The sequence below is a fragment of the Paenibacillus sp. J2R1T-4 genome, assembly GCF_059692235.1.
In genome coordinates this window covers 1-57671 of sequence record NZ_JCAUBA010000015.1, presented here as the reverse complement: position 1 = coordinate 57671, position 57671 = coordinate 1, and the positions used below count along the sequence as shown (strand labels likewise).

Here is a 57671-nt window from a genome sequence, read left to right as displayed (position 1 = left end):
GATTATCCAGAGGGAAGGCAACGTCATACAGCAGCGAATCGAATCATACACCGGCAGTCTTGACAATTATTTGCAAAGTATCGAAAAATCGTCTCAAGTTCTGATTTACTCCCAGCGCATTCAGGAAAGATTCAAAGGAAATATGAATTTGTTGAACGGTGAAGAACGCATTAATGCCTATAACGACGTATATAGCCAAATGCGTCAAATGTGGGACAACGTCTACGGGCTTGAAGCGATATATTTAGTCGATCGATATCAGAACGTGTTTGATACCAATGTCAGACTTTCTATGAACCCGGGATACTTGACCAGTGAAGATTTCGTCAATCAGGGTTGGTATGAGCTGGCGCACAAATCAGGAGGCGCTCCTTATTGGTCTTTTATCAAATGGAAGGGGAAGGAAACCTCCATTGTTCTATTCAAAGCGATCTACGATAGGAACGACCTGTCATTGATCGGTTATTTGGTCGTGGCGATATCCCCGCAAATTTTTGATACCTTTCTGTCTTCGTCGAATTTGTCGGACGGAATGAGCAGCGTTGCCGACGCAAAAGGATTCGTTTACGCCACAGGCGGGAAAAGCGGCAGCATTATACAGGCAGTTGACGCCCGTGATTTTGCCAATACGAAAGGGTATCTGATTCAGCAATACGAAGGCGATTCCTACATGGTTGCCTATGCCAAATACCCTATGACCAATTGGGTGTTCGTCCATTCGATCAAGCTTAATGTACTGCTAAAAGATTTATCGCGGGTAAACACCCTATGGATTTTCTTCCTGTTCCTGTCCCTGCTCATTATGATCCTCGTCTCTACTTTTATTTCGCGTACGATTTCCATGCCAATACGCAAGATGGTTAAGCTGATCCGTGACGTGGAGCGGGGGAACCTGATGGCCAAATTCCAGGCGCAATACAAGGATGAATTCGGCACGCTCGGCCATGCCTATAATAATATGCTCGATACTATTCGGGAGGGTGTTCCATTAATTCGGGAGAAGTTTTTCCGATCCTTGCTTGAAAGGAGCATGTCTGACGAGCAACTGCAGGAATACGAGCGGAGGCTTGACTTTCGTTTTCAGAATGACGAGTTTCAAGTAGCACTGGTGTATATTCACGGCTTATCCAAAGAAGAAACTGCGACGGAGGCGGAATCTCTGATTTTCAATTATGAATCGCGATGTCCAGTTTTATCAACATCCGTATCGGCCGATCAATTCTGTCTCATCTTCAACTGTCCCCAGGAGTCGGTCTTGCCCTTTCTGGAAGAGCTGTTGCAGGAATTAAGAGGGAATCTTTCATTGAACGCCTATGCTTTTGTAGGGAATGCTTACGATCATGTTAATTTCGTCAAGACCTCGTATGAAGAAGCCAAAACATTGATGAAGTATGCGGTCCGGGATCGGATGGACGGAGATGCTGTCATATACCGTTCCAGCGATTCCTTGCAGACCCAGTACCCTGAATCGTTCGAGAACCGGCTAGTGTTCTATATGGATGAAAGCGACTATGAACAGTGTGTCTCCGTCGTCAATGAGCTGATGGAATATGCCAAGACCAATCATCTTGCGCCTTATATCATGACTACTTTCCTTGTAGCCATGTATCACTATCTTTACAAGCAAGTGATGAAATACGGAAGCATTCACGAGCGTGCCTCCCTTGATTTATTTCGGAATCTGGATTCACGGTTGTCGGTGGAGCCGCTTGAAAAAAGCTGCAGGGATTTCCTGCTTCTGTTGCATGCACACATTGGAACAGCCCCGGATAAACACAATATGCGGAGCCCGAACGTGATGAAGTCGGTTGATTTGATCCATAAGCAGTATCATCTGTCTGATCTAAGCGTCGAATATGTGGCAAGGTATTTGGGGTTAACCGCTAATTATTTCAGTCAATTGTTCAAAAAGGAAGTCGGCATCGGGTTTGTGGATTATGTGGGTGGAGTCAGGTTGGAGGAAGCGAAGAAAATGCTTATCGATTCGAACGTCAAGGTAAAAGAGGTTGCTGAGAGTGTAGGCTTCGTGGATCCCCATTATTTCGGCATATGGTTTAAAGAGAATACTGGACTTTCTCCCTCGCAATACAGGAAAACGATGTGGATAAACAAGCTGAAGCCTGATTCCGAATAGTCATTATTCTTGGATAACAGTCAAAAATGCCCTATTCCTGCGTATAAGCGTAGGAAATTGCCTATATCCAACCATATTTCACCTATTCCCATAATGGAAAGTCATGATACTTTTGGTTTGTGAAAGCGCTTGCGGATAAATAGAATAGCCGTTAGCGTCCATCTACTATTAAAAGGGAGGAATAAATGAATGACCCAACCGCACAAGAAACAAAGCTTTCGAACATGGGGGGCACTCCTGTTGGTGATGGCGATGATCATTTCGGTAATCGGCTGCAGCAGCGGCAATACCCCATCAGCAAGCACATCGCCGAATGCTTCACCATCTCCAAACGGTGCCTCGCCTTCTCCTTCGGGGAAGCCGGGCGAATTGAACAAAGATGAGAAAGCGGAGCTGACTTTGTGGGCGACGCCGAGCGGCACGATGCCCGGGCAACAGCCGGGGGATTGGATCAAGAGCGACTTGATCAAAGAATGGAACAAGCTATACCCGAACGTGAAGGTCAACGTGGAAATGGTTCCTTTCGAGGGGATCAACGAGAAAGTGACGACGGCCATCGCTTCCAAGACGACGCCGGATATCTTACTTGATTACCCCGGCCGAACGCTTGCTTACGGTCAGATGGGAGCCCTTGCTACACTGGATGACGCCATTCCTCCAGCCGATTTGGAGCAGATCAAGAAAAATCCCGATGTGATGAAGATGGTTGCGGTGAACGGCAATATTGTGACGATGCCTTTCTCAACCACCCTGGTAGCTTTAATCTTGAACAAATCGCTGTGGAAAGAAGCGAATGCGGAGAATTTGCTGCCGAAGGACGAGTTCCGGACATGGACGCCGGAAGAGTTCAAGGCCGCGCTTAAGGCGGTGGCGAACAAGGATAAAGGGGTGTATGGATTGACCGCGTTTGCCCTGAACGAACAGGGGGACCAGCTGTATTACAACACGATGACGGCATTCGGGGCTAAACTGTTCAATGCCGACTATACCAAATACACGGCGGCCGATTCTCCTGAAGCCGAGCAGGCACTCGCGTTCTTCCAGTCCTTGTTGGACGAAGGATTGATTACTCCGCATCCCGAAACTATTTCTTCCGTCAATGCTCTGGATTACTGGAAGCAGAAGAAAAACGGCATGGTAGTGGGAGCCGCCGCCCACGCAGAAATTGCCAAGAGCGGGGTAAAGGACGGCAGCGTTGTAGGACCGCACGAATACATGTTCGTCAACTATCCGTCCCCGAAGAAAGGCCAGTCTGCACTTAAGATGGAAACAGGCTTCGGTGTAGTGTTCAAGAAGAATGACCCGCTGAAAGAGAAATGGGCGAAGCGCTTCCTCTATTGGATGCAAGTCGAGAATCCAATGTATTCCACCGCCCTAAAAACGTTCAACCCATTCGGCAAGCCTCCTGCCTGGACCGAAGGAGATCCGGAGCTGCAATTCCTGGCCAAGTTAGCAACGAAGGCCAAAGAATGGCCGATCGTGGATCCAGGCTTCGGCATTAAAGGATATCCGGAAATGCGGGCAGCGATGTTCCCGGAAGTTCAAAAGATGTTTATAAAAGGCTCCACTCCGAAACAGACGATCGACAACATTTCTAAAAAATTCAACGATGTGATCAAGAAGTACAGCAAGTAGAGGAAAGCGGCGGGTCATGATTGTGCTCATGGCCCGTCCATTTAACTAGGGAGGAGAACAAGGATGAGAACCAAAGGGTTAGGACGCTTGCAGCTAAGTAGGGAAATTAACGGATGGCTTTTTGTGCTGCCCATGCTTGTTTTCTTCTTGATTTTCGTTGTTTATCCGATTGTGTTGTCGATTAAATCCAGTTTATACGGGTTTGACTATACCCAATATTATTGGGCGGGGTTAGATAATTACGCAACGATATTCCAAGATGAGTTGTTCCATAAAGCAGTTAAGAATACGCTTCTCTTTGTTATATGTCTGGTGCCTGCACTAACCGTTCTTTCGCTGATTCTATCCGTTCTGATTAATACCCACTCGAATAAAATGCAGTCGTTTCTTAAAGCGACCTTTTATATTCCGGGAGTAACTTCCCTCGTCAGTATTGCGATGGTGTGGGAATACATTTATAACAATCAATTTGGTCTGGCCAACTATGTACTGAAGACGCTCGGCTTATCTTCCGTTAACTTTCTCGGTGCGGACTGGGCGTATTTCGCCTTAACTTTAATCCTGCTCACCACTTCGATCGGCAGTTCAATTGTTATCTTTACGGCGGCCATGAATGGAATTCCGTCGGATTTATACGAATCGGCTTCCTTGGATGGGGCCAAGCCTTTGCGATCCTTTTTCTCTATTACACTGCCTATGCTCAAACCGACACTGCTTTATGTAATCGTGACTAGTACCATTGGGGCATTTCAAATTTTTGCCATCATTTTGTTGATGACGGGGGGCGGTCCAGCCTATAAGACGACTACGATCCTTATGCTTATATACCGGGAGGCGTTCGTCAATATGAACTTCGGCATCGCAAACGCTATGGGGATGGTGCTGTGCGTTATCATTTGCCTGATTGCATTCCTTCAGTTCAAACTGTTCAAATCCGATGTGGAGTACTAGAAAGGGGCGAAAAAATATATGATGTTGAAAAAAGTGCCTCTTTACATGGGAAATACAGTTTTGACTGCACTCGTGCTGTTTTTCCTTTGGCCGTTCTATTGGATGCTGACCGGATCGGTGAAGCAGTTAAAGGTTGCTCTGCAGATTCCGCCGGAATGGTTTCCGACAAGACCAACATTCGATAATTTTTACACACTATTCGCCAAGTTTCCGATATTTCGATGGCTCTACAACAGCTTGTTCATCTCCGTGACGGCTACGCTGCTTGTTGTAGCGACGAGTGCTCTGGCAGCTTACGCTTTCTCTAAAATCGCCTTTAAAGGTTCAAAATGGTTGTTTGCGGTTATGATCGCTTCCATGACCATTCCGCATACGGTCCTGCTGATTCCGTTGTTCCAATTGATGAACAAGCTGCATCTTGTCAATACGCATTGGGGTGTGCTGCTTCCTGTTGTGGGCTGGCCGTTCGGCGTGTTCCTGCTCAAGCAGTTCATGCAAACACTGCCCAGTGAACTGATTGAGGCGGCCAAGATCGACGGCTGCAACGAGTGGCAAACTTTTCTCAAGGTCATCCTGCCTCTGTCGAAGCCAGGCCTGGGCGTGCTCGCGATCTTCACGTTCGTCAGCTCGTGGAACGATTACGTATGGCAAATGATCGTATTGAAGGATATGAACAATTTCACTCTTCCGGTTGGTGTCAAGGTTGCCCAGAAAGTTTCCGAGCTCGAGATCAATTACGGCGTAGCGATGGCCGGTGCGGTATTGGCAACATTGCCGGTGTTAGTCCTGTTTCTATATTTTCAGAAGTATTTTACCAAAGGCATTACAATGGGGGCTTTGAAAGGATAAGCCGCGAGATAGGAGGCAGCTATGTATCAAGCAGCAGTTATTGGACTAGGCAATATAGGCTTACAGTTCGACATTCCGAGAAAAGCCACTCCACAAAGCCATACGCTGGCTTATCATCTGAACCCGGATATTGACCTGGTTGCTGCCGTCGGAGTACGTCAGGAGCAGGGAGACCGTCTTGCCCAGATGGCTCCGGAAGCGAGATTCTATATGGATCTTACGGCTATGCTGAACAGTCATCGGTTGGATGTCATCAGCATCTGTACACCTCAACATATCCGGCTTGAATTGCTTCGAACGGTGTTCGAGCACTCGGATGCGAGGATTGTGTTCCTGGAGAAACCAGTGGCTACAAGCATTCAGGAGGCAGAGGCAATAGCTGCTCTCGCCAAGCTGTACGACCGTACTGTCGTCGTCAATCTATCCAGAAGGTGGAGCGAAGGAGCAGCGCGAATACGGGAGGCGGTGCAGTCTGGTCGGTTCGGCAAGCTGAAAAAGATCCATATGCGTTATACGAGAGGAATCTATAACACCGGTTCTCACATGTTCGACCTAGTGCGTTACACAACGGGATCGATCGATCAAGTGAGAGTGCTGCAGCAAATTCCGACGAATCTGGACGAACGTGAGGATTGGACATACTCGTTCACGTTTACGCTTGAAGGCGGGGCTGTTACGGGGTATGCGGAAGCTTTTGACGATAGGGACTTCCTAATCTTCGAGATCGATTGGTATTTGGAACAAGGCAAGATCGAAATGCTCAAGAGCGGAGATGAGATCCGATATTACGAGGTAGAGGAACACCCTGTTCAAAAAGGCTTGAACCACTTGGTTCTGAGTGAATCAGAGACAGGAATGCTCAGCCGGTCCAGCAATATCAGCAACGCTGTCGCTCATCTGGTCGATATTCTTAAAAACGGTACGACCCCTATTAGTACTCTTGAGGATGGCATTTACCCTCTTTACGCAGCCGATGCATTGATCCGATCTAAGGGGCGGAACGGATCCATCGAGAACATACAAGTTAGAGGGTCTGATAAACGGGAGAAATCACTATGACGACTGAAGGAGCTTGAGAAATGGAGCACTTATTTTCTTTGGAAGGCAAAGTCGTCATCATCACCGGAGGGAGCGGCTTTCTAGGCACTACCTTGACAGAAGCGATGGTCGCCTACGGTGCAACCGTGGTTGTAGCGGATCGAACAGAGTTTCACGGGCATGTGACTGCCCCGGACAGAGTATTGTTCTTGACCTGCGACGTTTCCGACACGGAATCGATTCAAGAGACGTTCCGAACAGTCAAGGAGCGATACGGCCGTGTTGATGTGTTAATTAACGGCGCAACTTACGGAGCCGGTTACGGCAAACAGGGGACGGTCGCTGCGATGTCGGACGAAGACTGGTTCAAGGGCGTTGACGGGGCTGTAGGCACCGCTTTTCGCTGCACCCGTGAGGTCATTCCGTATATGGAAGAGAACGGAGGCGGCAGCATCATCAACATCGCCTCGATGTACGGGATGGTTTCGCCAGATCCGCGCATCTATGGGGACAGCGGTGCCAACAATCCGGTTAATTATGGAGCCGGCAAGGCGGCAGTTATCCAATTGACCAAATACTGCGCGGGACACCTGAGCGGCAAAAACATCAGAGTAAACAGCATCAGCCCAGGCCCGTTTCCGAAAACGGAAATTCAGCAAGATTCCGAGTTCCTGCGGAATTTGAGAGACAAAACGATGCTTGGACGAACTGGACGGCCGGAAGAGTTAGTGGGGCCGGTGCTGTTGTTGGCCTCTCAAGCTTCCAGTTTCATGACTGGGGCTAATATTGTTGTGGATGGCGGTTGGACCGCCTGGTAGTGGGTAGTCGGGGCTCTACATACTTCATTTGTTATTCATGACTTGCGTAAAGGACACTCTTGACTTCAGTCGTGAGAGGAATTTACGTGCATTTCTGCTTGCATGTTCATATCACGATCCTTTACTGCCTCCCTCCGAATTATTTTCTACAAAAACGATTTTCATCGACTTCTAATACGAACTGATGTTTGGTATGATGGGATCATAAGAACATTTGCACGCTTTATTTCCACTATCCTTATTCCAGCGAATCGTGGTGAACCAGTGGATGGAGAAGGTGACGGTTACATGTACCGCCAAAGTGAAACTTAATCCAACTGCCGAGCAGACGAAGCGAATGCTCCAGACCTTATGGGCGTATCGGCAGGCATGCAACTCGATCTCTCAGCTTGTGGTTAAGACGAAGATGCTTTCTTTGGTATCCCTGCACAAGCAGGTTTATCATGAATTGCGTGCTGTTTTTAACCTGCGCTCTCAGATGGCTCAGTCCGTCTTGAAGACCGTTACGGCAAGATACAAAACCTTAATCAGTAACAAGCACCCTTGGAAACGTATTGTCTTCAAGAAGCCGGAGTACGATCTTGTCTGGCACCGTGATTATTCGCTGAGCAAGCAGATGCTCTCCATCAACACCTTAGAGGGTCGTATCAAGGTGCCCTTTGAAATGAAAGGAATGGAAGCTTACTTTGATGGGTCTTGGACCTTCGGCACGGCGAAACTGATCACCAAACGCGGGAATTGGTTCCTGCATATTCCGATGACGAAAGAAATTGAAAAAACTCCGCTGCAGTCGATCAATCAAATTGTCGGGATTGATCTGGGCATAAATTTTGTCGTAACAAGCTATGATACAGCAGGTAAGACTACGTTCTATCCCGGTAGAAGAGTCAAGGACAAGCGTTCAAGGTATAAGTATTTGCGCAATCAATTGCAACAAGCGCGTACCCCTTCTGCTCGCAGAAAGCTCAAACGGATCGGAGAACGAGAAAACCGCTGGATGACGGATGTGAATCACCGCATCGCGAAGGCACTCGTAAGCCAGTATGATCCAACGACGCTATTTGTTGTAGAAGATTTAACAGGTGTACGTGCAGTCACAGAACGTGTTCGAGTCAGGGATCGCTATGAGACGGTATCATGGTCTTTCTATCAATTGCGAAAGATGATCGAGTACAAAGCCGCTCTCCGAGGAGCAAGAGTGATAGCGGTTGATCCTAGGTACACGTCCCAGGCCTGCCCCAAATGTGAGCATACGGCGAAAGCGAATCGGAATAGGAAGAAACACAGCTTCTGTTGCAGGGAATGTGGCTACCGATCGAATGATGATCGGATTGCAGCCATGAATCTTCAGCTCAAGGGAACGAAGTACCTCGCTGAAGGGATTGTGTAGGTACACCTATACAGTTGGGCAGTTGTCAGCCTGCCTCATGTAACGCCACCCTTAGGAAGGGGCCTCAGCGCCGTATGCACTTCCGGGCAGTTACAAGCTCGTGACTTCAGTCATGAGTTGTTGATATCAAGCAAATCTTCTTAACCTCCTTACCCGTTAGTCTAATCGATGGGTTAAGTCTCCATGGGTTACGCAATGACGTGTTTGTAGACATCAGTCCGGTTGTGGGAGAAAAAGTACGGGCTATGGATGAGTTTAAAAGTCAGGGCTACAGCGGCTTGTTCGCTCGGAAATTGATCGAGTCCTATAACGGGGAGTATGGCCGGGCAGCGGGAGTCAATTTCGCAGAAGGATTTTATCGGGTATATAATGAGACGCATGACTATTTACCATTGACGGAAGCAGCGCAGCGTAATGACGTTCTGATGCGGCATTTGACGTATTCTACCATGAACATACGAGCTATGTTCCCGCTTCCTGGAGAGGGTTAATTATTTAAGGCGAAGGTACAGTCTGGTAATCGGCGACTGCAAGATAAGCTGATATAGGTCGTATGGAGGCGAAATGCATAATGAAAGATGCTAGGCTGTTGTTTTTATCTCAGAGTTACGTAGGCCGCGGAGCGGCGGGGCGACTTCCGGAAGAAGTCCGGAAACGGTCGGCGGCGCGTATTTTGCTTGTCGCTGATCCCATGCTGGTACGGTTGGGTCTGGCCGACCGCATCGTAGAACGGGTTCGCGCCGGGGGCTGTCAGGTCGATATATTCTCGGAAGTGGTCCCGGAGCCAACCTTGGAGCTTGGGGAACGTCTGGTAGAAGCGACTCGCAAGGGGGGCTACGACCTGATTGTCGGGATGGGAGGCGGGAGTTCACTCGATCTGGCCAAGCTTGCGGCTGTCCTGAGCGTGCATGAAGGTAAAGTTAGCGACTATATGAATCTGACGGGGTTGCGAAAAATCGAGAAGCCCGGATTGCCCAAAATTATGATTCCAACTACGTCTGGCACAGGGTCTGAAGTAACGAATATTGCCGTTTTGGCACTGGAGCAGACGAAGGATGTGATCGTGCACGATTACATGCTGCCGGATCTAGCGCTTGTCGACCCGGAACTGACGCTTACAGTGCCTCCTCGTGTCACAGCCGCCACGGGGATGGATGCTTTGACGCACGCTATCGAGGCCTATCTGTCCGTCTTCGCATCTCCGGTTACGGACGCGCTTGCACTGCATGCGGTGCGCCTGGGGGGAGCCTGGCTGAAGCGCGCAGTGTCAGATGGCGCCAATCTCGAAGCTCGGGAAGCAATGTGTCAGAGCAGCTTTATGGCGGGGCTGGCTTTTTTCAATGCCGGAGTCGGAGGAGTACACGCGCTTGCCTATCCACTCGGCGGCCAATTCCACCTCCCGCACGGAGAAGCCAATGCCGTGCTGTTGCCTTATGTGATGAACCGCATCCGGCCTGCGTGCCAGGACCGGATGTCGGATTTGTTGTTGGCGATACGCGGAGACGGAGCCGACAATGCGGAAGAAGCCTCGCAGCGGTTTGTCAGCCTGCTGCACGAGTTGAACAGAGCGATCGGCATTCCAGCGACGCTTCAAGCTTATGGGATTGAGGCGAGCCATCTCAGCTCCTTGACTGCCGACGCACTGGAGCAGAAGCGCTTGCTTGCCCGTAGCCCTATGCCTTTGACCGAAACGGACATATTCGCTATATATGAAGCAGCACTGCTCGGAAGAGTATAAGGCCTGCGGACAATCAGATTGGTGTGTAAAGGAGAAACGGATCGTTATGAACAAGAAGCATTTATGGATTGATGGACGCGATGTGGAAGCCGATGAATATATCGTCTTGCGCAATCCATACAGCGGGGAGGAATTGGCGGAAGTGGCGTCCGCCAAGCCGGAGGATGCGGACCTGGCCATCGAAGCGGCTGAGCGGGCAGCCGCAGAGATGGCGCGAATGCCTGCTCATCGGAGGGCAACCATCCTTTACAATCTAGCACGTCTGTTGGAAAGCAGATCAGATGAAGCCGTCCGCCTATTGGCGCAAGAAGCCTCCAAGCCGATTAAGGCTGCAGAGGCCGAGATCGCGAGAACGGTTCAAACTTATTTAATCTCGGCGGAAGAAGCGCGAAGAATCGGAGGAGAACGAATCGCATTGGACGCTGCGCCCGGTTTATGTGCATGAAGACCTGTACGAAGCCTTCACAGAGCGATTCGTCCTTGGAGCGCAAGCGCTGAAGATCGGGGACCCGTTGGATTCGCAGACCGATATTGCCGCAATGATCTCGGAGCAGGAAGCACGTCGGGCAATCGAATGGATCGAGGAAGCGCAATCCGAGGGAGCCGTATTAGCGTGCGGAGGATTTCGGGAGGGTGGCGTCGTCTATCCAACTGTTTTGTTGGATGCAGGCCCGCGATTAAAGGTATCTTGCCAGGAAGCCTTTGCTCCATTGGTCGTAGTGAGCCCCTTTCGCACTATCGATCAAGCGTTCGACCTAGTGAACGATTCCCGTTACGGCTTGCAAGCCGGCATTTATACGAACGACTACGAGACTGCGATGGCTGCGGCGGAGCGGCTTCATGTCGGAGGGGTCGTGATCAATGATATTCCAACCTTTCGCGTCGATCATATGCCTTACGGCGGCGTAAAAGAGAGCGGGATGGGCCGTGAAGGCGTCAAATATGCCATTCAGGAAATGCTGGAGATGAAGCTCGTCATTATGAACCGATTCGGTGTGTAGCCGGACTGCATACAAAGGGCATTAGTTTGTGCTGCCGGGAGTCGGAGATCCGTAAGGCACTCTTCCGGACAATGTCTTCGTAGAGGACAGGAGCGTGAATTTTTGGGCGGACTCGTTTTTCTGATTCTCGCCGTCCCGCTAACCAAGCAGACTAGAGGGATGATCGGCGAGAAGGAGCTCAGATGGCTTCCGCCCCGCGCCTATTTGCTTAATCCTGCGCGCGGCCCGCTGGTCGAAGAGGCAGCGCTTCTGCGTGCCCTCCGAGAAGGATGGATAGCCGGCGCAGCCCTGGATACTCATTACGTCTATCCGATGCCGCCCGAACATCCGCTCTGGAGTTTTTAGAACGTTATAATGACCCCTCACATCCCAGGATCCAGCAGCAATCCGTACTTCTTAGAGCGGGTGCGGGGGTTGTTCATAAGTAATATAGACATGGACAAACCCCTTAAAGTGTTTCTTCTACCTGCTTCAATCAATATCTTTCCCCACCCAGATCGTTACTCTGCAAAATCGCTGATGAAGGTCTCGAAACACGAAGCCGCACTCAGAAAGCTTGCCTCCATCCACCCTATCTTCAATATACCACCAAGCGCTCAACACCTCATGGCAGTATCCCCAAGTGGTACCGCTGCTTTCGCGATTGCATAGGACCCGCTAAAAGCTCATGCGATGCTCCGCACTGACTTCAATGTCATTCCCGTTGTACGCGTTCCAAAATCATGATTCCCGGCTCAACATGCAATCGTCCAAGTGAAATAGCCGGAAGTTTTAATCCGGATTTGCCGCATCGGTTGTACTTCATGGCGTCGTATCTCGTTGATTAGGAAAATAAGCCACTGGTTCAGGCCGCTGATCCGGCAGAAAATGCAAAATCATCGGTCAGTATGCTAAATATCAAGCGGTGGGCGGTCTCTATAATAGTCCATAAAGGACTCTGATTCAAATGAAACGATGGAGGTCGCCATGAATAAGACACTTTCACACCAAGCCGAAACGCAAACTTATGAAAGACCGGTCAAAGCTGTAATTATCGGAGCCGGCCATAGAAGCATGCTGTATGCCTCTTACGCCCGAATGCATCCGGAGCAATTCGGAATCGTGGGCGTTGTCGATCCCGATCTGATCCGAAGGCAAGCAGCCGCTCAGGCACATGGAATTTCCGAAGACTATTGCTTCGCAACTATCGAGGAACTGGTAAGCAAAGGACGGATTGCCGACGTAGCAATTAACGGAACAATGGATGCTCTGCACGTAGAGACATCCTTACAACTGATCCCGGCAGGGTACGATATCCTTTTGGAGAAGCCTATCGGAACGTCAGAGGATGAAGTTCTTCAACTGCAGGAGGTGGCGCGAAAGTATGGCCGCAAAGTTATGATCTGTCATGTGCTGAGGTACGCGCCATTTTATGCGGAGATTCGCAAACGCATTGCCCGTGGTGATATTGGTGAGATCATCAATATGCAGACGGCGGAACACGTCAGTTATCATCATATGTCCGTAGTGTACGTCCGGGGCAAATGGAACAGCAAAGAGAAAAGTAAATCCTCCATGCTGATGGCCAAATCGTGCCACGATTTGGATTTGCTGACGTGGATGAAAGCTGGAATAGTACCGAAAAGAGTGAGCAGCTTCGGAAGTCTCATGTATTTCCGGCCGGAGCAGGCGCCGCCCGGAGCCGGCACTCGATGTCTCGTCGATTGCTCGATTGAAGAGATATGTCCCTATTCTGCCCGAAAGCATTACTTAGAGCAAAATCTTTGGTACACATATGTTTGGCAAAGTATCGAGCATTTAGGCCCGTCACCTTCCATGGAACAAAGATTGGAGTCGTTAAGGACGGACAATCAGCATGGTCGCTGTGTATGGCACTGTGACAACACCGTTGTCGATCATCAGTCGGTCATAGTCGAATTCGCCGATGGATCAACGGCGACGCACAATATGATTGGCAACACGGCAAAACCTTGCCGTTCGATCCATATTATTGGTACCAAGGGGGAAATTCAAGGTGTCATGGAAGATGGTTGTTTCGTTATCCGCAACTTCGATCCGCGACCCGGACATGAATATTCGGAAGAGCGTGTAGAGCTGAACGTTTCCGCAGATATGCATGGGGGAGGTGATCTGCGGCTGGTTGAAGATTTCGTACAGCTAGTGAGGGGAGGGACACCGTCGATTTCGACGACCAATCTTGACGATTCTATCTACGGTCATTTAATTGGCTTTGCCGCCGACCGTTCTATGGCGGAACACGGTTGGGTGGAAATAATCCGATTAGATCAATAGGAGGTGTCTGTTGATGATCAATGACAAGATTAGCCGGAGGCAGTTGCTGGCCTCCCTTGGAGTAGCTGGCGTGACAATGGCGACGGTAGGGCTGGAATTCGGCAGCGATGCAAGTGCCAAAGATTCTGTCACCGACAACGTATACGATAATAAGAACCACGTAAGAAAATATGTAATTGAATCCATGTGTGGATTGAAATATGTGCCGGATCTGATTGGTTATGAAGGTGAATGTGCGGGGCAGCAGGTGCCCCTGATCGGCTACCACTCCGAAACCAGCATAGGTGGAGGGGTGTTCTATTGGGACGCCGACCAGCCGAAATCCACTCATAACGGTGGTACTGTAATTAGTCCGACCGTACCGTGGGACGGTACAAGCTTGGGATTGATCCCGTTTCTGCAAGGCAGCGGAGAAACAGCACCGTCCGGTTTCGGATGTTGGCTGCGTCTCAGAGAGCGAAGGAACGAATTTTGTCCCGGAGACTTTGGCGCTTTAGGCATCGGCAATGAACAGGACGTTGTTCAGGCGGTTGTTCAGGCAGCGCGTCAATGGGCGGATGGAGAGCCCTGGCTTCGTCCCATCCTCGTCTTTGACAAAATGTATACCGTGAAAAGCATTGTCGTGTATGACAGGTTTATCCTTGTAGGACCGGGAGGTTTGATTCGGGCTAACGGTGTGATCAGTGACGCATCGATTACGAATAGCAATGTCATTTTTGGAAATGGAATCAAGGATATCGATATATGTGGACTCCTGGTGGATGGTAACGATCAGAATCAAGGGATCATGAACGATTCGCGATACCGGAAAACAAACAGTGCCGGAGCATTAGGTTATCAAAACATTTACATCATCGGAAAATTCACGAATACCGATCATGAGATGGGGACGATCCGAATCCAGAACTGTAGAATCATCAATTCACCAGGAAACGGGATTGTTGTAAACAACCACAGCCAGGCTGTAATTATGGGCAATCACATTGAAAGATGCGGTAAAAACGGGATGTATCTGGCACAAACACACGGTTTCAATACAAGTGTTACCGGCAACTATATCCGGGAATGCGGGTTTATTTATGGAGGCGGAATTGGGGTTGCTCATTCCCATGTCAACGTGAACGGAAATGTCATTGTGAGCTGCTACGAATACGGGATCCTAATAAGTTCTACCGGAGTGGGGGCCAGATGGAATACGGACATTACGGTAACATCCAATAATGTTCGGGGCGTTAAAAAGGTAGTTTTGGACACAAGCGGAAACTTCAATTCCTATATAAACAGTCCTCTCGGTGTTGGAATCGGATACACACAGGTTTTTGTAACAAGAGCTAGTGCCCGGCTGAACATTGCCGTAACCGGAAATACCGTCCAAGGGGCTGAAAACAGCGGCATCGCTTTCTTGGGGGCGGCATATAACGCCAATTTCTTACCGCAAGGAATTGCCGTAGTTGGAAATTCCGTTATGCTGTGCGGCGGTTCGGGAATAAATATTCGATATATACGCGGAGTGGTTTGCCAGGGCAACATGAGTATGGCAAATTTCTTCTCGGATATCTATTTGGACGATGTGTCGGGTGCTGTTGTAAGTAATTCAATCGTATGCGATTATAAGGCCGCAGATCGAGTTGTGTATAAAAATATTAAGTATGAGGCCGCTCTACGTCATTTTTCAACGGAGGCAAATCGACCGGATTTGGGGGGCAGTTATTGGACAATTGTTCAAACGAGCGAGACTCTTCCGGAATGGCACGAAGATGAAGTGTATTCTCCAGCAATCCGCCCACTAACATATGCCATTTACACCATCCACCGGCCGGGCGGCATCACTACAAACGGAATGAGGAGCGATCTCCTTATAGAAACTAACTCTATTGAGGGAGCGACTAGTGCGAATCAAATTTCCAACGCCAACCTGGCACGGAGATTTGTCGGTCGACAAACGCCTATCGAACTTCCCGTTCTCGTCGGGGATCGAATCCATTACAATACTCCTACATCAGGAGGGCGGGAAGGCCGCATTTGTATCATCAAAGGAACAGATACTGCGACCGGAGCTTGGGTGGGCAGTCAATCCGTAGTTCAAGGTATCCGCAGACAAAATGCAGTCAAGCTGTATGAGGCGACGACAAGCGGGACGACGGGTGCCACCGCCCCCGTACACACGAGCGGCGAGGTATCAGATGGAGGGGTGATATGGAAATTCATAGATACGGTCGCAGTCTTTAAGGAATTCGGTACGATCGATCAATAGCGTTTGTGATGAACGACCTTCGCCTTAACGGAGCGGGCATACTCGGAAGGAGTCATGCCCGTTGTTTTTTTAAAGCTTCGTGAAAAATAGTGAATGCTGCTGTAATTGAGCCGTTCTGATATTTCGGAAAAATTGTACATTTCCTCGCGAATCATGGTCTTGGACATTTTGATCTTCAGATCATTGTAGTATTCCTTCAAACCTAACCCTGTTTCTGCACTAAAAATCGCATTCAATTGCGATTTGCCGAGAGCGAACTCCTGGCAAATATCGGCCAAGGAAAGATCGCAATAAATGTTCTTTTCCATGTATTCGATAATGCTCTGCGTAATAGCATTTGTATTTTTTTTTAGTACCAGTGACGGTTTAAGTAGAGACTTTTTGTTAATTTCTTTGCGGATGAGGCCCAGAAGCAGCGCTTCCATATAAATTTTTATAAATTGGTCGCACCCGAACGAGGAATGCGCTCGTTTGTGCAACTCTAACGTGTCGTGAGAGTCGATAGGCGGATCGAAGGCTTGAAGCCCTTCATTCAGTAGTTGAACGAGCAGCTCCTTGTCTCTTTCGTCCATGCGAAACACTTTATTTTCAAAAAATGTCATGCATGACGCATTGCACTCGAAAGAAATGATCATCAAATTTGGAGCTGTTTCTTTATGTGCCCATCCTTCGTGAGTTTCGTTCGGCTTGTAAAATACTGTATCTCCTTGCCTTAATCTATATTGACTTGCACTTGTGACGACTTCGACCTCGCCTTTATCCACATAGACCATTTCCCAGAAATTATGGACTTCTTTAACCGCATAGAAAGACTTTTGCAACTCGTAATAGTGGAAAGAAAATAGTTTTGTCACAGACAGTTCTTCAAGTAAGGCATAACTTTTGAAATGCATGTTCCATCCCCTCCCGGTATAATCTAAATACTAAATTTATAATAACCTCATGAATATGAACGGACAATAACTCATTGCAGCTATGAGAAATAAAAATAGGAAGACAAGGAATCCCGTCTTCCTATTATTGCTTGATACCACTTATTGAACGGATTCCCTTACATCGAGTTTTTCTTCCAATCCTCATCCAAACCGAGGCCCCGTAAATCCGCAATCGTGTTAATCTTTTCTGCTGCGTACATGCGCCAAATAACCCGCAACCCCTGTAAACTGGAATGGGCATACAGCTTATTTCCTAGGATATCGGCTTCTAGCATCCCGTTCGTACAACATCTAACATTTCCCTATAATCCGTGCATTCAAACCCGACTTCCCATTTAGCTACCGCGGCAATAACGCCCAACCTAATTTTTCCAATTTTATTTTTCCTCCATGATCATCTATTTTTTATTGCTTCCTCGACCTTTTTATTCGCTTCCTCTTCTGCTTCCCGCAGTGCACTATTGACGTCCAGCCCTTTAATAACCTTGTCTATGCCTGCATTCAGAGCGGGCCAGGCCAGTGATTCATAAGATGTCGTATAAGGCAACTGACCGAAAGGATGCTTGAAAACAGCACTTAAGTTTTTTCCATGCAGCACATCCAGTTTGCTGCCGAACTGCTTCTGGATGGCATCGTCTTTCAATACACTGATCCTTCCATTCTGTGACAAGAGCATCTGGACTTCCTGTGAAGTAGTCAAGTAAGAAACGGCAGCAGCCGCCTGTTCTTTGTGTTGACTTACCGAAGAAACTACGAGATAGAGCGGTTTGGCAGGACCAGAGATTTTGGGTTGGGCTTTAGAATAAGGCATTGCCGCCAGATCCCAGTTAATACCTGCTGCATCTTTCGAGAATTGCCCATAAGCAGCACCTAGCGACTGCGGATAAATGGCTAATCGCCTCTCTTTAAAAAAGGCATCGGGCGAAACGGCAACTACGCCGGCATCTGACATTTGCTTAACCATGGATAGCGCATATTTCCATCCATCCGTTTGAATTTCGGCTTTTCCTGTTTTGGAATTAATCAGCGGAAGCCCGAATTGCATCCCGACGGTATACAAATTAGCCCATCGATACCCTATATATTGAACGTTGTCTTCTTTTCGAGTCAGCTTTTTGACGAGGATGACTAGATCTTCGTACGACATATCGTCCGTCGGATATGGAATGGCGAATTTATCAAAAATGTCTTTGTTGTAAAACATCATGTACTTGTCTAAATAGAACGGAAGCCCATACAATTCCCCTTTGGAACCTATAGCTTTGACTCCGTCGAGTGCCGTCTTGTCTATTCCGCTCAGGTTCACGTTTTCCCGCTTCAACAACTCGTTCAGATCCAACGGGTATTGAAATTGCATCAGACCGGATAAATTAGGATAATCCGTGATTACGAGATCCGGAATGTCCTTTGCCTGACCGCTTGCAATCAATGACGGTAAAGAAGTAGCGTTAGCGGTTGGGATATACTCTATTGAAATATAAGGATATTTTTTCTTGACGGGCTCGGTAATAAATTTATCGATGTCTTCCTTCTGAACCAACGTATTGTAGTACATGATTTTCAAAGTAACAGGTTCCGTGCTCATAGCTGCAGGACTTGTCGTATTGGTACTCTCCGACACAGTTCCAGCTTCAGGTTTGCCCCCGCCCCGCGTACATCCGGCAGCGATACAAACAACCAGCATCATCATGACCCATGTATGGATTGCTTTTTGACGTATTCTAATCATTTCAGTACTCCCCTCTGGATTAAATTCTATTCCATCAATTCCTGCTGCGAGCTCTTTTTATAAGAAAGGATCAACCATACCAGTACCTCCTTTTTTTGTGTTCACTAATATCGGAGACTAATTAAATGAAACCAACATTCATCTAATCAAAGTTCCTCTATGGCTTATTATAGGGACCGTCCACAGCTTGATATTTAGCACACTGACCGATGATTTTGCATTTTCAGCCGATGATAATAGCGTTCATAAAACGGTGACATGATTATTTGTCGGAATTATCTAAAATTAATTTTTCATGCACAGGGGATAAGACTTACAGAGCTCTCTTGCTGTCAAGTAGGATATCTGGCTTGAAAGTGCAGTAAACGTAAATGGTAGTTTTTCGTGATATAATGGTCATGGATACAAAAAACAGTTTACATATAACGAAGTGGAGGGATATACAATTGAGCAATCCTGCAACAACACAATTGAAGAACGGAGTTCAAATGCCGTGGTTAGGACTGGGAGTATGGAAGGTTACGGACGAAGAGCAGCTGATTAAAGCGGTCCATTCCGCTGTGGAAACAGGTTATCGCAGTATAGATACCGCTGCTATATATGGCAATGAGGCAGCAGTCGGGGAAGCGATTCGCACATGCGGTTTAAGCCGGGACGAGCTGTTTGTAACTTCCAAGGTGTGGAACAGCAATCAAGGCTATGAGACAACGCTGCAAGCTTTTGATGAGAGCATGGACAAGCTTGGCTTGGACGTATTGGATCTGTATCTGATCCATTGGCCGGTTAAAGGCAAGTACAAAGACACCTGGAGGGCACTCGAGAAGCTATATGCGGAAGGTCGTGTACGGTCCATTGGAGTGAGCAATTTCCATGAACATCATCTCACGGATTTGCTGCAGGATGCTAAGGTTGTGCCTATGGTGGATCAGGTCGAGCTGCATCCGCGTCTTTCCCAACAACCGCTCCGTCAGTTCTGCAAAGCTAACGGCATACAGATTGAAGCTTGGAGTCCGCTAATGCAAGGCGGGGAGCTGCTGAACCATCCGGTATTAACGGAGATTGGCGAGAAGCATGGAAAATCAGCGGCACAATCGGTGCTCCGTTGGCAGATCCAACATGGAATCGTGACGATCCCCAAATCGATTACCCCTAGTCGAATCCGGGAAAATTTCCAAGTGTTCGATTTTGAATTGTCGGAAGACGAGATGGCCGCAATAGATGCTATGAATGAGAACCGCCGCGTCGGGGCAGATCCGGATAATTTCGATTTTTAGGGTAGGGAATAACTCCTGTTGGGAGGGTTATGAATGTTTTTGACTAAGTTTAGCTTACGGAACCCGATCGCGATTGTTATTCTGGTGCTTCTGCTGGCTGGGGGAGGGGTATATTCGGCCAGTCAGTTCAAACAGGAATCGATGCCGGATATAGCCATTCCCTACCTGTTCGTTACCGCGATCTATCCAGGGGCCACGCCGCAAGAGGTTCAGAACGAAGTGTCCATTCCTATGGAGCAGGCCTTGAAGCAGGTAGAGGGAATAGAATCACTGGAATCGACCTCGGCAAGCAATGTATCCACGGTGACGATGCAATTCTCTTATAGCGCCAATCTGGAAGAGAAGATGGATGCGATAGAAAAAGTAATGGCGGGGATGAAGCTGCCGTCGAGTGTAGAGAAGCCTGTTCTGAACAAAATCTCGCTTGCCGGGGGCCCGATGATGTATACGTCGGTTACCGCTCAGTTCGGGACTACAGCAGGTGAGCTGCAGCAGCTCGTACAAACTAAAATTTTGCCTTCCTTGCAAGGTGTAGATGGAATCGGCAAGGTTCAAACGGCTGGTCTTGCCTCTGAGAATTTGTACATACGTTTGAAAGCAGATCGAATGGCCGAGTACGGTGTGTCTTTTCAGCAAGTCAGTCAAGTGCTGCAAGCGATGAATGTGACGCTTCCAGTAGGTACGGCTACCTTCAACAAAATTAACGAGAACGTCGTGATCACTGGACGGGTGCAGTCACTGGAAGAATTGAAAGCCCTTGTCATATCTCCCTTTCCGGAAGTGAAGCTTCAGGATGTTGCTGATGTAGTCAAAGGCACGACGGTTCCAGAGACGATTACCCGTGTTCAAGGAGAACCTAGTGTTGCGATCAATATTGTGAAAAACAATGACGCCAATTCAGTAGAAGTGTCCGCGCAAGTCATGGAGAAGCTGGAGGAAGCGGTTCGGGGCAATGAGAAGGTTCGCTTGGATGTTGTATATGATTCGGCGAATGATATTAAACGGTCTGTGAACGGAATGGCGCGTGAAGGGATGTACGGGGCTCTATTCGCTTCCCTTCTCATCCTGTTCTTTCTGCGGAATATAAGAGCGACCTTAATTGCCATTGTTTCTATTCCTCTCTCGCTTGCGGCTGCCATGTCGCTTCTGCACTATTTCACGGACATTACTTTGAATGTTATGACATTGGGAGCAATGGCAGTTGCAGTGGGGCGGGTGGTGGACGACAGTATTGTTGTCATTGAGAATATTGTGCGGCGCACACAGACTGAGAAACCAACGAAGGAATTGATATTAGAAGCAACACGCGAGGTTTCGGCTGCTATCACTTCCTCTACATTGACGACGATTGCAGTATTTGCTCCTCTTGGTCTAGTTAGCGGGATTGTTGGTAAAATATTCGCGCCTTTCGCATTGACCGTCGTTTTTGCCCTGTTATCTTCTCTGGTCGTTGCGGTCACAGTAGTTCCTTTGCTGGCATATCTCTTGATGCGCAACTCCAAAATCAAACATCACGACAAAGAGACGAACCTCAGCAAACGTTATAAAAATGTGCTGAGATGGTCGCTGAATCACAAAAAGACGGTAATAAGCTTATCTATCCTTTTGTTGGCAGGTTCTTTTTTAATGATACCGTTGGCTGGTGTAACGTTCATTCCGGAGCAGAAGGAGAAATATATTCTGATGACCTTGACGATGCCTAAGGGCACCGATGTGGTCACTGTGGATGAGAAGGTAAAGGAAATAGACCGCAATATGCGGGAGATGGGCTCGGTCATTCTGTCTCAGGTTACCTCAGGAAGTCCCAAGGGAGAGTTCGACCCGCAGACGTTCACAGCGGGCGCTTCCAACAGAGCTTCCTGGATCGTCAGTCTGGATCCGGATGAGGATGTCACGGCGTATATGAAAACTCGCAAAGTGGCACTTGACCCTAGAATGGAAGGCGTCACACTGAATATTCAGCAATTAACGGTGGGACCAGGCGGTCAAGGTATTTATATTATCGTGACAGGCAACTCAATGGAAGATATTCGTAAAGCCACCGTTTCGATTACTGATGCTGTCAAACAGATCGAAGGAACCGACGGCGTGCATAATACACTGCTTGATGATCTGAAGAGTGTGGAGATTAAGCTCCGTGTCGGAGATGCGTTAAGACAAGGGTTGACCACGGTTCAAGCTTGGAGTCTGCTGCAGCCATTGCTGAACGAGAGCAAAGTAGGTAAGCTCGGCGACGGCACGGAGGCGAGCGATATTTATATGAGCGTGGAAGGGATATCACGGCAATCGGTGGACGATATCGGCAAGCTTCCTCTGCGCACCCCATTAGGCACGACCGTACTGGTGAAGGATATTGCCGATGTGAAGGAAGTGCAGCAGCAAAGCACCCTGCAATTGCGAAATGGTGCCGAGTATGCTACCGTCCTTGGGAATATAACTGCGAAGAATACAGGGAAAGTAAATACGGATCTTCAGAACAAATTGAAGGAACTGGAGCTGCCGGCGGGTACAGGCTATTTGCTGGATGGGGCTAACAAACAAATTCAGGATATGATTAGTGATATGGTAATGGCTATGGCGGTCGCGATCGGGATGGTATATATCGTTATGGTTGTTGCCTTCGGAGAAGGCAAAGCACCGTTCGCGATTTTGTTCTCCCTGCCGTTCGCCGTTACTGGCGCGCTGGCAGGGACGCTCCTGGCGGGCGAGCCCATCTCGATCGCCAGCATGATCGGGATGCTGATGCTGATCGGGATTGTGGTTACCAACGCGATCGTATTGGTAGACCGCGTTCAACAGCAGGTCAAGCAAGGCGGCATGATCCGGGAATCGCTTCTTGAAGCAGGGGGGACGCGTCTTCGCCCGATCTTAATGACGGCGATCGCCACGATCTGCGCACTGCTGCCGCTTGTATTCGAATTAGGCGATGGCGGTGCACTTATCTCGAAGGGATTAGCCGTAATCGTTATTGGCGGATTGGTGACATCGACCTTCCTTACGTTATTAATCGTGCCGATTATGTACGAGGTGCTGCACTATCGCCAGGTCGGCCGTGAGAGACGGCATAAACCGACTTTGGACGTTTAACTCTGGGACTTTGATAGAGAGCAAGTAATAAAACCTTGATAAGGGTCTAATGCATTTAGGCTGATATCCATAACGAAGAACCTCTTGAGCGAATGAACTCAAGAGGTTCTTTATTGTTTGAAGCATTCTAGAGGCAACCATCATCTTCTCACTGGTGAATATCCAGTCATCTCTGATTTCTCAGCAGCTGCTAGCACAGCTGGCTTCCGTCTGAACGGCCACCAATTAGCTTCTCCGAATAGCATCGCTAAGGCTGGGACGACAAGACCCATGAAGACTGTTGTGTACAGCCCGAGTCCGATCACAATGCCTGCGCCGATCTGGACAAGGGTCGTCACGCCCGAGAACATGAAGGCTGCGAACGTGCCGCCCATGATCACGGCTGCGGATATGATAACTCCACCCGTCGTTGTCATCGCTTTGGTCATGGCCGGGATGACCCCGCCAGGGCGGTACTCTTCCTTGAAACGAGCCATAAGGAAGATGCTGTAGTCGACTCCCAGTGCTACAACCATCAGGAATACGAAGAACGAGACTGTCCAGGATAGGCCAGGGAAGTCCAGCAACTGGACGAATACGAATTCTACGATCCCCATTGTAATGAGATAGTTGAAGGCCAGACTTAACAAAATGTAGATCGGAGCCAATATCGAACGCATCAACAAGCCCAACACGATGAAGATTCCCAAAAGGACCAATAAGCCAGTTCGGATGAAATCGTCGTTAGAGATTTCATCAAGCTCGTGATACTGTGCGGTCGTTCCCGCAAGCTTAACATCCGCATCCGAGATGGCGGAACCGGAGAAGCTGCTCTTGATCGCGGTTCGCAGATCGTCCATAGCATCCATCGCTTCTGTAGAGTAAGGGTGACTGCTCAAGACGATCTCGAGCTTGGTTGTCTTGCCGTCGGGCGACATGTATACCTCGAGCGAACGCTTGAAGTCTGCCGAGTCGATGACCTCGGCCGGGATCTGCCAGCCGGCAATCTGCTTGCCGGCCTCTTGTGCGATCGTCTGCTGCGCAGCGCCGATCTGCTTGAGCCCGTCGGCGGCTTTGCCCAGGGCGCCGACGCCCTCGCCGAGGCCTTGGTCAAGCTTGCCAAGGCCGGATTGCAGCTGGCTGATTCCGCCAGCCGCTTGGGTCTGGCCGCCGGCGAGCTGGCCGAGGCCGTCGCCGATCTGCGTGACCGCGGGAGTGAGTGCTCCCGCGCCCTGCACGAGCGAGCTCAGCCCGCCGCTGAGCTCGGGGAGGGCCCCCGCCAAGCCCTGCTGCTTCATCAGCAGCGCTTGGTAGGCGGGGTCCTCGCCGAGCCCAGGGTACGCCTGGGCGAGCTGGCTCAGATCGTCGCCCATCGAGGCGGCGGTCTGAGCGGACTGCGCGGCGCCGTCCTGCGACGCCGCAAGCCCTTGGCGGATGCTGGTCAAGCCGCCGCCGACCTGGCGCAGCCCCTGCTGCGCCTCAAGCGAGCTCTGCGCCATCTGCGTCAAGCCGCCGCTTAGCTCGGCAAGCGGGGCCGCTCCCTGCTGGAGCTCGGAGCGAGCTTGGTTCAACCCATCCGCGATCTGGGTTACACCGCTGGTTACTTCTCCGATCGCTTGCGTAGTACGGCCCAGCTGATCCGGAACCGTCAGCTCGGTGATCTGATCGCCGAGCGGTCGTGTCGCGCTTCTTACTTCAGCGACGTGCTCTGCCTTCAGCACAGCCGCGCTGCTCGCTTCGATTGCAGCGAGCCCCTCAGGCGTTCGCATCGACTTCGCTGACGTTATGGTCGCTGTAACCGGAAATACTTCCCCAGCTCCGAATTTCTCCTTTACGGTGTTGAATCCTTGAACCGATCCTAAGGTTGGATTAATCTCCGCAATATCGTCGAACGAACGTTGCCCATGAAACAAGAATATAATCGGGGCAGTTACCAGTACAGTTACTAATAATACGGTGACTGGACGCTTGGCAGATAGATTCGCCATCTTGCCCCAGATCTTGGATTCCCCATGCCCTTGACCTGGCTTAATGCGAACAGGCCAGAACATCTTCGGTCCAAGTATCATCATAAGCGCAGGCGTTAGCGTCAGCCCAGCCACCAGGGTGACAAGCATTCCTATGGCTACACCAACTGCGGATTGGTACATCCCGAATTGGGCAAAACCAATCAAGAAGAAAGCAATCAGAACCGTGCTGGCGGAGAAAACGACTGTTTTCCCTACGGTACGCATTGTACGAATGAGCGATTCGACACGATCATATCCATGACTGAGCTCCTCGCGGAATCGCTGAATCAGCAAGATACAGTAGTCGGTTCCGGCTCCGAATAGAACAGCAATCAAGAAGGATTCCGTGAAGGAGGATACAGGCATGCCCATATCTGCTGCGATTCCTACGAATGTTCTGGACACTAGTAAGGATATCGCGATCGTAACCAAAGGAATCAGCGGCGCGATCGGTGAACGGAATACTATAAGCAGGATAGAAAGGACCAAGACAACAGTAAGAATCTCGGTTTTCTTCAAGCCGTCCTCGCTTGATTTCTGGAAATCTGCTGAGATCGGTGCGCTGCCTGTCAACTCTGCAGATAATCCAGCTGGCAGCTCCTGTTTCAATTGATCCCGGATTTTGACGAGATTTTCTTGGGTGGATGGAGAATTGTCGGGCTTCGCAAAATCTATCAGCGTCAAAAGCGTGGATTTATCCTTGCTTTCGAACTTCTGGGCGAATTCCGGGACATCGAACAAAGACGTGATGTTCACAATCTCGAGTGCTTCTTGTTCTGCTTTTAGTTGATTCACCTTGGCTTGCAGCCATTTGCGGTCTGCCTCATTTAGTCCGCCTTCCCGGTTCAACACGATGACAGCATTGGAACGGGATTTATTATTCGGGTTAATCTGGTTAGCAATGACGGAAGCCTGCATCGATTCCGCATCGGCGGGAATGAACTTTGCTTCAGTCTCGCGGATAATCTGTGTCAGATTGGGTAACCAACCAGCCTGTGCCGAGGCGAATAAAGCGGCTGTCAACACCACCCAACCGAGCACGATCAACCACCTTGCCTTGGCCATAAAACGAATCCATTTCTCTAACAAACAAATGCCTCCTGTCCGAATAAAGGTTCTGTCTTTTTCTGTCTATAACACTTATACTATAAAATATGACCTCCGGTCAATATTTATCACAGCACAAAGAATGTGTTACAATACATGTAACAGAAATGCCATAATTATGATTTTCAGTCCATTCTACTAAACAGCAATTCAACTCGGAGGACCAATGAATCGAGAAGATAAGAAACGCGAAACAAGAAAAAAAATTATAGAGTCGGCTCTCCAGCTCTTTTCTGAACAAGGGTATGAAGCGACTACAGTTGCTCAGATTACGGAGCTTGCTGGAGTAGGAAAAGGAACGTTTTTTAACTATTTTGATTCCAAAGAAACGATAATGTGCGATTTACAAGGCTTCTGGGCGATTGATGAAATCAAGAAGCTGTATGATCAACCTGGTCCCTATCTGCCTCGGATCAAAGAAATGCTGGTGGAGCTGGTGTATCGGATGCAGCTCAATCGACCGCTTGTAAAAGCGATGCTGCAGGGAACATTGTCGAGCCCTTTTAATCTGGCTAATCAGAATGAAATTCTTCACACGGTGTACGAGGCGGCCACTCCTGTAATTCGTCTCGCTCAAGACCGCGGGGAGTTCAATGGAAAATATAAGCCTGAGATCATTACCGAGATGACAGTTCAGACCTTTTTCGGTTGTTTGTTATACTGGGCTATGGAGCAGGGGGAGGAGAATTTGGCGGATCAGATGAAGCTGACGATGGATCTTTTCTTTGAGGGAATCACAAGCTGAGTCAGGGAAACCAAATTACGAAATAGAGATGTCGAGTTTCGGTAAAAAATGGTATAATCACTCTGTCTATGAAATTTCTAACCGTTTCTAGTAATTAAGCAGCAGGGAGGTTTTTTGATGGATGTAGCTTCATTGCAATCGGTTTATAGCCAGTTCCAAGCTAGCACTTTGCCAGTGCAGGTTGGGATCCAGATGCTGGATAAAGCCAAAAACTTGGCTGAATCAGAAGGAGCACAGCTCGTACAGATGCTTCAACAAAGCGTGCAACCGCATCTCGGCGGTAATTTGGATATTAAAGTTTAAGTAAGCTCGTAATCTGGTGGGGGATGAATCCCGCCAGGTTATTTTTTTCTATAAGGCACTATTATATAACACATTTTTATGTAACAGGTCATGGCTGGGAAAAGAAGAACTGTGGAATAAAACTGATGTACGTTAATTGTTCAGTTGTAAAAAAAAGAGCCAATAGGCTCTCATAAAGTACAGGTTTGTTGTTCAGGCATGTACCAGATGATTATCAGCGACTGCATGTTCATCGGTCTCATTCAAATTAATTTTCATTCCAAGGGCGATAGCTACTTTAATCAAAGTGTCTACTCTAGGAATCTGCGAACTATTTTCTAGCCGTGCTACCTGTGCTTGAGAAAGACCAGCCTTCTTTGCAACTTCAACTTGGGTTAATCCAAGTACTTTTCTACGTTTGACAATGTCAGAAACCATACGTGCAATCTGTCGAATCGTTTCCGTTTCAATTGTATTTTCACAAATTTCTTGCATAAAATCATCGAATTTCATCGTTATTCCTCCATTCTTTCAATTTCTTATGAGATCAATGATTACGCTTATTCCAATCATCCCTTAACTGTATAGCTTTCCTAATTTGTTTTGGCGGGGTTTTCTGCGTTTCTTTTCGGAAGTGATTCAACAAAATGAACCTGCCTTCTTTTACTTGGAAAAACAAAATCCTATGTTTATCTGGACGCAATTCCCATATGTCATTAATGATATGCTTGGCAATTTCCTCTGGAGCGTAAGTCCCATCCAATTTTATACGTTCAATGCAGTAATGAATTTGATTAAGCATGATTCTAGCTTCCTTTATTCCCTTATCTTTGCGACATTTTAGCTCGCGAAGCCAATCCTTCAGCTCGGAATTCCCATCCTTATCTTCATAAATTTCAACTTCGTACACTGGTCAGTTTGGCTCCTTTATAGTTATATCCTCTCATCCAATAAATTATGCCGATTACGATATAAATTATATCATAATCGGCATAATTTACAAACAAAATCCTTCTGCTCCCCTAATAGTCGATACGCATAAACAAAAAAAGAACCTGACCGCTGAAACTAGCAGGCCAGATTCCCTTCACTCTCATACTCTCCTACTACGCAACACCTTCGACGCCATCCACAATACACAGCCAACCAGCATCATATCGAAACATACGTTAAACAAGAACAGATGCTTGCTCAAGTCCGCCTCCCCATCGCCAATAATGGGAATGAGGAAGGAGAAGGCGCCGATCAGGCCGATCATGGCGAATAATTCAGCGAACACCTTCTGCCGATACACCTTGGCCCTTACATGCTCCCAAATAATAACTCCAAAATAAGCTATGTACAGCAGGAAGATGAACCAGAATCGATTGGGCAGCCACTTTTGCTTTCCCTCGCTCCAGAGACTGAATTTACTAAGCACGGCACCGGAAGGCTGACCCTCAGATTGCAGATACGTACCGAGATAAAACGGTCGAATCGTCATCCCATTCTGAGCTGCTATCTCCAACTTGTCGAGCAAACGTCCAGGATGGGTCAAATAGAAAATACCCACTTTGGCGTGGCTCATTTGGCTATAAAACTGTTCATACAATCTCGGATCCCGCTGTGGAATCGGGGTGTTAGGGGTGAAAAAGTTCGTATTGGCCAGAATAGCGAGATCCGGGTTCAATCCGAGTTTTTCGAGATCTTCCTCAGGCGTTGGAGAATCTTTCAAAATTCCATAGAACACGGTTTGGTATATATTAATTTCCTTGAACTGCTTAGGAGCGACGATGTACATGACGATTGATCCTAAAGCAAGCCCAGCAGAGAACCAAATGACTCTTTTCCGCCAACTCTTATCCTCCCTTAATGGTAGGAAACGAAGACCCATCAGCGCAGCAAGCACACCGACAGGGGCGTTCTGAATCTTTGAAAATACAAAAAACATACAAGCGACAAAATACAAAGTAAGCAGTTTAGAAGATGGCTGCTCCTGCTTGGTCAAAGCGATACCGAAAGCGATCGTCAGCAGCAAGAATACTAGCGAGACCGGCTCCCCGAATAAGGAGTTAAAATAAGCGATATAGGCGCCGTCAGCGAAAACAAATATAAGCAGCAAAGCTAGAATAATAGTGAACAGCAACGACGATTTGGACTTATTGTATCGGATCAAGTAATAGAATGCCGTCATCAGCAACGCCGTGTATACCAGGACCATGAACCGCATATCGAACACATCATTACTATACAGAAGCCGATTCAGTAGAGTCGCTAAGAATACGACGAAGGTCTGGGTCGTAATGTAAGCACCCTTGCCAAACGTCACAAGTTCCCAATCCTTGATAAAATAATCAAAATATTTGTCCTCATAGCTCAATGATGGATTGACGTAATCAAGCCCCACTGTACTCATGATTCTAAGGAAATCTCCGTTGTCGGCAATCCCCACTATAGGTCGAATTACAGTTACATAGATTACGATTCCGCATACTGCGAGAAGGGTCCACCATTCGACGGAGCGAATCCCTCGTTTCAATAAAGCTGTTATCAAGATGCTTCACCTGCTTCATGCTGGGGCTTGGATGCGGGACGGAAGACGAAGAAACGTTGCCCCAGATAGTTACTGATTGTGTATAATCCTGTTCCGATCAGCACAGCCAAGTTATCCGACCAGACTGGATCCTCGACTCGGATGAACCCAAGCAGCACATCGCTAATACCGCGAGCAGCACTATACGCAACAACATAACAAACGATAATAACGGCTGCGAACTTCCATATACTGCGTCCGATACTAACCTTGGATTGGAACGTGAAGGCTTTGTTAAGAAAATAGCTAACAATGGCACCGATGCTGTTCCCTGCGAACGTCGATACCCAGTAGTCAAGCCCGAAGGCATTTAGCAACAAGTATGCAATGGATAAGCCAACTATGGTGTTCAGCACACCGACGAACAGGAAACGGACGAAAGAGTGATTCCACAACGAAAGTACAAGCTTTTTCATTCGCTTATACCTGAAGCTGCGGTTGTTTGGTCTTCTCAGCGTTCCCAGACACAGATGGCTGAAGCTCTGTCTCTATAATAAAGAGGGGACGGTGCTTGACTTCTTTATAGATTTTGCCGATGTACTCTCCGATCAACCCAAGGCTGATGACTTGGATACCGCCAATGAACCACAACGAAACAACGATAGAGGTCCAGCCAGGTACAGTAGAGCCAACCAGTTTTTGCACAATCGCGTAGAGGCCCATTCCAAGGCTAATCAAGAACATCAGAAAGCCAATGGCGGATACGAGACGTATCGGTGTAACGCTTAGCGAGGTAATGCCATCCCATGCAAAAGCAAGCATTTTCTTCAGCGGGTATTTGGATTCCCCGGCAAAACGCTCGTGACGCTCGTAATATACATTTGTCGATTTGAATCCGACCATGGGCACAAGTCCGCGCAGGAATACATTCACTTCCTTGAACTTGTCCAATTGCTCCAAGGCTCTTCTGCTCATCAGCCGATAATCGGCATGGTTATATGTGATTTTGACCCCCATCCGGGTCATCATCTTATAGAAGGCTTGCGCTGTAAATCGTTTGAACCAGGTATCGGTGTCGCGGCTGGAGCGGACTCCATATACCACTTCATACCCTTCGAGATACTTAATGATAAAATCTCGGATTACATTCGGGTCGTCCTGCAGGTCCGCATCAATGGAGATGGCGCAGTCGCAGCGGTTAATAACCGACTTCAGACCTGCGAGCAGTGCGCTCTGATGGCCAGCATTGCGGGCTAGCTTGAGTCCGGAGATGTGCGGGTGCGTGCGGTTGAAGCTCTCGATCAGCTCCCAGGTACGGTCTCTGCTTCCGTCGTCCACGAACACCACGAAGCTGTTAGTTGCGATCAGCTGTTCCTTGATTAAACGCTCCATCACGGAGGACAGTCTAACTACTGTCTCGGGAAGTACTTCTTCTTCATTGTAACAAGGCACAACTATACTAATAACGGGTAATTTCCCATTCATCATCGAAATTCGTAACTCCTCTTTTTTGAAATAATCATAACCGTTTCATGTCCGTAAATCAATTATCCTGTCTGTTTATGGTGTCGGGGAACGACGGTTTTCATCAAATTTCATGTCGGTTCGGCTAAATACAAGCGGGTTAGCAGGCTTATATAATGACAAGTAGAACTTATCTATATGAAGCCACAGAGTTGTAAGAAAAGAGAGGAGAGCGAAATGAACACTGCTGCAAAGCCCCCAGCAAAACAACCAAATGTGCTTGTGTTCTTCACGGATCAACAGAGGTGGGATACAACGGGAGTTCACGGTAACCCGCTTGATCTGACCCCCAATTTTGACCGAATGGCTACAAGAGGGACCCATCTCTATAACACATTCTCCTGTCAACCGGTATGCGGACCTGCGCGTTCTGTTATGCAATCCGGCTTGTATGCTACGACTTCTGGCTGCTTCCGGAACGGAATTCCCTTGCCTCCTGACACGAAGACGATTGCCCATTACTTCAATGAGGCCGGCTATCGGACCGGTTATATAGGTAAGTGGCACTTGGCGCCGAATAATAAACCGGTTCCTCTGGAATACCGGGGGGGTTACCAAGATTGGCTTGCCTCAAATGTGCTCGAGTTTACGTCCAGAGCGTATGAAACGGTTATGTATGATGAGAATGGAGAGTCCGTTCAACTGCCCGGGTATCGTGTGGATGCTTTGACAGATGCGGCGATTCGTTATATCGATAAAAACAAGGAGAACCCGTTTTTCCTATTTGTCTCTTATGTCGAGCCGCACAACCAGAATCAACGTGACGATTATCCCGCGCCTGAAAGCTACAAGGGACGTTATACATCTCGCTGGATTCCACCCGATCTGGCGCAGTTCCAAGGCTCAGCGAATCGTCATCTGGATGGTTATTACGGAATGGTCAAACGGCTGGATGAAGCGTTGGGACGGCTGCAGGATACTTTGATTAGTCTGAAATTGGACAAGGATACGATTATCTTGTTCACTTCGGATCATGCGTGCCATTTTCGCACGCGCAATCAGGAATACAAGCGCTCCTGCCATGAGAGCTCGATTCGTGTGCCGACGGCCGTCAGCGGGCCGGGGTTCGAGAGCGGCGGACAGATTCGCGAGCTCGTCAGCCTGCTTGATATTCCGCCGACACTGCTCGACGCGGCGGGCATCCACGTCCCTGAAGAGATGCAGGGACGCTCCGTTCTGCCGCTAGTGAAGCGGCAGGCAGAGGAATGGCCTGACGACGTGCTGATCCAGATCAGCGAGTCGCAGGTAGGGCGCGCGATACGGACCGCGCGCTGGAAGTACGGCATCGACGCGCCGGATTCCGACGCGTCGAAGGATATGTTCGCCGACCGCTACGTCGAACAATATCTCTATGACCTGGAATCCGATCCGTATGAGCTGCAGAATTTGATCGGATTCCCGTCGCACCGCGAGGTATCGGATCGGCTGCAGCAGCGCCTGATCTGCAAGATGACGGCAATCGGCGAGCCTATGCCGACAATTGAACCCGCAGCCGCTGTGCGCAGCGGGCAGCGTCAAGTGCAAGCTTGGGAGCTGGATCTGTAGGCCAGCTCTCACCTCTGACACATCCCGCAGGCAATCGTGCGGGATGTTTGCGCATCCGTTATCCCCGAGCTTCTTGAAGCTATTCAACAACACTTGAGGTATAATAAGTGGCATGATCTGTCGGGGAGCTTTCTCCATAGCAGCAAGTACTTATTTCAAGTTTAGGAGCGATGAACATTGTCTATTGCATTCGGTATTGTCGGTTGTCGACATGGACATATTACGGTATTTATTGATGAAATGATTCAATTGGGGCACACATTTGCCGGGATTTACGATCAGAGTGACAAGAAGATGGCGGAACAAATCGCAAGCAAATATGGAGTTCCGTTGTTGAACTCACTGGATGCCCTGCTTGATCCTGCTGTGCAGATCATTGGCTCCTCCGCCATTAACAGCGAAAAGATCAACATAATAGAATGGTGTGAGAAGCATGGCAAGCACATTATGGTGGACAAGCCCGCCATCACGGACCGTGATAAGCTGCACCGTCTTGAGGGAGTTATCGAGCGAGGGAGCATTCAGATCGGGATGCTGCTCACCGAAAGGTTCCGTCCTGCCATCCATACACTTAAGCAGGCAATCGAGTCTGGAGAGCTTGGCCGTATAGTGAGCCTATCTATGCGTAAGCCGCATCGCTTGAGACCCGCATCCCGTTCAGAATGGCATTTCTCCAAAGCGCAGAACGGGGGAGTTATTATTGATTTGTTCGTGCATGACTTCGACCTGTTGCGGTGGTTAACAGATCAGGAGGCGGTGTCCGTTCAAGCCGTCGTGACCAAGAATATATTGCCGGAGTACCCCGATTTCTGGGATGCGGCCTCAGCGCAAGTAGTACTGGAGAGGGGGACGATTGGACAGCTCTATAGCGATTGGCACTCTCCTGAGAAGAGTTGGACCTGGGGAGATTGCAGAATCTTTGTAAGCGGAACAACCGGCAGCGCGGAACTGCGGTTATGCGGAGATCCTTCCGTATCCCAACAAGAGGAGCTGTACTTGCAAGTAACGAACTCACAAGAGTTCACGTCAGTAGAGCTGAATTCCCCGACACTTACGATTACCGAGGACTTTCTGCTCAGGATTGCCGGAGAAGATTACCAGGCACGCATCACGCAAAAGGATATTTTGGCTGCAAGTGCTCTTACTATAGCCGCCGACGAATCCGCGGTTGTAGTGAACAACTTAGGCTGATGGATCCCTGGTAATCAAACACCAGCCTTATTTTGATTTTCCGTAATCCCGTATAATCACTTTGGCCTGGCAGGTGACCTTGACTTTAGGGTACATCTGCTCCCAGTCCAATTGTTTCCACTGCTTATAGCTCATACTGTTTCTAACCACCTTTCCAACACCAATACTATCCGCATGATTTTGCTGCATACCACGAATCATTTTCTCTGCTTCCTTCTCAATATAAGCGGATACCAGGGCTTCCAGCTTTGTCCGATCCTTCTCCTCGCTTAGTTCCAAATTCCCGATATATTCCATAACGGAGCCTTGAATCTTCACATCCAGTTGAACATGAATGCCCTCGGTATTATTCTTTAGCACCTTCAGCTTTCTGCTGCTTTTAATCGAGCTGAACATGACATGATTGGGTTCTTCATTTCCATTACCGCCAAGATCAATACTAATTTCTCCTTGCTTGAAGCTATCCCGGATCATGGAAAATATCAGAACTTTGTCAGGCTCTATCTTTGTCACATATTTATCCTCGTTGAATAAAGCAATCCCGTTTATTGCAACATTATCCTTCAGTTGTTTAACCAAAGGCGCAATTGGATCTATTCCATCATCGAACAAATCCCTTGTGAATTGATATAAAGTAACGTAAGGAACAGTTTGATTTTTCACCTCTTTTTCTAACATTCGTTCGATATATTGTCCCGTTCTCGGGTGTTGGGGATATTCTTTGACTAATAAATCATGCGCGTTACCGTCTACTATAGTTAGCTTAACCCGTTTTGAATAGGAAGGGTCGCGGATTAAAGTATCGATATAGCTCCAAATTCCTTTTTTGGCCAGATTCATTCCGAATAAAGTATTTCTTAGCTGACCGGTAACGAGTGCCAATTCTGTCTGTCCGGAGAACTTGACTCTTGCTTCTTTGACGGTTTTGACTGTCGCGGTCAGCGTTTCCCGTTGGATTTTACCGTCACGATTTGCTTTAGGAATGGCTACTGTAACCATCAACATCTCGTTTTTTGAATCTTTTTGTTCTACCAGGTCATAGCTGGATGTATGGATCAATCCCAGCTCTTCCAGGATACGCTGATCTCCGCAGCCGGCTAGAATCAGTACGCAGAGGACTATTATGACTTTATGCATGGACCTCTCCCCCCCGATTGCCTCTAATCGACAGCAGAATGATTAGCAGGATGGGTAGACAGAAGGTTAATCCTGCCTCCGCATATAATAATACTTTCAACCACTTCTCTATTTCACTTAAATTTTGGGGGAACCAGGATACAATATACTCAATAAATAGAATACAGAGGGTCAGTCCCTTGACAGATGCACGAGGCCATATCCTTTGGATCATTTCTTTGGAACCCCAAATAAATATACTGCATGTGATCAGCACGCTTAACAAAACAAACCCGAACAGTAAGTTCTCGATGTGTTCTATGAAAGGGAATCTTATATAGGACAGCAAATCTAAAGTGGGAAAAAGCATTCGTTTCAATTGATCGAAGCTGTAGAATCCGAAGCAAATCAGACTCACGGCCAAATAAGACATGGTGGTTAATAAATTTCCGGCATATACGGCTTTGAAGAAATTACGCTTTTCTACATAAGGAAAAAACAGCATACACATTTCAAATCCTAAAAATGCAGAGTAAATATCGATACTGCCTGAGAGCATTCGGGTCTCACCTTTAAATACAAACGGCGTAAAGCGGCTCCATTCAAAATCTCTAATAAAGATAGGCAGCAACAAAAACATCCAGGTTGTCATCCAGTAAAATATGGTAGCAGCTTTGGACATACTGTATAGTCCTTTAATAACAAGCAGGAAAACAATGAAATCCACGATTAACTTAAACAGCATCGGCGAAGTAGTCGGGAAGGCAACCATTTGATAAATGACTATATATTGCTTGACGACTAAACAGCCAATTACTCCCCACAGACCTGCAATTCCTAAATAAAGAGGAAAGAGAATAATTTTAGGAATGGATTGCTCAAGAATGACAAAGATCGATTGCCCGCGGCCAAGACGATACACCAGGGAGATGAGATAAATATTAACCATTGCAATGAATGCGAAAATGAAGATGGAGATCCATCCATTGTAGCCGAAATGATTGGCCAGCATTTGCGGCAGCTTTAGAATCGTTACTCCGGACTGAATCATGTAGATCAGCATGCAGAGGTGGAGAGGATGTATTTTCTCTTTCAATGGACGCCCTCCTATTTCTTCATTTTATTTCTTGATGGGTTAGGAGTCTGGGTGACAGATGGCCGATCCTTCAACATCTTGAAGGGTGCTCGGATAAAAACATCAAGCCAGTCCCTGATTTTCATGGGAGCAACGGGTACAAGGTAAGAGGCCCCCAAGCTAGTCAATCCCGATAGATGAGTTACAATTAAAGCAAAACCGACCATTAGACCGAAATTTCCCCATAACCCGGCCAAAATAATGATTCCAAATCGAATTAGACGGATCGACGCGCTCATTACATAGCTGGGTATAACGAATGATGCAATGGCCGAGGAAGCAACAGCAATGATCAGGATATTGCTTGTCAGTCCTGCCTGTACCGCTGCTTGTCCGATTACAATACCTCCAACGATACCGATCGTCTGTCCGATCTTGGTTGGGAGTCTGGCTCCAGCCTCACGCAGCAGCTCGATGGTGGTTTCCATCAGTAAAGCTTCATAAACAGGAGGAAAAGGGACTCTGCTTCTCGATTCAGTCAAAGTAATGAGCAGGGTTTCGGGTATCATCTCGTAGTGATAAGTCGTAACCGCTACATATAAGGAGGTAAAGGTAAGGGTTACCACTAAAGCAATTAGTCTAAGAATCCGGGTCCCCGTTGCTAAAGGCCATCGATGATAATAGTCATCCGATGAAGAGAAGAAATCGAAAAAGGTGGATGGCGCACTGATAACAGACGGGCTCCCGTCGACAATAGCAATTACCCGGCCTTCAACTAGCTTAGATGCAGCGGAATCCGTCCGTTCACTTGTCATGAATAGAGGAAAGATCGATCTAGGGAAGTCGTCAATATATTGCACAAGCATATTGGAGTCATGGACTGCATCCACTTCAACCAGTTTAATACGTCTAATCAATTCCTGAACGTAATGCATATTAGCGATGCCTTCGATATACAAGATATAAATATCGGTTTTCGTTATTTCTCCCACGTTGAGAGAGATTGTTTTAAGATGCGAGCTCTTCACTCTTTTGCGAAGAAGCGCCAAATTCTTCTCGCTGGATTCCACAAAAGAATCGTGAGGACCCACGATATTCGTTTCCGTTTGTGAATCCTCTACGTTACGGGAGACAGCCTCGCTGACGCTGACTAAATATACTTTTCCTTTATGGAACAGAGCAACACAGCCGTTTAGGATGCCATTTACCACATGTTTGGACTCGGTTTTGTGCACGAATTGGGATTGCGCCAGCAAGGAGTTGACTTGATCGCGGCTTGTATGGTCAAGAGGGATAATCACATCCCGGGCGAACTCTTCTTTACCGACCAGATTCGCAAAATAAACAAGTTCCACCTGAAGATCAGGGAAGCTTCTATGGGTGAGGTCTGTACAATTCGCAAATTCCGATAAAATATGTTTCAATGTCGGTTTTGGATTATGATTTGTTGAAGCTTTTGAAGTATTGTTTTGACTGCTTCGAGTTCGGCTGAGCAGTATTCGTGATAGTAGTTGAAAGAAAGCCATTGAAGTCCTCACTTTATTTGTTAAACTGGCTGGAATTGGTATAGTATGTGCTTCTTTGCCAATTTTCAATCGGATTATTAATCCGGCTATAGTAGAAGGCAATAGAGAAAGCTCTGTCCATATAGACAGAGCCGATTGTTTACTGAGCCAGTGTATGCTAAACAGGCCATTCGTTTATAAAAACTTTCGTGAGTGTTTCTTCCCGTCATATGTGAACAGCACGCTTTTATCCTCGACTACCGTCTCAAGATGAATCGTTTTACCCCACAATCGATGAACAAAGGGTAATGTTTTCTCCAAATATTTCAGATCCATCTCCAGACCTTCGAAAGAATGCTTCAGATACATTTCTCCAATATTAGCATGGTTGCCGTCTATCACATGAAGGACGGGAAAGCCCCCGTTGACTCGGGAGTAGACCAATTGGTCGCGGATGGATTCCCATGTTTTATCGGTAATCTTCCACTCCGGACCCTTCTTCTCGAACACATATAAGTCCAGATCCTCCACAAGTTCCTTCGTTAAATAATTTCGCACAAAAGAGGTATCCGAATCGAATTCGCGTACTTCGAACATTTTCTCACGGTCCCAGCGCTTCTCGATATCTTCGAAAATTTTGAGGCCCAGGTAATAAGGGTTGAGGCTATGTCGAGAGGGCTGGACAACGCCTGCGTTAAGGGACGCGTATTCGATCGTTTCTACTTCGGTTAGATCAAGCTCGCGTAGAATACGTTGGTGCCAGTACGATGCCCAGCCTTCGTTCATAATCTTGGTTTCCATCTGCGGCCAGAAGTATAACATCTCGTCTCGCATCATCGTTAGAATATCCCGCTGCCAATCTTCCAGAACGGGGGAGTGCTGCTCCAGGAAATACAAGAGATCTTTCTCAGGCTGTGGTGGGAATCGTCGAGAAGCCGCTTCTTTTGCCTTCTCATGCGCTTGTTCGGCATTACGGAAATCTTCGTCCAGGCTCCATAAGTCGTCATAAGTTGTTTTGGGTGGAGCAGGACTGTTACCCGGACCCGTATTCAATTTAGGTCTGTGCTGATTCACCTCAGTCCGTCGTTCGGTGCCGCCTCCATATCGCCCCATACTCTCCCGTGACATTCCATATGTACGAGCGCTGGACTTCAGTAAGCTTGGATCGACATGCTCTTGAATCGCTAGCACAGAGTCAAGAAAGGACTCGATCTCATCGGTCCCGAATTCCATCTCATATTGCCGTACACGTTCAGCTGTGGCGGACATGCTCTCCACCATATTGCGGTTCGTGCGGGAGAAGCGGGCGTTGTTCTTGAAGAAATCACAATGCGCCAATACGTGTGCCACGATAAGCTTGTTCTGAATTAAGGAGTTCCCGTCCAGCAGGAAGGCATAACAAGGATTGGAGTTAATCACGAGCTCATAAATTTTGCTCAGGCCCAGATCGTATTGGGTTTTCATGCGGTGAAACGATTTACCGAAGCTCCAGTGGCTGAAGCGGGTCGGCATGCCGTAAGCCCCGAACGTGTAAATAATATCAGAAGGGCATATTTCATAGCGCATGGGGTAGAAATCAAGCCCGAAGCCTTGGGCAAGCTCCGTGATCTCTTCGATGGAGCGTTCCAACGCTTTCATCTCATCTGGTCTCATGTTGACACCCGCTTCCTCGTCGTAATCAATGTTAATTCAATATATTCCGGAAAGGGGGGATTAAGTCGAACTACTTTCCAGATAGCCAATAGCATATTCCTTCAACATTTATGTGACTCATAGGCAAAAATGTCCAAAACAAAACACAAAATGTCCTTTTTCCTGTTAAGCTACATGAAATAATTAACTTATTCGAAGTCTGCAGACGCGAATTGAAATCGTTTTCATTATACTAAAGCGGAGGAGCTGTCTTATGGGTAAGAAGAGAGTTAAAATGTGTACCGCTGTGTTGTTAATCGTTGTTCTTCTGTTCGGGGCTACACCTGCGTTTGCTACGGGCAATCTTTGGTATGACAAGTATGTCACCTATGAAACCGCTAATGGCAACAAGTATATATCTAGTAATGATTCTGGGTCTCTTGCGTGGGGCGAAAGCTATTTGTTGGACAGTTATCTTAATATGTACGGGTTGACAAAAAGCACATCATGGCTAGATAAATTCACTACTCATGTTGATTCGGTGATCAGTAATGCGAGTGATCCGGATGGCGACGGATACTTGGATTGGAGAACTTTTCGTTATTCCAAACATAGGACTGAGAATGGAACATTTGCTGCTGCAACAACAGGGGATGCGACACTGCCGAATAATTGGTTACGCTTCCAATCGACAAGCAGCACGGCTTACCGATCTAATGCGTCAGGGAGTTACTACCCCTCAGGCTCCGTATGCGGCGGAGACACCTACGGGGCGGTCCTGAAGACAAACGGTACTTCGTGGCAAAGCTTATATCAGAATATGGACGGATATGAGCCTAACAGCTTGTATACATTATCCTTGCTTGCTAAGACGAACGGTTCTGCTGCCAAAGGAAGAGCCTATATTCTCGATGCCACCACAAGCACGATCATAGCAAGCATTGTGATTGATGATACTTCGTGGAAAGACTACAAGATCGATTTCACCACACCGGTTGCAGGGCACACTCTACAAGTTTGGATTGGGCATAATGCCTACAATGTCGCTAATGGAATCGCTTATTTTGACAATGTGTATGTGAACGCCAATGTTCCTTATCTGGTTCATGACGGCGCGGTCGGAATTCCAATGGCCAAGTTCGTTCGATTGGTCGACGAGAATGCCTTGACCGCTTACCAAACCGATGCGAATAACTATCAATCCTTCATCGAGAACCACCTCATACCGAAGTGGCAAACAAGCAGCAGTTTTATGGGGAACACCTGGGTGAATGTTTCCGCTACTGAAGGCTATTACAGGGAATCTTACAATTTTGACGGGTTTAATACGACTGTGAATTTGGATCCGCTGCCGTACAATCAGTTCCTCGTCTTTGCCGAAATGATGATGATTATGTACGATGTGAACGGGAACTCGGACTATCTGGATAAAGCTAAGAAGATGAGCACTTATTTCAAGAACGACTTAACAGCCAACGGCACAGCATACAACTGGAATTACGCAGCCTACAGCCCCACCGCTGTGGAAGACGCCTCTCATGCCAATATCGATATCAGTGTTGCATTTGAGATGTTCAATCACGGCCAAGTATTCACCGGTACCGACATGGAGAAATTTACAGATACGTATACGGGTATCATGTGGAATCAGTCTCTTTCCGATCCTAAAGTCCATAATTATGTGAATGGAACTCAAGGTTCTGCCTGTCAAGATTGGCTGTATACACTTGATATTCATAGTTGGACCCGTCTGGCTCAATTCAATGAGAACGCATGGAAAATAGCGGCCTACCAATATGACGGTTTGACACCGACCCGGCATAACGAGGCGCTTGTTCTGACGGAGATCATGAAATGGGATCCTCAAAAAGTAGCGAACAACGGCTTTGAATTCACAACCAGCTCGGATTCTACATTGCCAGCCCGTTGGTCTCGCGGCTCAGGTTCGACCTCCGGTACTGTATACGTGGACACTGTCAATAAAAGCTCAGGTGACCATGGGCTGACAGTTGCTTCTACTACCAGCACAAGCACATGGCAAATGCTGTATCAGGATTGGAAGAACTGGTACGCGAACACCTCGTACCAAATCTCGTTCGATGCCAAGACGGACGGCGGTGCTGCTGGGGGAAGGTTCTTTATTAAGGATATTACGGCCAATGTGATCCTGGGTACAGGTATTATTGATTTTGATAATACGAGCTGGCAGACGAGAACGATGACGTTTACTTCCCCATCCAGTGCTGCGAATACAGTCCGGATCTACTTAGAGAACCATTCATTGAACCAGAATGGCAAGGCTCATTTCGATAATGTGGTAATCAAACGAACCGGCGACATCTGGTGATACTGAAACAGCCTCAAGGTATGGGTATGTAACCCAGTGCCTTGAGGTTGTTTTTTGATGTTTGAAGATGGCAATTATTTCAAAATTTATCGTGCATAAATAAAGACATAAAAGTACTATAGATTATAGCGTGATTAAAGTTCAGGGAGTTGTAACGATGGCCGGAATGACAACAATTAATATGCTGAGAAACCGTATAAAGATGCTTGCCGATGATCGGGATGAATACGTGAAGGTTTGGCTGCTATTTGGTTATTTATTCTGCGTTGTATCAGCATCTACTGTTGGGAGAACTGCGGCGGATACCCTTTTTCTTAGTCGGTTTGATAATTCTTATTTATCGCTGATGTATCTGCCTCAGGCTCTTGTCATGATTATTACAGGTGTTTTATTTCAACGATATGCGCATAAGGTTCGTATGGACCGCCTGATTATGTGGTTGATTCCGATTCTTGCTTTACTTGTTCTTTTCTCCAGATTCGGAGTGGGATTAGAAATCAGATCGGTTTTCCCGGTTATTTATATAGCCTATGACGTATTTAATTTCTTGATGATTGTCTGCTTCTGGCAGTTTGCGACCTCCGTATTGGATCAAAGAAAAGCCAAACGGATGATTGGGATAGTAGGGAGCGGGGGCATAACCGGCGGTATCGTGAGCGGCTTTGGTTTGAAGGCGCTAGTTCCCGTGGTTGGCACTGCGAATCTGATCTTCTTCTATGCAGGGCTTCAACTGTTAGGATTTCTGGCTGTTATGCTTATTTTACGCAGAGTTCCTGAGCCAGTAGAAGTTGTCCCGGACGCCAAAAGAACGCAAACCGCCAAGAAGGCGGCAGCACAGAAGTCGGGCCTCTTCCAGAATGTGCCTCATTTGAAGTATGTGGCAATCTTATCAGCAGCACTAGTGCTGTCTCTAACGTTAATCGATTATCAGTTCAAGGTCATTCTTAGGGGAACTCTGCAAAATGAGGCTTTGGCAGGATTCATGGGAAGCTTTTATGGATTTTCGGGATTGATCGCCTTGTTTGTTCAACTGTTCATTTCTGGGCGGATCCTGACAAGGTTCGGAGTGATGACAGCAATGCTAGTGTTCCCGATCGCTCTAGTGGCAGGCAGCTTAGGAGTCCTTGTTCTGCCTATTCTGGCTATGGCTATGGTCATAAAAGGAAGCGACAAGGTTTTGGGTGATACCATATATTCGTCGGTCAATCAATTAATCATGTTTCCGATTCCTCCCCAGTGGCGGAATAGAGCCAAGAGCTTCCTCGACGGGGTTGTGCGTAATGGAGCCAAAGGGCTTGCAGCGGTCTGTCTGCTCGTCGTAACGCGTGTCTTAGCCCCAGAACAGCTGAGCTATATCATACTTGTTCTGCTCGGCATTGGGATTGCGGCTGCGATCAAGGTCAAGAAAGCTTATTTGCAGACGCTGTTATCGACTTTGCAGTCGGGGAATGTTGATCTTCAAAAGGCAGAGCTTAATTTGATGGATCCAGCTAGTCGTCTAATATTAACGGATGCACTGGGAAGTCCAGACGAGAAACAAGCTTTGTATGCTCTTCGCATTTTACGAGACATTGAGACCTTTGATCTGGATCCCTACATCAATGGATTGCTGCATCACCCTGCACCGGAGGTGTGCGCTGAGGCGCTTGCCTATGTAAAGCAAAAGGTGCCTGCGGGACTTGAGCCGATTGTTCAAGACTTACTGGCGTCTCCGAACATTCTGGTAAGAGCAGGTGCTCTTGCTGCTTTATCCGCCTATGCCAAGGAGGAGCATTTGGATGAAATCACAACTTATCTGGATGATCCGAGTGTTGAGATTCAAGCTGCAGCTATCGGTGGATTAGTTAAATATTATGGTATTGAGGGAATGTTCAGATCGGTCGGCAAGCTCAAACATCTCATTGAAAGTATTCATGAGGAAGATCGGACGGCGATGGCCTCCTTATTCGGTACTATTGGTGTGAAGAGCTTCTACAAACCATTAATTGCTTTATTGAATGACAACTACTCTGCGGTACGTGTTCGTGCGTTGCAATCTGCAGCTATTCTTCGGGTGTCCCGATTAATTCCACAGATCGTAACGAGTCTGCAGGATGGAGAAACTCGACGATATGCAGTCGAAGCTCTGGCTGCGTATGAGGAAAGGGAAATACTTCCACTGCTTCATGCTTATATGAATGAGAAAGATGCTTCTATTCATTTGCCGCAAGTGTTCGAGCGGTTAGGTTCCCAGCGGTCCATGGATAAGCTGCTGGCAAGCTATGGCTCCTCTTCGTACGAAATGCGAGATAAGCTCCTGGAATCGCTGCTGCGTATGCAAAAGAATGTATTGCTAGTCGACAGGGAAAAAGTAGAGGACCTTCTTTTACAGGAAATACAGCTATATGATCAGTTTGCTAAGCACGGAGCAGTCATTACGGGCAGGGACGATTGTTCGGAAATTGTGCTGATCATCGGACAAATTCGCACCGAAATTAGCCGGCGAATTTTTCAGTTATTATCGCTGATCTATGAGGAACAAACGATCCAGGCTGTTTATGTGAATTGGTCAGAAGGTAATGCTGGACAACAGGCAAATGCACTGGAGGTAATGGATCAGACCCTACAGGGTAACCTCCGAATGGAGCTAACGAAGATGATGTCGACCTCGCGAAATCTTCCGGCTGCTCCCTCCACCCCAGAGCCTGTTGAGCCACATATGAATTGGTTAGCTGCCCAAGGAGATGACTGGCTTCGTCAAATGGTCGAATTCGTTATGCAGAATGCTAATAAACAGGCAGACTCATTGACGGGGGTAATAGCTGCCGGAACCGATCCAATTGCCAATGACAAGATGGTCGATTTGATGGACCGTGTGGGCTTATTGAGGAATGTGTCTTTATTTCATAGCTTAAAGAGCAAGGATTTGTCTGCGATCGCGAAACGATTATTGAGAATCGAGATGAACGGCGGAAGTACGATTATTCAAGAGGGTGATCAAGGAGATTGCTTGTTTATTATGGACAAGGGTCGAGCGGGCGTGTATCGAAATGAACAGTATGTGGGGGAATTGAAGCGAGGGGATTGCTTTGGTGAAACGGCGATATTTACTCAAGGCATCAGAACAGCTACGATTAAGGCGGATGAGGCAGTTATCCTATGGCGGCTCGATTCATCAGCCTTTTACGATATGATGTTCAATCAGACGAGTATTGCCCTGGAAATGATGAAGCTGCTTTCTCGAAGACTGCGTTCCATGCTGGAGCGGGGAGAACATGCAGAGCAATCCGATGTATTGATGGCGGCACGTGCTGAGGCTGCTGGGTCAAGGAGTGAGTTTCAGCGGTCAGATACGGAGGTGCTTAGAGATAAGACGAGGAATGAAGTCATACTGCGCCGGATCTTGGTTCTTCAGAAAATACATTTATTTGCCCATTTGGCTCCAGATGATTTCATATGGCTTGCCCAAGTCGTTGACGAAGTATCTTATGATGCTGGAGAAGTTATTTGTAGAGCGGGTGACTATGGCGATTGGATGTATGCGATTATTGATGGACGTGTTCGTGTTCATCGAGGGAGTAAGACTTTCGCAGAGCTTCATTGGGGGGAATACTTTGGTGAGATGGCTATCATTGATAGTGGATCCCGCTCGGCGGATTGCACGGCTATTGAGCCTACCGTCTTATTACAGCTGCATAAGGACCAGACCTTGGCTTTCTGTTTCCAGAATATAAATGTGCTTCGGAGTATGCTTCGGGTTCTTGCGGATCGGTTGAAAGGGATGCAATAGTGGAGCTTGCTTTACTAATTCAAGGGCTGCTCTCTGGCGATACGGAATACAGGGAGCAGACAGCAGGAACACCCTGAAGCATGCAGCTCTCCAGGGTGTGGAATAAGATACTCTACATGCGCCAGCAGTCACGCTTCCTTAGGCTTTGTGAAGAAGGTTCGCAGCGCTTTGTACACTTCGCCTTTCTCGCGAATAATACAATGCTGGAACTTGGGAATCTGGATGTGCCGATAGGCGGACATGAGCGTACTGCTGCGATTATACTGATTAACTTCACCATAACCGAACATGTTGCATCGTTGCAGAAGCTGCTCGATGAGCTTCACACAGCGTTCATTGTCTGAGGTAAGGTTATCACCATCAGAGAAATGGAAAGGGTAGATGTTGTAGTTAGCCGGCGGATATCGGCGGTCAATAATCTCAAGTGCTTTCTGGTAAGCGGATGAGCAGATCGTTCCGCCGCTCTCACCTTTCGTGAAAAATTCTTCCTCTGTCACTTCCTTGGCCTCCGTATGATGCGCGATGAAGACGATCTCTACCTTCTCATATTTGGTTCGCAGGAAACGAGTCATCCAGAAAAAGAAGCTGCGCGCAATATATTTCTCAAAGCTGCCCATCGAACCAGATGTGTCCATCATCGCAATGATTAGTGCGTTAGAGCGAGGGATAACAATCTCTTCCCATGTCTTGAACCGCAGATCATCTGGTGAAATCCTGTATATTCCCGGATGACCGCTGTTAGCGTTACGGCGCAAATTTTCGAGAATAGTCCGTTTCTTATCAATGTTGGACATGATCCCCTTTTTACGAATATCGGTGAAACGAACATCTTCATCCTGGATGTTGTCCTTCTGCTTCTCCTCCAGATGAGGGAGTTCCAAGTCTTCGAATAACATCGACTGCAGCTCTTCCATGCTAATTTCGGCCTCGTAATAGTCATCTCCGGGTTGATCTCCTGCACCTTCTCCTTTGCCCTGTCCTTGGGTAGAAGGATCCGTACCTAATACATCACCTACCTGACTGTCACCGTCTCCTTGCCCGACGTGTTTGCTCTTGTTGTAATTGTAGCGAAACCGATATTCGTCCAGACTGCGAATCGGTACTTTAATAATTTGTCGGTTGTGCTGGGTAATTATATTCTCTTCGGTCACGAGATCAGGCAGGTTCTGCTTAATCGCTTCACGGACCTTCTGCTGATGACGGGTTTGATCCTGATATCCTTTGCGATGCAGCGACCAGTCTTCCCGGGAGACGATAAACAGCGGATTCGTCGTCATGCAGGGCACCTCCTGAGTAATGGCTTGTAATCCAATATATTCAGAAATAGGCCTGATATGTGTTAAAGCAGGGATGTAAAAATAGCAGGTCTTGGGTATAACCCAAAACCTGCTACCATCATCCCGTCTGTAATTTGAATCGTGATCGCAAATTCAGTCCAATTATCATTCAGCCAATTGCCTCAGCGTCGTCCGCCAGCTCACAACCTGCGGTCCCCCGTCAGGAGGCAATACGAGTGTAATGCGCAGCTGAGCAGAGATACCGCTGACTGACAGCGTGGAGCGCTCAAGCCGCATGTTCATATCTGCAGCGGCTGCGCATTCCAGTGAATAGCGGTCGCCCGCGAAGTCGAGGATCAATCGCTGAGGGCTCTCCCTGCGAATACGAAGTTCATGCTCGCCGTCGTGAACGAGGAGGGAGATCACATGCTCGCATGTGCGGAATGGGCGCTCCAGATCGAGCTGGTATTGCCAGGCGAAGCCGTCCTCCAGCAGTTGGATCGTCTTCACACAGCGCAGGTCATCATCTTCATGAGCAAGCTGGAAGCCACCCGCAACCGGAGTCAAGGCAGCATTAATCCGAGAGTTCGGATATACCAGATCATCTGGTGCGTCAGACGCCAAAGCTTCATCTTCCTGACACCCGCGGAGCAGATAGCCCTCCCAGACGCCATCCTGAACGTGGCTTAATGCGCTCTGCTGATAGCCGGTCAGGCGAGGCTCTGCCAGCGGCAGCTTGCGTCCAGCCAACCGGTAATGGAAGCCCTGCATAGCAGGAGCGTACTCACGGTTGTGCATGCGCAATGTGCAGCCGAAGAAACTTTCACCGCGTCGTATGAAGGCGTAGCCGCTCTCGGTGTCGATGAAGTTATTGTTAGCAGGCAGACGACAATCCGTTTGGAGGCTTAATCTGCGTTCCAGAATCAAGCCTGCTGTAGCAAGACCGGTTAAACCAAGCAAATTGTACATGTTAAGGTGGGTATACGATTCGTAGCCGACACGCAGTGAATGAGGCAGCGTATTCGGCGTGCACCCAAGGCTGCCATCGGGATGCCGGAAGGCAACCCAATATTGAATGATCCGCTCCAACATGCCTTCTTCCTGCATCCCGCAGTAAGAATACAAGGACGAGAAGGCGCCCCAAGTGAAGGTTTGATAGCTGCTTCGCTCGACCATTGCGAACGTGCCGTCTGATGAAATGGTGTTGTTCAGCCACCCCAAACCTCTTCGAATGAGCTGCTGTGTTCTGTTATGCAACGATTGATGCGACTCTTTCCAGGCTGAAGGGAGTACGCTGATGACGCTCGTAAGAATATACAAGGTGAAGGCGTGATAGGCGATAGGCATCCCGTCATGTACTTGCAGCTCGCTAATCTCATCATTGATGAAGCCGGATTGAAGCTGCGCTCGCTCAATGAAGGAGATTCGCCGGTTCAGATGCTCCATATCCGCATCCCGGTATCCAAGCGTATCCAGGAACAATTCAGTTCCCAATTGCAAGGCTGCACAGTTCGTATTAATAATCTGACAATCATCCTCGTAAGCGGCCATGAATGTTCCATAGTCGCGTGCCGCCTCCTCCCGGTCCTGTCCATCCAGCATGGTGATGGCCATCAGGCTGTAATGAATGAGGAAGACTCGGCAGAATGGACTGATTTCGCGATCCTGGAGAAGAACAACAGAGCGATCGAGCGCCGCACGGAGCAGCCGGAGGACGGAAGCGTCCCCCGATGCCCGATACACGGCTGCGAATAGAACAGCAGCATTAGCAGGAGCGTAATTCTCGCTGTATATGGTTTCGTAAGGGTCGCAGAAGGAACCGTCCTCCGCTAACCAGTCGGCTGCAACCGGTACAAAATCAGCTAACAATGTGCGAATCTGTAATAGCGCAGTTCCATGTTGTTCATAGCCGGTTACAGGGGCTGGTTCAGATGTCTTCATGAACAATTCTCCTTCAACGGAATACGATTCTTTACTTGGCAGCAGCGTTTTCTTTTATACCGTCATTCACTTCTTTAATAATTTGTGCGCCTCCGCGATCTTTCCACTCTTGGATCATTTTATCCCAATCGGTAATAGGACGTTGACCCGAAATCATCTTGGTCTGCTCTCCGATCAGATACTTGTCAAGCTCAGCGCCTTTTTGTGCTTGTGTATCGGAATACACGGTGTAGGACGGATCGTTGTATGGTGTTTTGTTGAATTTCTTCTCCATCTCTTCAATGGTAGCAATGAATTTCTGCATCTCTGGTGAGCTGTACGATGCCTTGGAGTATTCGTTTGCTTCGTTGCTAGGAGACCAAGGCTTCCAGAACTCGTGACGCTGCAGCATATATTGGATCGGAGTATTGGACTCTTGACCTGCTTTTGGCGTCGCCAAGCCATTCTTCATCTCATAACCTACACCCTCACCGCCCATAATCCAGTTGAATTGTTCATTCTGAGGCGTACGGTCTTTCAACGGGATGAACTTACGGCCATAATCAAGAATTTCGAAAATTTTCTTCACCTTGTCCGGGTCGCTCTTCAGCTTGGCGGATAAAGTTGTAAGTCCAAAGAAGCCACGCGCACTCGGATTTCCTTGTGAACCGTCAGGAGCTACGAAGAAGGGAATAGGAGCAACTACAGCAGTTGGATTGACTTTCAGCAAACCGGTGTAATATTCCTCGACCATTCCTGTAGGTGTGCCGATGAAGATCCCGGCTTTCCCTGAGTAAAACTCTTTGTTCGTAGATGCCCAGTTCAGCACAGCAAAATCTTTGGTAACTGCGCCTTCTTTATAGGCCTTGGCTAACGTCTCAATAACTTCCATTCTGCCTTTCCCGATCATCCCTGGGATCAAGCTGCCGCTGCTATCCTTGTGGTACCAGGCAGGGGACCAGTAAGCGCCCATCGCATGGGTAGGGGAAATATTCTCTCCGAGCGCAAAGCCGTAAGTATCAGCCTTGCCATTGCCGTCTGGATCGTTCTTGGTAAAAGCGATCGCTACATCCAGCAGCTCCTTGTAGTTGGTAGGCATCTTCAAGCCCAGCTTGTCGAGCCAATCCTGACGAATCGTTCCGGAGAACGTGTAGGTAGGAGCGTACATCGGAATGCTGTATATTTTCCCGTTTACCCGGAATTGATCGTAGATGCTCTTAGGAACGCCTTTTAAGGTTTCATACTGGCTCAAATAATCATCGAGCGGGAGGAATGCTCCTTGTTTGGCCCATTTGTAATAATTGGAATCGAGATCCTTGATCGCTACTACATCCGGCATATCGCCTGACGCCATTATGACATTCAGCTTTTCTTTATAATCGGATTGCAGGATGAATTGCGACTTGATGTTCGCGTTGAATTTTTGTTTGATGGCATCAACGCCCTTGCCTGCAGGATCGGGAAATATCGTATAAGCAAAATTCATAAAGCTGATATCATGTGTTTTATTGTTTGCTTTAGTTGCCGAATCACTTGGCTTTGGTTGTGTGCTAGGATTTGTTGTTGTATTGTCCTTCGAGCAAGCGGCAATAACGGTAGTTAGCGCTATCAAAGCAGTGACCTTCATCATCCATGATCGTTTCATTATGGAGCACCTCCAAATTTGTTTAGAAAAATTTCTTGCCTTGTGAAAAAGTGGGTCCCCTCAGTATACATTAGATCGTGACGGCTCAACCATAAGATTCGTACGGGCCTTATCCTTTTACCGAACCGATCATCACCCCCTTGGCAAAATGTTTTTGCAGAAACGGATATAGAATCAAGATCGGAACGGTTGCGAGCAGAATCGCAGCCATCTGGATCGTTTCCGCTGGAGGCGGGTCGGCTAGAACTTGCTCCGTAATGGTGAGTGAGCTTGTATCGTTGACTACAACGATTTGACGCAGCAGCACTTGAATCGGCCATAGATTGGGATTGCTGATATAGAGAATGCCTGAGAAATAAGCATTCCAATGCGAGACCGCGTAGAACAAGCCGAATGTGGCTAACGCAGGTTTGGACAGTGGAAGAATGATCCGCCCAAATACTGTGAAAGGACCGGCTCCATCGATCAGAGCAGCTTCATTGAGCTCCTCGGGAATACTCTTGAAGAACTGCGAGAACACGATAAGATTCCAGGGACTGATCAGAACCGGGATAATGAGTGCCCAGACGGAATCAAGCAGATGCGTAGATTTTACGATCAAATAAGTTGGAATGATCCCTGCGCTGAATAGAAACGTGAACAGGACCATGAATAGGAACCCCTTTTGTCCATAGAACTTGCGTGACAATGCATAGGCCATCGTTGTTGTGAAAGCCAGGTTGAGCAACGTGCCAATCACAGTAATAAAGGCGGTAATTCCTACTGATTTCACAAAACGATCATTCGAGAGAATGTATTTGTAAGCACTGGTCACCCAGCGTTCCGGCCATAAAATAAAAGTTCGACGCAAGTATTCTTCCATGGAAGAGAAAGAGATGGAGAATATATACAGAAACGGTAGTATCATTGCAGCCGCCACCAACAGGAGGACGGTTATTATCAAGCCATCGGCTATTCGGTCAAGCCAGGTTCGGTGATGCATGCGAGATTCCTCCTTGGAATTGAAATGTGAGACTAATAAATGCCGTCCTCACCAAAGCGTTTGGCTAATCGATTCGCCGTCACGACCAATACAAGGCCGACTATGGATTTGAACAAACCGACAGCAGTAGCAAAGCTGAAGTCCGACTGCAGAATTCCTTTGTAATACACGTAGGTATCAAGCACATTTCCGACTTCCTCCACATAAGGGTTCAACATAAGGAAGATTTGCTCGAATCCATTATCAAGCACCGTTCCTAGCCGTAGAATCAGCAGAATCACAATCGTGCTGCGAATAGCTGGGAGCGTAATATGCCATACTCTGCGCCAACGGCCAGCGCCGTCTACAATAGAAGCTTCATATAGCTCGGGGTTCACACCGGCAATAGCTGCCAGAAACACAATCGTTCCCCAGCCTGCTTCCTTCCAAATCACTTCAAGGACGAGCAGCGGCTTGAATAACCATGGAATCTGAAGGAATTGAATGGACTCCCAGCCGAAAAGATGCTCCGTCATGTTGTTGACCAAGCCATCGCTTCTCAAGAAAATCGTCACGAGACCGATGACTACAACCCACGACAGAAAGTGAGGCAAGTAGATGAACGATTGCAGCAATCGTTTGACCCATTCATGACGAACTTCATTTAGCATGAGCGCCAGCAGGATAGGAACCGGGAAAGCGAAGGCGATCTGCAGAAATGAAAGCGTTAACGTATTAATGAGCACTTGAACGACCTCGGGGTTATCGAAGATCCGTTTGAAATGTGCAAGTCCGACCCAATCACTGTGCAGAAAGCCTTGGAACGGGCTGTATTCCTGAAAAGCGATAATCGAGCCAAGTAACGGAATGTACTTATAAATGAGAAAGTACAGTGCTCCTGGCAGCACGAAGGCGTACATATAACGGCTGCTCCACAGCTTGCGGCCTATAGAGTTTTTATTCCTTGGCTTCGGTTGCGGAGCCGTCGTTGTCGGTTCGGCAGCAGCTTTTGTAAGCGATGTCATTTACGGGCCTCCTTTTGAATCAGGTATTAGCATTACTATAGAAATTAATGGGGTAGCGGTAAACAATCCATTTTTATCAGCCTTCGTGCAAACAAAGATCATTCATCCGCAAATAGGGATACATGTCCAATACCCTATAATCGCAACAAAAAACCGAACCCGGGGGTTCGGCAGCAGCTTAAGTCAGATTACAAAGCATCAGGCATCACTGATTGATTGGAAGAACGCGCGGATTCTCGATATTGCCCAGGGGATTTACCCGTACATTGTTTGAACGCTCTGGAGAAGTTCTGCGTGTTGGTATATTGCAGCCGCTCGGCCATGTCTTTGATCGGCATATTGGAATGCGCGAGCCATTCCTTCGCTTTGGACATTCGATGCTCGATCACATAGTCGATGAAATTATGACTCATCTCTTCCTTGAAGATGCGGCTAAGCTGCGAAGCAGACAAGCCGCTTATTCGAGCCGCTTCCTGAAGGGAGCACTCTTGTTCCGCATGATCATGGATGTAAGTAATGACCTGCTGTACGATCTTGGTATGTTGGGATACATTCAGCTTCTCATAACGAGAACGGAAAGCAGGGAAGAACTCATGGAGGAACCAATCCCTAACTTGATCAAGAGACTCGGCGTCGTGAATACGAGTGTAGGCAGATAAGCTAAGCAGCTCTGACAAATCCAGGCCTAGCTGCTCCATACAATGATCAATCTCTGCAAGCAGATTCGTGAAGATACCTATGACGGATTTGGCAGCCGGAGCTGTGTGAGGCAGCTCCTGAACCATCCGATTGAACTCCAGGATTGCTTCATCCGTCATTCCCTCGGCAATATGCTTCACGATTGTTTTCTGACGCTTCACCATAATTCGCGTGGATTGCTGGACTCCGACCAGCTGCTCTGCAGCAGCTGGAGTTACCATTATATCGCTGCCAAGCAGCAATCGATATTGCTGCAGATCAAGCGCCTCCTCATACGCTTCCGGAATATTGCGGTAATAGTAATAAGGCTTACTGATTGTCGCTGTAACGGTGAAGCTGAATAATTCTTTCACACCCAGCCTGATTTGATGGCAGGTCGTTTCCGCGATGTGAGTGAACTCTTCATACGAATAAGGGGTAGACATAATAAGCGCAACTTGGCCAGGTTTAGGACTGACGGTTATACACGGTGTCGCGGTTTCACAGAGCTCACCGATCAGCTTGGACAAGGAGTACATCATCAGGGATCGGTCTTTGTCCTGATAGCTCTTCTTGAAATGCACAAGCTGATCAATTTCAAAGATACACACGATGAACAACGGTCCGGGCAGGTTAATTCCGTATCGTTTGCTCTGCGCCGCGAAGTCCGCCTCCGTAATATCGCCTCTCAGAAGCTGCAGCAGCAGGTTCTCCTTAAGCAGAGGCTGCTTCTGCTGCAGCTCATCTGTCAGTCTCTCGTTCGTCTCCATCATATTCTGCATGAATTGATCCAGCTCCGTGAAACTGCTGGACGTCGGCTTCTGGAGCATGGGCAGCCGTTTCATCAACGTCTGGATCGGCACATACATGCGATGAGAAGCGAATAGAGCGATCATGGCCCAGATCAGCGCAAGGCTGCCCGCAATCAACCAGGTCAGATTGCGAATTTGTTGAGATTTCACAGTTAGATTCTCGCTTGGTGTCAAGATGATAAAGGACCAGTCGTTGAAAGTTGAACGATGGGAGGAGAGATGGAACGATTGCTCCTCCATTGTGAATATGTCGGTAATCGGCGCCTTTGTTGTTTGCAGCTTGGTGGATAACGTTCTAGGCAAAGGGGTGCCAATCTCTGATTCGTTCTGGCTGAGTACGATTCGTCCTTCTTCATTGACAGCAAGCACTCTGCTGTTGTTACCCAAGTTCACAGTTCGCAATAAAGCATATAGGCTGGACATATCTACTTCCATAACAAGGGTTCCATCTGTGCCTGAAAGACCAATGGGGCGTACGATAAGCAAGTTCTTCTGGCCCGGATAAGTATTGGACGAGATAATACGCGCACCTGTTGTTAGGGCAGGCTGGGATTGCAGCAAGCCATTATAAGGGAAATCATAGTTTTTGATCATACCCAGTCTATTGGAGTATACATAATCAAATTGCTTATACACGAGATAGACCTGGAAAAGCACATCCGAGTAACTTCTATATTTGCTTATCGTTTCTAACATTTCTAAAGTAGCTTCGAGCGCATTCAATTCATCCATCGTAATGCCGAGCCGAACGGATTTCTGAATGGTTACATCCCCGGCAATCTGGATCGATAAGTACTCCATCTTTTTGAGAACACTATCAACCTGATCCGATAATTGGCGGAGCGTAATATCATGCTTGGCGTTCACTTCGGATTGAATGCTCCTTGAAGCGAGAATGGATGACACAGATCCAAGCAATAGGACAGGAATAAGACTGAATAATAGAGAGAAGAGCATTAACTTCTTTTTAAAAGAAAGTCGTTCCCAATTAGATTGATGTTTATGTGACAATTTCATCATGTTCCTTTCGTTAGGGGATGGCCCAGCGCTGAAACATGCTTTTTACGAAATGATTCTTGATAGCGCTTTCTTTTTATAAAAAGATTTCTGTGCATTTATTATAACAGACCTTTACTTGTTAAGTCACCCTGAGCGAAAGAGTGGGCCAATAAATTCCAGTGAACATAAAAGGATAAGGCAAATTTGTGAAAATAATTACTCTGACGTTCCATAAAACCTCCCTATGTGATAAATATCACAGCTCATGCAATGGCAGGATGATAGTCTAGGGTCAAGGAAAAACAGCAGTTTGAAATAAAGGGAGGAGATCCTATTGGCACGACACGATGAGAAAAATCAGGCATCTACAAACCGAAATCTCAGAGGGACGTTAGTTTCTGTTTTGATAGTAGGCGCTGTAATTGTGGTGATCTGGCTAGGAGTATTTGCACTTTTGCAAGAACGGTATTAATCAATCCGACTGCTTCTCGTTATTGCAATTATTTACTTAAGGGGGAATTACAATGCATTTTCACAAGTACGAAAAAATATGGTTAACATTCGGAATGTCTGCGCTCGTCGTGTTTCTTACCGTGCTGGGTATCGGGGCTTTTGCTCAGGGATCGGCTCCTCCTGGACACCATCATACACAGGTTGATCCAGAGAAGGTAGAGCAAATAGCACCGTTCAACAAACCGGGTCTTACGAAAATTGGCGAAAAAGAGTACGAAGCCATAATGGTAGGTAAAGTGTTCTCTTACTTACCTGCGAAAATGACCGTCCCTGCAGGGTCCACTGTCCATTTCTCCATTACTAGTCCGGATGTGGTGCATGGGTTTCAGATCGTCGGAACGAACGTCAATGCAATGGTTGTTCCAGGTGAGGTGAACCACATCACACATAAATTTACGAAACCAGGCACTTATCTGGTGCTATGCAACGAATATTGCGGTACGGGTCATGAGTTCATGGCGACGACCATCACGGTGGTATAGATCAGTACAACATTTTATGTAAATCCCGATAGGGCATATTGCGAAAGGCGGGTTGGCCATGAAACACAATGAAGCTGGAGCCTCCAAAATTAGAATAGACCGGAAGGATTCTATCCTCTCCATTACGCACATTTTGTTTGCGTTTGGAGCTCTTCTAGTGGGCGGAATCGCAGGGCTGCTGCAAGGAATGGTGAAGGGCGGTAATTTTCAGCTTCCGGCGGGAATCGGTTATTACCAGCTCTTGACAGCACACGGCGTATTAATGGCGCTGGTGTTCACAACGTTTTTTATCATAGGATTTCTATATGCGGGTGCTGCTTACACGACCGGGGGAGCGATGCGTCCAGGTGTGCGTAAGGCAAGCTGGTGGGGTTTCATCCTTATGGCAGCAGGCACAGCCATTACGGTTGTAATGATTTTACTGAACGAAGCGACTGTGCTGTACACATTCTATGCGCCTTTGAAAGCTTCTCCATTCTTTTATATCGGACTAACGCTAGTTATTGTCGGAAGCTGGGTTAGTGGGGTTGCTTTATTCGTTCAATATGGAAAATGGAGAAAGAATAATCCAGGTAAGTCTTCCCCTCTGTTCTTATTCATGGCTGTTGTCACAATGACGATGTGGCTAATTGCAACCCTTGGCGTCGCTGCGGAAGTATTGCTCCTGTTGTTGCCTTGGTCGATGGGCTGGGTTCCTACAATTAATGTAATGTTAACCCGTTCGTTGTTCTGGTATTTCGGACATCCCTTGGTATACTTCTGGCTGCTGCCTACCTATATATGCTGGTATGTGATCATTCCGAAGCTGATCGGCGGTAAAGTATTCAGTGACTCTTTGGCGAGATTATCCTTCATTCTGCTGCTGCTGTTCTCGATCCCGGTAGGCTTCCATCATCAATTAACCGAGCCGGGAATATCACCAGTATGGAAATTCGTTCAAGTTGTCCTGACCTTCATGGTCGTAATCCCTTCGCTTATGACTGCATTCTCGTTGTTCGCGATGCTGGAATTAAGCGGGCGAGCCAAAGGCGCGAAAGGCTTGTTCGGCTGGTTCCGCAAGCTTCCTTGGAAGGATGTGCGATTCTTCGCACCCTTCATGGGCATGGTGATCTTCATCCCGGCGGGAGCAGGGGGGATAGTCAATGCGAGCAACCAAATGAATCAAGTCGTGCATAACACTTTATGGGTAACGGGTCATTTCCATCTGACAGTAGCTACAAGCGTAGCACTAACCTTCTTCGGTATTATATATTGGTTGGTTCCCCTGCTCAGCGGGAGAAAGCTGACGCCGGTCATGAACAAATTGGGAATCGTGCAAACTTGGATCTGGGTAATCGGGATGTTCCTGATGTCTGGAGCGATGCACACAGTGGGATTGCTTGGCGCCCCGCGTCGGACAGCTTACACTACCTACGGTGGCAATCTGGATGCGTTATCCTGGATTCCATTGAATCGTGTGTTGGGTATTGGCGGAGCGATCCTGTTCTTTGGCATTTTGCTAATCATCTATGTAATCCTGGAGCTCGCATTCTTCGCTGAGAAGGATGTTAAGCAGGAAGAAGAGTTTCAATTGGCCGAGGTGGCTGAGGATGCACAGCGTACACCTGCTATTCTGGAGAACTGGAAGCTATGGGTAGGAATCGTTGTGGTGCTGATTCTGTTTGCTTACACGGTTCCGATCCTGGAGATGTTGCGAGAGGTGCCGGGATCAAAACCATGGGTAACATGGTAGGGGTAGGAAATATTAGAATTTCATACTGATATCCAACAACAAGGACCGTCCAGTATGAGCTGCACCCCAATTGTTAGACACATCTAACAATTGGAGGTGCAGTTTTTATGTCCAAGTATACTTTGGAAATAAAACTAAGGGCCGTATTGAGATATTTAGAGGGC

General features: G+C 47.7%; 40 protein-coding genes and 1 pseudogene (1 of these 41 running past the window's edge). 23 read left to right on the top strand and 18 right to left on the bottom strand.

Going from position 1 to position 57671, the window contains the following annotated elements:
• The 13 genes and pseudogenes from AC58QD_RS22570 to AC58QD_RS22510 form a co-directional block, all read left to right on the top strand.
• Positions 1-2134: the 3' portion of a helix-turn-helix domain-containing protein gene (locus tag AC58QD_RS22570; RefSeq protein ID WP_497337260.1), read on the top strand. 128 nt of this gene lie to the left of the window's left edge; the window shows 2134 of its 2262 coding nt (coding positions 129-2262); the start codon falls outside the window, past its left edge; it ends in the stop codon at positions 2132-2134.
• A gap of 189 nt (positions 2135-2323) precedes the next feature.
• On the top strand, positions 2324-3769 hold the full coding sequence (locus AC58QD_RS22565) for an ABC transporter substrate-binding protein (protein WP_497337259.1): 1446 nt from the start codon (positions 2324-2326) through the stop codon (positions 3767-3769).
• A gap of 63 nt (positions 3770-3832) precedes the next feature.
• A complete protein-coding gene (locus AC58QD_RS22560; protein ID WP_497337258.1) occupies positions 3833-4720 on the top strand; it encodes a carbohydrate ABC transporter permease in 888 nt (295 codons plus the stop codon).
• 18 nt (positions 4721-4738) lie between these two features.
• Positions 4739-5569 carry a carbohydrate ABC transporter permease gene (locus AC58QD_RS22555; RefSeq protein ID WP_497337257.1) on the top strand — a complete coding sequence of 277 codons (831 nt, stop codon included), beginning with the start codon at positions 4739-4741 and terminating at the stop codon, positions 5567-5569.
• 21 nt (positions 5570-5590) lie between these two features.
• Complete coding sequence (locus AC58QD_RS22550; RefSeq protein ID WP_497337256.1) at positions 5591-6628, top strand: Gfo/Idh/MocA family protein; 1038 nt, start codon at positions 5591-5593, stop codon at positions 6626-6628.
• Positions 6629-6648: 20 nt separating this feature from the next.
• Complete coding sequence (locus tag AC58QD_RS22545) at positions 6649-7425, top strand: SDR family oxidoreductase (protein WP_497337255.1); 777 nt, start codon at positions 6649-6651, stop codon at positions 7423-7425.
• A 277-nt stretch (positions 7426-7702) separates the two neighbouring features.
• Positions 7703-8815, top strand: a complete 1113-nt coding sequence (locus AC58QD_RS22540; RefSeq protein ID WP_497337357.1) for an RNA-guided endonuclease InsQ/TnpB family protein — start codon at positions 7703-7705, stop codon at positions 8813-8815.
• 245 nt (positions 8816-9060) lie between these two features.
• Positions 9061-9306 carry a hypothetical protein gene (locus tag AC58QD_RS22535; RefSeq protein WP_497337254.1) on the top strand — a complete coding sequence of 82 codons (246 nt, stop codon included), beginning with the start codon at positions 9061-9063 and terminating at the stop codon, positions 9304-9306.
• Between the two features lie 80 nt (positions 9307-9386).
• Positions 9387-10553 carry an iron-containing alcohol dehydrogenase gene (locus AC58QD_RS22530; RefSeq protein WP_497337253.1) on the top strand — a complete coding sequence of 389 codons (1167 nt, stop codon included), beginning with the start codon at positions 9387-9389 and terminating at the stop codon, positions 10551-10553.
• 46 nt (positions 10554-10599) lie between these two features.
• A pseudogene (locus AC58QD_RS22525) lies at positions 10600-11554 on the top strand (aldehyde dehydrogenase family protein).
• Between the two features lie 102 nt (positions 11555-11656).
• Positions 11657-11899, top strand: coding sequence for an NAD(P)-dependent oxidoreductase (locus tag AC58QD_RS22520; RefSeq protein WP_497337252.1), 243 nt, complete (start codon positions 11657-11659; stop codon positions 11897-11899).
• Positions 11900-12520: 621 nt separating this feature from the next.
• Positions 12521-13846 (top strand): Gfo/Idh/MocA family protein, encoded by a 1326-nt coding sequence (locus AC58QD_RS22515; protein ID WP_497337251.1) that lies wholly within the window; start codon positions 12521-12523, stop codon positions 13844-13846.
• 13 nt (positions 13847-13859) lie between these two features.
• Positions 13860-16100 carry a putative phage tail protein gene (locus AC58QD_RS22510; RefSeq protein ID WP_497337250.1) on the top strand — a complete coding sequence of 747 codons (2241 nt, stop codon included), beginning with the start codon at positions 13860-13862 and terminating at the stop codon, positions 16098-16100.
• On the opposite strand, the gene AC58QD_RS22505 is transcribed toward AC58QD_RS22510, so the two are convergent.
• Both AC58QD_RS22505 and AC58QD_RS22500 read right to left on the bottom strand, forming a co-directional pair.
• Complete coding sequence (locus AC58QD_RS22505) at positions 16094-16993, bottom strand: AraC family transcriptional regulator (RefSeq protein ID WP_497337249.1); 900 nt, start codon at positions 16991-16993, stop codon at positions 16094-16096. The two genes, AC58QD_RS22510 and AC58QD_RS22505, sit on opposite strands and share 7 nt — an antisense overlap.
• Positions 16994-17429: 436 nt before the next feature.
• On the bottom strand, positions 17430-18764 hold the full coding sequence (locus tag AC58QD_RS22500) for an ABC transporter substrate-binding protein (protein WP_497337248.1): 1335 nt from the start codon (positions 18762-18764) through the stop codon (positions 17430-17432).
• Between the two features lie 488 nt (positions 18765-19252).
• On the opposite strand from AC58QD_RS22500, the gene AC58QD_RS22495 reads away from it, so the two are divergent.
• A complete protein-coding gene (locus AC58QD_RS22495) occupies positions 19253-20038 on the top strand; it encodes an aldo/keto reductase (RefSeq protein WP_497337356.1) in 786 nt (261 codons plus the stop codon).
• Positions 20039-20071: 33 nt separating this feature from the next.
• Positions 20072-23125: an efflux RND transporter permease subunit gene (locus tag AC58QD_RS22490; RefSeq protein ID WP_497337247.1), complete on the top strand. Its 3054-nt coding sequence runs from the start codon at positions 20072-20074 to the stop codon at positions 23123-23125.
• A gap of 140 nt (positions 23126-23265) precedes the next feature.
• Here the strand turns inward: AC58QD_RS22490 and AC58QD_RS22485 are convergent, their stop codons facing one another.
• Positions 23266-26202 (bottom strand): MMPL family transporter, encoded by a 2937-nt coding sequence (locus tag AC58QD_RS22485; protein ID WP_497337246.1) that lies wholly within the window; start codon positions 26200-26202, stop codon positions 23266-23268.
• Between the two features lie 184 nt (positions 26203-26386).
• Here AC58QD_RS22485 and AC58QD_RS22480 point away from each other — a divergent pair, with 184 nt between their 5' ends.
• Together AC58QD_RS22480 and AC58QD_RS22475 are read left to right on the top strand one after the other, a co-directional pair.
• Positions 26387-26965 (top strand): TetR/AcrR family transcriptional regulator, encoded by a 579-nt coding sequence (locus AC58QD_RS22480; RefSeq protein ID WP_497337245.1) that lies wholly within the window; start codon positions 26387-26389, stop codon positions 26963-26965.
• Positions 26966-27082: 117 nt separating this feature from the next.
• Positions 27083-27268, top strand: coding sequence for a YjfB family protein (locus tag AC58QD_RS22475; protein ID WP_497337244.1), 186 nt, complete (start codon positions 27083-27085; stop codon positions 27266-27268).
• A 192-nt stretch (positions 27269-27460) separates the two neighbouring features.
• Here AC58QD_RS22475 and AC58QD_RS22470 read toward each other — a convergent pair whose 3' ends face one another.
• From AC58QD_RS22470 to AC58QD_RS22450, 5 genes are all read right to left on the bottom strand, one after another.
• Positions 27461-27760, bottom strand: coding sequence for a helix-turn-helix domain-containing protein (locus tag AC58QD_RS22470; RefSeq protein WP_497337243.1), 300 nt, complete (start codon positions 27758-27760; stop codon positions 27461-27463).
• 34 nt (positions 27761-27794) lie between these two features.
• Entirely contained in the window at positions 27795-28157 is a 363-nt protein-coding gene (locus tag AC58QD_RS22465; protein ID WP_497337242.1) for a type II toxin-antitoxin system RelE/ParE family toxin, read from the bottom strand.
• 183 nt (positions 28158-28340) lie between these two features.
• Positions 28341-29780 carry a glycan biosynthesis hexose transferase WsfD gene (gene wsfD, locus AC58QD_RS22460; RefSeq protein WP_497337241.1) on the bottom strand — a complete coding sequence of 480 codons (1440 nt, stop codon included), beginning with the start codon at positions 29778-29780 and terminating at the stop codon, positions 28341-28343.
• Positions 29777-30235, bottom strand: coding sequence for a GtrA family protein (locus AC58QD_RS22455; protein ID WP_497337240.1), 459 nt, complete (start codon positions 30233-30235; stop codon positions 29777-29779). Before AC58QD_RS22455 ends, wsfD begins: the two co-directional genes overlap by 4 nt.
• A gap of 4 nt (positions 30236-30239) precedes the next feature.
• On the bottom strand, positions 30240-31247 hold the full coding sequence (locus AC58QD_RS22450) for a glycosyltransferase family 2 protein (protein ID WP_497337239.1): 1008 nt from the start codon (positions 31245-31247) through the stop codon (positions 30240-30242).
• Positions 31248-31460: 213 nt separating this feature from the next.
• Between AC58QD_RS22450 and AC58QD_RS22445 the strand changes: the two genes are divergently transcribed.
• On the top strand, positions 31461-32828 hold the full coding sequence (locus AC58QD_RS22445) for a sulfatase family protein (protein ID WP_497337238.1): 1368 nt from the start codon (positions 31461-31463) through the stop codon (positions 32826-32828).
• A gap of 177 nt (positions 32829-33005) precedes the next feature.
• Positions 33006-34019: a Gfo/Idh/MocA family protein gene (locus AC58QD_RS22440; RefSeq protein WP_497337237.1), complete on the top strand. Its 1014-nt coding sequence runs from the start codon at positions 33006-33008 to the stop codon at positions 34017-34019.
• A 27-nt stretch (positions 34020-34046) separates the two neighbouring features.
• Here AC58QD_RS22440 and AC58QD_RS22435 read toward each other — a convergent pair whose 3' ends face one another.
• The 4 genes from AC58QD_RS22435 to AC58QD_RS22420 all read right to left on the bottom strand — a co-directional run bounded on the left by AC58QD_RS22435 (position 34047) and on the right by AC58QD_RS22420 (position 39368).
• Positions 34047-35156, bottom strand: a complete 1110-nt coding sequence (locus AC58QD_RS22435) for a Ger(x)C family spore germination protein (RefSeq protein WP_497337236.1) — start codon at positions 35154-35156, stop codon at positions 34047-34049.
• Entirely contained in the window at positions 35149-36231 is a 1083-nt protein-coding gene (locus AC58QD_RS22430; protein WP_497337235.1) for a GerAB/ArcD/ProY family transporter, read from the bottom strand. Before AC58QD_RS22430 ends, AC58QD_RS22435 begins: the two co-directional genes overlap by 8 nt.
• Before the next feature lie 11 nt (positions 36232-36242).
• Positions 36243-37736 carry a spore germination protein gene (locus AC58QD_RS22425; protein ID WP_497337234.1) on the bottom strand — a complete coding sequence of 498 codons (1494 nt, stop codon included), beginning with the start codon at positions 37734-37736 and terminating at the stop codon, positions 36243-36245.
• 174 nt (positions 37737-37910) lie between these two features.
• On the bottom strand, positions 37911-39368 hold the full coding sequence (locus tag AC58QD_RS22420; protein WP_497337233.1) for a SpoVR family protein: 1458 nt from the start codon (positions 39366-39368) through the stop codon (positions 37911-37913).
• Positions 39369-39621: 253 nt separating this feature from the next.
• Here AC58QD_RS22420 and AC58QD_RS22415 point away from each other — a divergent pair, with 253 nt between their 5' ends.
• Both AC58QD_RS22415 and AC58QD_RS22410 read left to right on the top strand, forming a co-directional pair.
• A complete protein-coding gene (locus AC58QD_RS22415) occupies positions 39622-41694 on the top strand; it encodes a hypothetical protein (RefSeq protein WP_497337232.1) in 2073 nt (690 codons plus the stop codon).
• 157 nt (positions 41695-41851) lie between these two features.
• A complete protein-coding gene (locus tag AC58QD_RS22410) occupies positions 41852-45463 on the top strand; it encodes an Npt1/Npt2 family nucleotide transporter (RefSeq protein ID WP_497337231.1) in 3612 nt (1203 codons plus the stop codon).
• 128 nt (positions 45464-45591) lie between these two features.
• Here the strand turns inward: AC58QD_RS22410 and yhbH are convergent, their stop codons facing one another.
• The 6 genes from yhbH to AC58QD_RS22380 all read right to left on the bottom strand — a co-directional run bounded on the left by yhbH (position 45592) and on the right by AC58QD_RS22380 (position 54648).
• Positions 45592-46740 (bottom strand): sporulation protein YhbH, encoded by a 1149-nt coding sequence (gene yhbH / locus AC58QD_RS22405; protein WP_497337230.1) that lies wholly within the window; start codon positions 46738-46740, stop codon positions 45592-45594.
• A 165-nt stretch (positions 46741-46905) separates the two neighbouring features.
• Positions 46906-48681 carry a hypothetical protein gene (locus AC58QD_RS22400; RefSeq protein WP_497337229.1) on the bottom strand — a complete coding sequence of 592 codons (1776 nt, stop codon included), beginning with the start codon at positions 48679-48681 and terminating at the stop codon, positions 46906-46908.
• A 31-nt stretch (positions 48682-48712) separates the two neighbouring features.
• The gene (locus AC58QD_RS22395) at positions 48713-50305 is read right to left on the bottom strand and encodes an extracellular solute-binding protein (RefSeq protein WP_497337228.1); all 1593 of its coding nucleotides are present in this window, start codon (positions 50303-50305) and stop codon (positions 48713-48715) included.
• A gap of 109 nt (positions 50306-50414) precedes the next feature.
• Complete coding sequence (locus tag AC58QD_RS22390) at positions 50415-51287, bottom strand: carbohydrate ABC transporter permease (protein WP_497337227.1); 873 nt, start codon at positions 51285-51287, stop codon at positions 50415-50417.
• A 32-nt stretch (positions 51288-51319) separates the two neighbouring features.
• The gene (locus AC58QD_RS22385) at positions 51320-52291 is read right to left on the bottom strand and encodes an ABC transporter permease (protein WP_497337226.1); all 972 of its coding nucleotides are present in this window, start codon (positions 52289-52291) and stop codon (positions 51320-51322) included.
• A gap of 188 nt (positions 52292-52479) precedes the next feature.
• A complete protein-coding gene (locus tag AC58QD_RS22380) occupies positions 52480-54648 on the bottom strand; it encodes a helix-turn-helix domain-containing protein (RefSeq protein ID WP_497337225.1) in 2169 nt (722 codons plus the stop codon).
• A gap of 656 nt (positions 54649-55304) precedes the next feature.
• Here AC58QD_RS22380 and AC58QD_RS22375 point away from each other — a divergent pair.
• On the top strand, positions 55305-55775 hold the full coding sequence (locus tag AC58QD_RS22375) for a cytochrome c oxidase subunit II (RefSeq protein ID WP_497337224.1): 471 nt from the start codon (positions 55305-55307) through the stop codon (positions 55773-55775).
• A gap of 58 nt (positions 55776-55833) precedes the next feature.
• Entirely contained in the window at positions 55834-57507 is a 1674-nt protein-coding gene (locus tag AC58QD_RS22370; RefSeq protein ID WP_497337223.1) for a b(o/a)3-type cytochrome-c oxidase subunit 1, read from the top strand.
• The last annotated feature ends 164 nt before the right edge of the window (positions 57508-57671 follow it).

Bases quoted from the DNA above. Each gene is read 5' to 3' on its own strand.
- AC58QD_RS22565 (WP_497337259.1), top strand. From the start codon at position 2,324: ATGACCCAACCGCACAAGAAACAAAGCTTTCGAACATGGGGGGCACTC.
- AC58QD_RS22560 (WP_497337258.1), top strand. From the start codon at position 3,833: ATGAGAACCAAAGGGTTAGGACGCTTGCAGCTAAGTAGGGAAATTAAC.
- AC58QD_RS22555 (WP_497337257.1), top strand. From the start codon at position 4,739: ATGATGTTGAAAAAAGTGCCTCTTTACATGGGAAATACAGTTTTGACT.
- AC58QD_RS22550 (WP_497337256.1), top strand. From the start codon at position 5,591: ATGTATCAAGCAGCAGTTATTGGACTAGGCAATATAGGCTTACAGTTC.
- AC58QD_RS22545 (WP_497337255.1), top strand. From the start codon at position 6,649: ATGGAGCACTTATTTTCTTTGGAAGGCAAAGTCGTCATCATCACCGGA.
- AC58QD_RS22535 (WP_497337254.1), top strand. From the start codon at position 9,061: ATGGATGAGTTTAAAAGTCAGGGCTACAGCGGCTTGTTCGCTCGGAAA.
- AC58QD_RS22530 (WP_497337253.1), top strand. From the start codon at position 9,387: ATGAAAGATGCTAGGCTGTTGTTTTTATCTCAGAGTTACGTAGGCCGC.
- AC58QD_RS22515 (WP_497337251.1), top strand. From the start codon at position 12,521: ATGAATAAGACACTTTCACACCAAGCCGAAACGCAAACTTATGAAAGA.
- AC58QD_RS22510 (WP_497337250.1), top strand. From the start codon at position 13,860: ATGATCAATGACAAGATTAGCCGGAGGCAGTTGCTGGCCTCCCTTGGA.
- AC58QD_RS22505 (WP_497337249.1), bottom strand. From the start codon at position 16,993: ATGCATTTCAAAAGTTATGCCTTACTTGAAGAACTGTCTGTGACAAAA.
- AC58QD_RS22500 (WP_497337248.1), bottom strand. From the start codon at position 18,764: ATGATTAGAATACGTCAAAAAGCAATCCATACATGGGTCATGATGATG.
- AC58QD_RS22495 (WP_497337356.1), top strand. From the start codon at position 19,253: ATGCCGTGGTTAGGACTGGGAGTATGGAAGGTTACGGACGAAGAGCAG.
- AC58QD_RS22490 (WP_497337247.1), top strand. From the start codon at position 20,072: ATGTTTTTGACTAAGTTTAGCTTACGGAACCCGATCGCGATTGTTATT.
- AC58QD_RS22480 (WP_497337245.1), top strand. From the start codon at position 26,387: ATGAATCGAGAAGATAAGAAACGCGAAACAAGAAAAAAAATTATAGAG.
- AC58QD_RS22475 (WP_497337244.1), top strand. From the start codon at position 27,083: ATGGATGTAGCTTCATTGCAATCGGTTTATAGCCAGTTCCAAGCTAGC.
- AC58QD_RS22470 (WP_497337243.1), bottom strand. From the start codon at position 27,760: ATGAAATTCGATGATTTTATGCAAGAAATTTGTGAAAATACAATTGAA.
- AC58QD_RS22455 (WP_497337240.1), bottom strand. From the start codon at position 30,235: ATGAAAAAGCTTGTACTTTCGTTGTGGAATCACTCTTTCGTCCGTTTC.
- AC58QD_RS22450 (WP_497337239.1), bottom strand. From the start codon at position 31,247: ATGATGAATGGGAAATTACCCGTTATTAGTATAGTTGTGCCTTGTTAC.
- AC58QD_RS22445 (WP_497337238.1), top strand. From the start codon at position 31,461: ATGAACACTGCTGCAAAGCCCCCAGCAAAACAACCAAATGTGCTTGTG.
- AC58QD_RS22435 (WP_497337236.1), bottom strand. From the start codon at position 35,156: ATGCATAAAGTCATAATAGTCCTCTGCGTACTGATTCTAGCCGGCTGC.
- AC58QD_RS22425 (WP_497337234.1), bottom strand. From the start codon at position 37,736: ATGGCTTTCTTTCAACTACTATCACGAATACTGCTCAGCCGAACTCGA.
- AC58QD_RS22420 (WP_497337233.1), bottom strand. From the start codon at position 39,368: ATGAGACCAGATGAGATGAAAGCGTTGGAACGCTCCATCGAAGAGATC.
- AC58QD_RS22415 (WP_497337232.1), top strand. From the start codon at position 39,622: ATGGGTAAGAAGAGAGTTAAAATGTGTACCGCTGTGTTGTTAATCGTT.
- AC58QD_RS22410 (WP_497337231.1), top strand. From the start codon at position 41,852: ATGGCCGGAATGACAACAATTAATATGCTGAGAAACCGTATAAAGATG.
- yhbH (WP_497337230.1), bottom strand. From the start codon at position 46,740: ATGACGACGAATCCGCTGTTTATCGTCTCCCGGGAAGACTGGTCGCTG.
- AC58QD_RS22400 (WP_497337229.1), bottom strand. From the start codon at position 48,681: ATGAAGACATCTGAACCAGCCCCTGTAACCGGCTATGAACAACATGGA.
- AC58QD_RS22395 (WP_497337228.1), bottom strand. From the start codon at position 50,305: ATGAAACGATCATGGATGATGAAGGTCACTGCTTTGATAGCGCTAACT.
- AC58QD_RS22390 (WP_497337227.1), bottom strand. From the start codon at position 51,287: ATGCATCACCGAACCTGGCTTGACCGAATAGCCGATGGCTTGATAATA.
- AC58QD_RS22385 (WP_497337226.1), bottom strand. From the start codon at position 52,291: ATGACATCGCTTACAAAAGCTGCTGCCGAACCGACAACGACGGCTCCG.
- AC58QD_RS22375 (WP_497337224.1), top strand. From the start codon at position 55,305: ATGCATTTTCACAAGTACGAAAAAATATGGTTAACATTCGGAATGTCT.
- AC58QD_RS22370 (WP_497337223.1), top strand. From the start codon at position 55,834: ATGAAACACAATGAAGCTGGAGCCTCCAAAATTAGAATAGACCGGAAG.